The sequence below is a fragment of the Nocardioides sp. NPDC006273 genome (assembly GCF_040613495.1).
Taxonomy (GTDB): Bacteria; Actinomycetota; Actinomycetes; order Propionibacteriales; family Nocardioidaceae; genus Nocardioides.
This window is the reverse complement of record NZ_JBEXSD010000023.1, coordinates 1-57671: the sequence shown is the minus strand read 5'-3', so window position 1 is coordinate 57671 and position 57671 is coordinate 1. Positions and strand designations below refer to the sequence as shown.

Sequence of the window (57671 nt, the reverse complement as noted above, 5' to 3'; positions counted from 1 at the left end):
CGTCATATCTGATGTACCTGCGCTGATCGGGTTGTGGGAGGTGGCGGCGGAGAACGACTCGCGGCCGGCCGACTCCCAGGCGAAGGTGGAGGCGCTGATCGCGCGCGACCCCGACGCCTGCACGATTGCGGTCACCCCGGAGGGACGTGTCGTCGGCTCGCTGATCTCCGGGTGGGACGGCTGGCGTGCGCACCTCTATCGGCTGGCGGTCCACCCCGACATACGCCGCCGAGGGCTCGCCCGCCGGCTCCTGGCCCACGCAGAGGACCGTCTCGTCGCCCTCGGCGCGAGCCGGGTCGACGCGATGGTCCTGGAGGACAACGAGCTGGGACAGTCGCTGTGGAAGAGCCTGGGCTACGAGCCTCAGGAGGACTGGCGCCGCTGGGTCCGCCCGGTCGGCTGAGGCCGGACCATCAGGTCGTACGCCGCCCGGAACCCGCCCCGTTCGTAGAACGGGATCGACTTCTCGCTGGGACTCAGCACGACGCGTACGAATCCCTCCGCGTCCGCCTGGTCGGTGAGGGCGGTGAGCATCTCGGCGCCGAGACCGCTGTTGCGGTGCTCGGGCAGAACGCAGAAGTTGGCCAGGTAGCCCCAGCGCGACGGTCGCTCCTGGCCCGGCTTCGGCATCCGGGTGAAGATCAGCATGTTGACCATGCCCGCCGGCTCACCACCGACGCGGCTGAGCCAGGTCAGCCGCTGCTCGCGCGCCTTGAGCATCCGCTCGTCGAAGCGCTCCTCGACCCAGGCCCGGCCAGACGTACGTCAAAGGTCTCGCTCACAGAGCAGAACCTGGCCGCAGAAGTAATCATTCGCGCGTCTGCGAAGCCGGGTCTACCTTCGGCCAATGGATTTCGTGTCCCCCGAGGACCTTCCCGCCCCCGCCGGCTACAGCCACCTGGTGATCACCGACCCCGGCGCCAGACTGGTGGTGATCTCCGGGCAGGTGGGCATGGCCGCCGACGGCACCGTGGCCTACGGCTGGGAGGCCCAGACCCGGCAGACCTTCGCCAACCTCGGCGTGGCGCTGGCTGCGGCCGGCGCCACCTGGGCAGACGTGGTGAAGCTGACCTACTTCGTCGTCTCCACCACCGAGCTGCCGATGATCCGGCGCGTACGCGACGAGTTCGTCGACGTCGGGCATCCGCCCGCCAGCTCGCTGGTCCAGGTCTCCGGCCTCTTCCGCCCCGACGCGCTCATCGAGATCGAGGCGACCGCCGCGATCAGCTGAGCGCTACACCACGGACAGCGGGAGCAGCTTCTGACCCGTGGGGCCGATCTGGATGTCGGTCCCCATCTCCGGGCACACGCCACAGTCGTAGCAAGGCGTCCAGCGGCAGTCCTCGACCTCGATGTCCTCGCCGTTGGCGACAGCGAGGGCGTCCTCCCAGTCGGCCCAGAGCCAGTCCTTGTCGAGACCGGAGTCGAGGTGGTCCCAGGGAAGGATCTCGTCGTACTCACGCTCGCGGGTGGTGTACCAGTCGAGGTCGACGCCAGTGCCCTCCAGGCCCTTCTCCGCGGCGGACATCCAGCGGTCGTAGGAGAAGTGCTCGCTCCAGCCGTCGAAGCGGCCGCCGTCGCGCCAGACCTGCTCGATGATCCGGCCGACCCGGCGGTCGCCTCGCGACAGCAGGCCCTCGACGATGCCGGGCTTGCCGTCGTGGTAGCGGAACCCGATCGCCCGGCCGAACTTCTTGTCGGAGCGGACCGTGTCGCGCAGCTTCTGGAGGCGTACGTCGGTGGTCTCGTGGTCGAGCTGGGAGGCCCACTGGAAGGGGGTGTGCGGCTTGGGTACGAAGCCACCGATCGAGACGGTGCAGCGGATGTCGTTGCGGCCCGAGACCTCGCGGCCCTTCGCGATGACCTTCTTCGCGAGCTCGGCGATCTGGAGGACGTCCTCGTCGGTCTCGGTCGGCAGACCGCACATGAAGTAGAGCTTCACCTGGCGCCAGCCGTGGGAGTAGGCGGCGCCGACGGTGCGGATCAGGTCCTCCTCGGTCACCATCTTGTTGATGACCTTGCGCATCCGCTCCGAGCCGCCCTCGGGCGCGAACGTCAGGCCGGAGCGACGGCCGTTGCGGGAGAACTCGTTGGCCAGCGTGATGTTGAAGGCGTCGACGCGCGTCGACGGGAGCGACAGCGAGACGTTGGAGCCCTCGTAGCGGTCGGCCAGGCCGGTCGCGACGTCACCGATCTCGGTGTGGTCGGCGGAGCTCAGCGAGAGCAGTCCGACCTCCTCGAAGCCGGACTTCCGGATGCCGTTCTCGACCATGTCGCCGATGGTCTTGATCGAGCGCTCACGCACCGGACGGGTGATCATCCCGGCCTGGCAGAAGCGGCAACCGCGGGTGCAGCCGCGGAAGATCTCCACCGAGAACCGCTCATGGACGGTCTCGGCCAGCGGCACCAGCGGGTTGCGCGGGTAGGGCCAGGCGTCGAGGTCCATCAGGGTGTGCTTCTTGACCCGCCACGGGATGTCGGGGCGGTTGGGCACCACCGCGTCGATCTGGCCGTCGGCGGCGTAGTTCACGTCGTAGAACTTCGGGACGTAGACGGCACCGGAGACAGCCAGCCGCCGCAGCAGCTCGTCGCGCCCGCCGGGGCGACCGTCCTGCTTCCACTCGCGCACGACCTCGGAGATCTTGAGCACGACCTCCTCGCCGTCGCCGAGCACGGCAGCGTCGAGGAAGTCGGCGATCGGCTCGGGGTTGAACGCGGCGTGGCCGCCGGCGAGCACCACCGGGTCGTCGTCGCCGCGGTCGACCGCGTGCAGCGGGATGCCGGCGAGGCTGAGCGCGTTGAGCATGTTGGTGTAGCCGAGCTCGGTCGAGAACGAGAGCCCGAACAGGTCGAACGCCTTCACCGGGCGGTGGGCGTCGACGGTGAACTGCGGGATCGGGCCCTGCTCGTCGCCCTCGCGCATGATCTTCTCGAGGTCCGGCCACACCGCGTAGGTGCGCTCCGCGGCGATCCAGTCACGCTCGTTGAGCACCTCGTAGAGGATCTGGACACCCTGGTTGGGCAGGCCGACCTCGTAGGCGTCGGGGTACATCAGCGCCCAGCGCACCTCGACGTCGTTCCACTCCTTGACGGTCGAGTTGAGCTCCCCGCCGACGTACTGGATCGGCTTGGACACCAGCGCCAGGCGCGGCTCCAGCCGGGGGAACACGGATTCAGGAACGAGGTCGCTCTGGGCGACGGTCACGATGGGCACCTCAAAGCTCGGGAACGATCAACGCCAAGCGTACGCCGCCCCCTGACTCCCCCACCAAACCTCGCGTCGCCGGGCGATCTCCCCGACGTCCGCGGGTAAGAATGGCGCCATGGCATTGCGAACATGGTCGAAACAGTTCGCCGGGGGCGTCCTCTCGGAGGCGGTGGCGACGCTCAACGCGCGTCACCCCTGGAGCCACAACGACCACTTCCACAGCTGGGTCCTGGCGAACCTCCCCGCCCGGCGACGCACCGCGCTGGACGTGGGTTGCGGCCGGGGCGGGCTGCTGGCCGCGCTCTCGCCGAGGTTCACGACGGTCCACGGCACCGATCGAGACGGCGCCATGCGGGGGCAGGCCGCCACCCGCTGCACCGGCCTTCCCAACGTCGTCATCCACGACGGCACCTGGATCGACGGCCCGGTCGACCTGGTCACGATGGTCGCCGTCCTGCATCATCTCGACGTCGCCGACGCCCTCGAGCAGGTGCGTGACATCCTCGAACCGGGCGGGCGGTTCCTGGCAGTAGGTCTCGCTCCTCCTCAGGACGTCACCGACCACCTGTGGGACCTCGCCTCGATGGTGACGAACCCCGCGATCGGCTACGTGAAGCATCCCTGGCCCAGCGCTGGCAGCGCGCGGCAGCCGGCTTTCCCGGTCAAGGACCCGACGATGTCGTTCGCCGAGCTGCGGGGCGTCCTCGCCGACGTCATGCCGGGCGCCTCGATCCGGCACCGTCTCGGGTTCCGGCACACCATCGCCTGGACCAAGCCGGCGTAACGGACCGGAACCGGTACGCCTGTGACACGAGAGCTGCTCGAGAAATAGGCGTTGGGGCCGCCCCCTCCCGGGCGGCCCCAACGCTCTCAGGTGGATCTCGACCCGCAGTCACGGCCTCGCGAGCTCGGCCGTGTGCTCGCTCGATCTCCTCGCCTTTTGCCTGACGCAAGCGTCAGGCAAGGCCCGGACTCAGAACAGCGTGGTGAGCAGCAGGTTCGGGGAACCAGTGCCCGGGTTGGTGACCACGTCAGGAGTGGCGGCGCCGAGCAGGCCCGTGGCGACGTCGGCCGGGGTGGCCGAGGGGTTCGCCTCGAGGAAGAGGGCGGCGGCGCCGGCGACATGGGGGGTCGCCATCGACGTGCCCGAGATGGTGTTGGTCGAGCCGTCGTTCCAGGCGGAGGTGATGTCGACGCCCGGCGCGAAGATGTCGAGGCACTCACCGGTGTTGGAGAAGTTCGCGGTGGCGTCGGAGTCGTCGGTGGCACCGACGGTGATCGCCTCCGGGACGGCAGCGGGCGATGAGCCGCAGGCGTCGGCGCTCTCGTTGCCGGCCGCGACGGCGTAGGTCACACCGTCGGCGATCGAGGCCTGGACGGCCGCGTCGAGGGCGGGATCGTTGCCTCCGCCGAGCGACATGTTGGCGACGGCCGGGCCATCGGTGTGGTTCTCCGTGACCCACTCGATGCCCGCGACGACGCCCTCGGTGGTGCCGGAGCCCTGGTCGTCGAGGACGCGGACCGGAACGATCGTGGCCTCCTTGGCCACGCCGTAGGTGGTGCCGGCGACGGTGCCCGCGACATGGGTGCCGTGGCCGTTGCCGTCGGCCGCGTCGGTGTCCCCGTCGACGGCGTCGAAGCCCGCACCGATCCGGCCGCTGAACTCCGAGTGGTCGGTCGCGACGCCCGTGTCGATGATGTAGGCGGTCACGCCCGCACCGGTCTGCTCGTAGTGGTAGTTCTTGTCGAGCGGCAGCGCGGCCTGGTCGATCCGGTCGAGGCCCCAGGTCGGATCGGCCTGATCCCCCTGGGTGGTGTAGCGGTGGTTGGCCTGCACGTAGGCGACGTCCGGGTTGTCGCGGATCTCGGCGAGCGCGTCCTTGTCGAGCGAGGCCGAAAAGCCGTTGAACGCCGTGTTGTAGACCTCCCGTACGTCGCCGCCCGCGTCACGGGCGTCGCTGCGGACCGACTTGGCCTCAGACTTCGCCACGTCGCTGCGACCCTGCTTCTTCATCACGACGATGTACTGACCCTCGATTGCGGTCGAGGCGTCCGCGCCGCGCAGCGGTGCCGGACCGTCCGCGGCGCCGGCCGGGACGGTGAAGGCGATCGCCGAGGCTGCTGCTCCGACAGCTACGGCGGAGATGACTGCCGGCGCCTTGAAGGCCCGGTTCTTGATGGTTCGGCACACGTTCTGACTCCCGTCATCGTGCGGCCCGATGGGGCCACAACCATTCATTGCACCGGACTCGGGAACTGCCTGTAGGTGGTTCCCCGTGCAGCCCTCACACGTGCCGGCCGAACGCCCTGCGCCCTCCCTACGGCCGCAACCCGAAGCGTTCGGTCAACCACGTAATCACGTTACGTAGTGCTCGTAACGACCCAACTCATCGCATTGCAGCAACGTGCAGATATCCCAGGTGAACACCTGTAAACAGCCTGGAAACAAGGCATGAAAGGGTCTGTAACCCAGCACGCCGGGCCGCTCGCATTACGCGAGCGACCCGGCGTGGTCAGGCCTTGGATCAGGCGATAGAGGTGTCGTCGATCAGGAAGCTGGTCCCGAGCGAGGAGTCCTCGGTGCCGGTGAACGTCAGCGTGACCGTCCTACCCGCGTACGCGCCCAGGGAGAACGACTTCAACGTGTACGAGGAGGTCTCGTTCAGGTTGGAGTAGGTCGCCAGGGTCGTCGAGCCGATCTTGACGGTCAGCTTGTCGTAGGCCGTCGTGGTGGTCGTCTCGTTGGAGATCACCCGAAGGTAGAACGAGAGCGTCTTGCCCGTGGCGGGCAGCGTCACCGACTGCGAGAGCGAGTCGGTGCGCGTGGTCCCGTAGCCGTTCAGCCACGCCTTGTAGGAGCCCGATCGCGCCGGGGCACTCGTGGAGTTGTCGATCACGCCCGAGGACGCACTCCAGCCGGTCCCGCCCGACTCGAAGCCCGGGTTGGTCAGCAGGTTGCCCGACGGCGGGTCGGTCGGCGGGTCCGTCGGGTCGGTGCCACCGCTCCACAGCGAGTAGAGGAGGCGGTTGGGCGAACCGGTGCCGGGAGAGGTCACCACGCCGGTGGTGGCGTTGGAGACGATCGCCGAGGCCACCGAGGACGCGGACGCCGACGGGTTCGCCTGCAGGTAGAGCGCGGCCACACCGGCGACGTGCGGGGTCGCCATCGACGTTCCGGAGATCGTGTTGGTCGCGGTGTTGGAGGTGTGCCATGCCGAGGTGATCGACGAGCCCGGAGCGAACAGGTCGAGGCACGAGCCGATGTTGGAGAAGCTCGAGCGGGCGTCGGTGTTGGTCGTCGAGCCGACGGTCAGCGCCGCGCCGACACGGGCAGGTGACCCGTTGCACGCGTTGGCGCCGGAGTCGTTGCCCGCCGCGACGGCATAGGTGACGCCGTCGGCGATGGAGTTCGAGACCGCGGAGTCGAGGGTCGAGGAGACCCCGCCTCCGAGCGACATGTTGGCGACAGCGGGACCGGAGGTGTGGTTGGAGGTCACCCAGTTCACACCCGCGATCACGCCGGCGGTCGTGCCGGATCCGTTGGCGTCGAGGACCCGGACGGGCACGAGCGTGACGCCCTTGGCGACCCCGTAGGTCGAACCACCGACGGTGCCGGCCACGTGGGTGCCGTGGCCGTTCTCGTCCTCGGTGCTGGAGCCGATGGCGGTGTAGCCGGAGGTCACCCGGCCACCGAAGTCGGCGTGCCCGGAGCGGATGCCGGTGTCGAGGATGTACGCCTTGACCCCAGACCCGGTGTAGTCGTAGTGGTAGTTCGAGTTCAGTGGCAGGTTGCGCTGGTCGATCCGGTTGAGACCCCACGTGGGGTTGGCCTGGTCACCGCTGGCCTTCACCTTCTGGTTGGCCTCGATGTAGTCGACGTCGGGGTCGTTGCGGAGCGCGTCGAGCGCGTCGGCGTCGAGTGTGGCGGAGAAGCCGGTGATCGCCTTGTCGTAGGCGTACTTCACCGAGCCGCCCTTCTTCTTGGCGAGCGCGCGAGCTTCGGCCGCGTTGGCCTTCGCGGCCGAGCCCTTGCCCTTCATCACCACGATGTAGGAGTTGTCGATGGCCGTCGACTTCTCGGCACCGATCAGCGGTGCCGGGCTGTCGGCTGCGGCGGCAGGGCCGGACATGGCCAGGATGGTGGTAGCCGCACCGACGGCGGTCACCGTCGCGGCAGCCAGCGCGCCGAGGCGCTGGGTTCTGTGGGGTCGGTTCATGATCTTGCTGCTCCCGTCGTCAAGCAGCCTCGGGTTGAGACTGCAAGGGGTCACACGGATGCCCTGTAGGGCAACCGGAAGGGAACGTAATCGAGTTTAATTTCGATGAAACGCGGCATCTTTTCGCACTGCAGCAACCTGCAGGCGATCGCGCGAGCGGAGCTCCTGAAGTGGTCCGGACCGGTCCAGACCGGTGCGCCGCGAGCGGCCCGAGATCCCGAGCAGCAGACCCACCGCCAGCAGCGTCGCGATCATCGAGGATCCGCCGTAGGAGAGGAACGGCAGCGGCACGCCGGTGACGGGCATGATGCCCAGGCACATCCCGATGTTCTGGAAGCTCTGGATGCCGAGCCAGCACACGATCCCGGCGGCGGCCACACGCCCGAAGAGATCGTCGGTGCGCGCCGCGATCCGCAGCCCGCGCCACAGCACGACCCCGATCAGACCGATCACCAGCAGCGAGCCGACGAGCCCGAGCTCCTCCCCCACGACCGTGAAGATGAAGTCGGTCTGCTGCTCCGGGACGAACCCCGCACGGACCTGCGAGCCCTGGAACAGACCCTGGCCGAAGATGCCGCCGTCTCCGATCGCGATCCGCGCCTGCTGCACGTTGTAGCCGGCCCCGCGAGGGTCCAGCGACGGATCTGTGAACGCCATGAACCGGTTGATCTGGTACTGCTTCAGCACGCCGGCAGCGACGACGATCGTGGCCGCCGACGCGCCGATCAACGTCAGCAGGGCCAGCCACCGTCGCGGGGTCCCCGCCGCCGCGAGGACGCAGAAGACAGTCACGCCGAGCACCAGCGTGGTGCCGAGGTCGGGCTGGAGCAGGACCAGCGCGATCGGCACCGCAGCGACCAGGATCATCGCGATCACGTCACCCAGGGACACCCGGGCCTGCCATCGACCCTCGCTGCGCTCGGCGAGCACCAGAGCCATCGCGATGACCACGGCCAGCTTGGCCAGCTCCGAGGGCTGGACCTGGACCGGGCCGAGGACCACCCACGACTTCGAGCCGTTGATCGTGGAGCCCATCACGAGCACCAGCACCAGCCCGACCACCGCGCCCAGGTAGACCACGGGCGTCAGGAGCCGGACCCAGCGATGGTTGGTGGCGACCACTCCCACCATCAGCACCAGCCCGGCGGCCACGTTGATCATCTGCTTGCGCAGATAGGCGGTCGTGTCTCCGCCGGTGAGCGCGTCGCGGTGGATGGTCGCGGACCAGACCAGCAGCATCGACAGCGACAGCAGGACCAGCACCGCGCCGAGGAGGACCAGGTCGATGCGGCGTACGAAGGCCATCACGTCGTTCTTCATGCTGTGCGGTTCACCCCGTTCCAGTCCGTGTCCCTAGTCCTTCGGCCCGACGATCGAGCCGTCGGTGCCGAACGCCGGCAGGTTCCGCGGCGGGTCGATGCCCTTGATCGCGGCCTTGCCCGGCCGGACCTCGGCGCCGCCCTCCTCGACTCCGTAGAGCGACTCCCACAGCTTGCGTACGGAGTCGCCGACCGAGCCCGAGCCCGTGCCGCCCTGGGAGATCGTCATGATGACGACGTACTTCTTGTTGTACGTCGCGACCCAGCCGGTCGTCTGCTTGCCGGTGACCTCCGCGGTGCCGGTCTTGCCGCGTACCTTCACCTCGTCGAGCGGGAACCCGCCGAACTTCCACGCCAGGGTGCCCGTCCGTGTGGTGCCGAGCAGCGCGTCGTTGACGTAGCCGATGCTCTTGGGCGACATCTTCACCTTGCCGGCGACCTTGGGGTCGATCTTCTCGACCACGGTGCCGTCGCCGCTGACGATCGCCTTCCCGATCCGCGGCTCGTAGAGCGTGCCGCCGTTGGCCAGCGAGGCGTAGGCCCGGGCCAGCTGGATCGGGGTGACCATCGTGTCGCCCTGACCGATGGAGAAGTTCACCGCGTCGCCGGTGCGGTAGTAGTTGCCCTCGATGCAGAACTCGTGGGCGAAGAGCTGCAGGAACTGGGACGGAGCGTTCTTCTTCTCGTCCATCCGGCAGTAGTAGCCCTTCATGGCCTGGTAGTACTCGGCCTTCCACTTCCGGTCCGCGATCCGGCCCGCCGACTCACCGGGCAGGTCGATGCCGGTGCGCTTGCCGAAGCCGAACGCCTTGGCGGTCTCGACCAGCGGGTCCTTGGCGTTGACGTTGGCCGGGTTGGAGCCGAACTTCTGCCAGTAGTCGACCGCGATCCGGTAGAAGAACGTGTTGCAGGAGACCTGGAGCGCCTGGGCGAAGTCGATGTAGCCGTAGGGGGCCGACTCATAGTTCTGGAACACGCGGTTGCCGACCTGGAGCCCGCTGGAGCAGTCCAGCCGGGAGTCGCGGCTGTAGCCGTTGTTGAGGGCGCCGACCGTCATGAACGGCTTCCACGTCGAACCGGGCGCGAACTGTCCCTGTGTCGCCCGCGGCAGCAGCGGGTAGCCCGCCTTCTCGGAGTAGAGCCGGTCGAGCTGCTTCTGGGTGATCCCGCCGACCCACTCCTCGGGGTCGTACGTCGGCTGGTTCGCCATCGCGACCAACCGGCCGGTCTGCGCCTCCATGACCACGACGGAGCCGGAGTCGGCCTCGTAGTTGCGGCCGGAGATCTTGTCGAAGGTGTTGCGGGCGGTCTCGATCGACTCGGCGAGCAGCTTCTCGGCGCGGCCCTGCACCTTGGCGTCGATGCTGGTCACCAGCGTGTCGCCGGCCTGGGAGGCGACCGAGTCGCCGCGCCCGATCTCACGCCCGAGCGAGTCGACGGTGACGGTGTCGTAGCCGGGCATCCCGCGCAGCCACTGGTCGTACTGCTTCTCGACGCCCGAGCGACCCACCATCGAGGTGAGGTTGAGCGACTCGTCGCCGCGCTCCCGGGCATCCTTGTTCTCGTCCTCGGTGATCGGGGAGAGATAGCCGAGGACGCCGGCGGCGTTGATGCCGTGGGGGCTCGGGTAGGAGCGCAGGGTCTGCTTCTCCGCGACCACGCCGGGGAAGTCCTCGGGCTGCTCGAGGATGCGCAGCGCGGTCGACTCGGAGACGTCGGTGGCGATCGGGACCGGCTGGTAGCGGGTGCCGGACCAGTTGGCGATCGCCTCGCTCTGCTTCTTCGGGGACACGTCGACAGCCTTGGCGACGCGCGCCATCAGCGTCTTGCGGTCCTCGTCCTCCAGCCCGTCGAGCACGCCCTGGTCGAGGCTGACCACCCAGGCCGAGCGGTTCGTCACCATCGGCCTGCCCTGGGCGTCGACGATGATGCCGCGCACCGGCTGGCGCACGACCTCGCGCTTGGACTGGGAGGCAGCGGCCGCCTGGTAGGCGTCACCGTGTCGCACCTGCAGATAGAAGAGCCTGACCCCGAGCGTGGCCAGCAACGAGAAGACCAGCGCCTGGATCACGATCAGCCGCAGCCGGCTGACCTGCGCGGTGGGAAGTCTGCTTCGAGGCACTAGAAATCCCCCTTGCCGATCAACCAGAGCAGCATCGGAATCAGCAGCGGCGCCAGCAGCAGGTCGTAGCCCACGCTGATCAGGACGGTCGGCAGCAGCGTCAGCGGTGCCTCACCGAGGATCAGGCCGCTGACGGCGAAGATGCTGACCCCGATGAACGAGCAGGCTGCCACCGTGGCCATCACGGTCAGTGCGTTGGGACGGCCCGGGCCGCTGTGGGTGTTGCTGCTCTCACGTACGCGGCCGGCGACGTAGCCGACGATCAGCAGCGAGAGCGCCCATCGGCCCGCGGTGTGGTCGGCGGGCGGCGCCAGATCGAGGAGTACGCCCGCCGCGAACCCGGTCACCAGGCCGGCCTGGCCACCCCGGGTGAGCGCGACCGCGACGACGACCAAGAGGGCCAGATCGGGAGTGATGCCGCGGATGGCGAAAGCCGGCGCCACGCTCAGCTGGAGGACGACGGCGATCACGATCAGCATGCCGACCAGGACGTTACGCAGCACCGGAGCGGCACCGGCGGCACGCGCGTCCATCTCACTCATCGCAGCTCCCCTTCCGGCGTGACCACGGCGCGGTCGCTCAGCGTGCCGTTGGGCACCACCACACCGACGACGTCGAGCGAGCCGAAGTCGACGTACGGCTTGATCCGCACCGTCCGCGAGGAGTCGCGCACGCTCGCGAAGGTGTCGGTCACCTCGCCGATCGGCAGCCCGGAGACGTACGGAGCGGCCCGGCCGTCACCCCAGGTGAGGACCGTGTCGCCCTTGAGAGGTGCGGCGCTCTGGTCGATGAGGTCCAGGGTCAGCAGACCGGCGTCGGAGCGGCCGGCGACCACACCGGAGCCCCGGACCATGCCGACCTGGCCCGACTTCTTGCCGCTCGTGTCGGCACCGCCGACGCGACCGCCCACGACCGACGCGGCGTCGACGATCAGCAGGACCGTGGCCGAGGTCTTCGTCACCCGCAGCACCCGGCCGGCGAGGCCGTCGCCGGTCACGACCGACATGTCGGACCTGATCCCGGCGGCGCTGCCGGCGTCGATGGTGACGGTGCGGTTGAAGGTCTGCGCCGGGCCGAAGGCGGTGACCCGCGCCGGGACGAGGGCGTAGCCGAGGTCCTCAGCGGCTCGGGTGATCGACTCGTACTCGGCGAGCTTGGCCCGACCGTAGTCGGTGACCTCGACCTGGCGACGCAGCTTGGAGTTCTCGGCCTCGAGCTCGGCGAGCCGCGCGCGCAGGTCGTCACGGGTGTCGAACCAATCCGGAACGCCGGTGAACGGACGGGCCACCATCGCTGCGCCGGTCTCCAGCGGGGAGAGCACCTCGCCGACCGCGGTGCGCGCCGGCTCCAGGACGGGGGTCTGGTCGAGCGTGGCCAGCGTCGCGCAGCACAGGACGAGAACGATCAGCCAGGTGCGCTTCGGCCCGGTGCCGCCGGCGTTCGTCTCGAGGCTGCCGCGGCGGTTGAGCCTCTCCCGCGGCTTACGGACCATGGGTTTGGGACCCTTGCGTTGTTCCATCCCCTTGCGAAGACGCTCGCTGGGGCGGGGGCTCAGCAACGACACGTCACCATCTCCTGTTCTCGTTCACCAGGACGGGGCGGAGCACGTCGTAGTCCTCGACGCAGCGGCCGGCGCCCATCGCGACCGAGGTCAGCGGGGACTCCGCGATGTGGACGGGCATACCGGTCTCGTGGCGCAGCCGCTCGTCGAGGCCGCGGAGGAGGGCGCCGCCGCCGGTCAGCACGATGCCGCGGTCCATGATGTCGCCCGCCAGCTCCGGTGGCGTCTGGTCGAGCGTGGAGCGGACCGCGTCGAAGATGTCGTGCAGGGGCTCCTCGATCGCCTTGCGCACCTCGGCGCTCGAGACGCTCACGGTGCGCGGCAGGCCGCTGACCAAGTCCCTTCCCCGGATCTCGGCCTCGGGCTCGTTGGGCAGCGGCCAGACCGAGCCGAGGGTCATCTTGACCTCCTCGGCGGTGCGCTCGCCCAGGAGCAGTGCGTGCTCCTTCTTCAGCCAGGTCATGATCGCGTTGTCGAGCTGGTGGCCGGCGGTCCTGATCGACTGCGAGGTGACGATGCCCCCGAGGCTGATCACCGCGACCTCGGTGGTGCCGCCACCGATGTCGACGACCATGTTGCCGGTCGGCAGGTGGACCGGGAGCCCGGCGCCGATCGCGGCTGCCATCGGCTCCTCGATGATGTTCACCATCCGGGCGCCGGACTGGTAGCCGGCCTCCTTCACCGCGCGGATCTCGACCGCGGTGATCCCGGACGGGACGCAGATGACCATCCGCGGCTTGGCGAAGTAGCGGCGCCGGTGGACCTGGTGGATGAAGTAGCGAAGCATCTGCTCGGTCGCCTCGAAGTCGGCGATCACGCCGTCCTTCAGAGGCCGCAGCGCGACGATGTCGTCGGGCGTACGTCCCAGCATCTTCTTGGCCTCATGGCCGACGGCGACCATCTGGCCGGTGTTCTTGTTGAGCGCGACCACACTCGGCTCATCGACGAGGACACCCTTGCCGCGGACGTAGACGAGGGTGTTCGCGGTGCCGAGGTCCACCGCCATGTCGCGTCCAATGATGCTCGCCATACGTCCTCGCGTTCCCGGGGCGCCGCGTCGGGGATACGTGCTGCAGGATGCGGGCCTGCCGACGAGGCTACGAAGGTCCGAGCCCCAATCCGGAGAGGCTCGCCGAAACCACAACGATACGGGGTGCGCCCGCCTCGCCGAAGCAGGGGATGCCTGTGTTCACGAGGTGTTGCGGAACGGCTCACGGACCCTTCTCGACCGCAGATGAAAGATCGCGCCGGTAGCTACCGGCGCGATCCCAGAGTCAGGCGATCCGCGCTTCGCGCGGTCACTTCCTCGCTCGGCGCAACCGGACGAGCAAGCTCGCCGGTCGACCTCGCTTCGGTCGTCTCAGGCGCCGAACCAGAGCTTGATCTCACGGTCGGCCGACTCGGGAGAGTCGGAGCCGTGCACGAGGTTCTCGCGGTTGGACAGTGAGAGGTCGCCGCGGATGGTCCCGGGGGCGGCCTTGCGGCCGTCGGTGGCGCCGTTGAGCGCACGGACGACCTCGATCGCCTCGTCACCCTCGAGGACGGCCGCGACGAGCGGGCCGGAGGTGACGAAGTCGCGCAGCGGCGGGTACCACGGCTGCTCGACGTGCTCGGCGTAGTGCTCATCGGCAAGACCCGCGTCGATGGTGCGGTGCTCCAGCCTCACGATCGAGAGGCCCTTGGCCTCGTAGCGGGACAGGATCTCCCCCACCAGGCCCCGGCGTACGGCGTCGGGCTTCAGGATCACGAACGTGCGCTGCGTCATGGGTCGAGGGTATCGGGGCGGGCCGGTCCCGGCACGTTCGGGCCGGGTGGTCGAGGCGTCCGAGAGAATGTCGGTGGCGTACGGCAGGATTGCGCCCCGTGACACCAACTCCATCAGCTCCGACGCTCGCAGACTCGATGGCCGCGATTCCGGCCCGCATCGCCGAAGATCTCGGGGTGCGCCCCGCGCAGGTGAAGGCAGCGGTCGCCCTGCTCGACGAAGGCTCGACGGTGCCGTTCATCGCGCGCTACCGCAAGGAGGTGACCGGCGGCCTCGACGACGCCCAGCTGCGTACGCTGGAGGAGCGGCTCGGCTACCTGCGCGACCTCGAGGAGCGGCGTGCCGCTGTCCTCGCCGAGATCGCGAAGCAGGACAAGCTCACCCCCGAGCTGCAGGCATCGATCCTCGCCGCCGACACCAAGGCGCGCCTCGAGGACATCTACCTGCCGTTCAAGCCGAAGCGGCGTACGAAGGCGATGATCGCCCGCGAGAACGGGCTCGAGCCGCTGGCCGACGGCCTGCTCGCCGACCCGTCCCTGGATCCCGTCGTCGAGGCCGAGAAGTTCCTCGGAGAGCAGGTCCCGGACACCAAGGCCGCGCTCGACGGTGCCCGCGCGATCCTGGTCGAGCGGTTCGGCGAGGACGCCGACCTGATCGGCACGCTGCGGGAGCGGATGTGGCAGCAGGGCAGGCTCGTGACCCGCGTCCGCGAGGGCCGCGAGAACGACCCGGCCGCGGCGAAGTTCTCCGACTACTTCGAGTTCTCCGAGGCGTACGCGTCGCTGCCCTCGCACCGCACCCTGGCCGTGCTCCGGGCGGAGAAGGAGGAGGTTCTCGACGTCACCCTCTCCCCCTACGCCGAGGAGCCGGAGGCCGGCGTGGTGACCGCCTACGAGCGCTCGATCGCGGCGCGGTTCGGGATCGTCGACTCCGGCCGCCCGGCCGACAAGTGGCTGGGCGAGACGGTGCGATGGGCGTGGCGCACGCGCATCCTCTTCCGACTCGAGCTCGACATGCGCACCCGGATCCGCACGGCCGCCGAAGAGGGCGCGATCTCGGTCTTCGCCGACAACCTGCGTGACCTGCTGCTGGCCGCACCGGCCGGGACACGGGCGACGATGGGCCTCGACCCGGGCATCCGGACGGGCGTGAAGGTGGCCGTCGTGGACGCGACCGGGAAGGTGGTCGACACCTCCACGGTCTACCCGCACGAGCCGCGGCGTGACTGGGACGGATCGCTGGCGACGCTGGCGAAGCTGGCCAAGAAGCACTCGGTCGACCTGATCGCGATCGGCAACGGCACCGCCTCGCGCGAGACCGACAAGCTCGCCGCCGACCTGCTGAAGCTGCTGCCGGACCAGAAGATGACCAAGGTGATGGTCTCCGAGGCCGGGGCGTCGGTCTACTCGGCCTCCGCCTACGCCTCGGCCGAGCTCCCCGACCTGGACGTGTCGCTGCGAGGCGCCGTCTCGATCGCGCGCCGGCTGCAGGACCCGCTGGCCGAGCTGGTGAAGATCGAGCCGAAGTCGATCGGTGTCGGGCAGTACCAGCACGACCTGCCCGAATACGGTCTCTCCAAGTCCCTGGACGCAGTCGTCGAGGACTGCGTCAACGGTGTCGGCGTCGACCTCAACACGGCCTCGGCTCCGCTGCTGCGCCGGGTCTCCGGCATCACCGAGTCGCTCGCGTCCGCGATCGTCACGCACCGAGACACCAACGGACCGTTCCGCACCCGCAAGGAGCTCACCAAGGTGGCGCGGCTCGGCCCGAAGGCGTTCGAGCAGGCAGCCGGGTTCCTCCGGATCCGTGGCGGCGACGACCCGCTCGACATGTCCGGGGTGCACCCGGAGGCCTACCCGGTCGTGAACCGCATCCTCGACAAGGCCTCGGCCGACATCGGGTCGGTGATCGGCAACCCGCAGGTGCTGAAGTCGCTGAAGCCCTCCGAGTTCGTCGACGAGAAGTTCGGCCTGCCGACCGTCACCGACATCCTGGCCGAGCTCGAGAAGCCCGGCCGCGACCCGCGCCCGGAGTTCAAGACTGCGACCTTCGACGACTCCGTCCACGCCGTCTCCGACCTGCGCCCGGGCATGGTGCTGGAGGGCACGGTCACCAACGTGGCCGCCTTCGGTGCCTTCATCGACATCGGCGTGCATCAGGACGGTCTCGTCCACATCTCCGCGATGTCGGACAAGTTCGTCGAGGACCCGCGCGACGTGGTCCGTTCCGGTGACGTCGTCCGCGTGAAGGTGATGGAGGTCGACGAGGCCCGCAAGCGGATCTCGCTCACGCTCCGCCTCTCCGACGACGCTCCGGCGCCGGGTGAGCCGAAGGCTGCCGGCGGCGACCGCGGTCAGCGTGGTCAGCGTGGCGGCGGCGGTGGCGGAAAGGGCCAGCCGCGCGGCAAGGACGGCAGGAGCGGCGGTCGTCCGCAGGGTCGCGGTGCCTCGGCCCCGGCTCCCGCCAACAGCGCGATGGCTGAGGCCCTGCGTCGGGCAGGGCTCAACTGACCCAGACCCCGCCGAATCGGTAGTTGTGGGCGCCGAAAGTAGATCTTCGTCGCCCACAACTACATGCTCGGCCCGCAAACTCTACGGACTCGCAGCGCCACAACTACCGATTCGGCCGGTGGTGGTGGGGCGAGCTAGCTTTCGGCGGGCCCACGAGATGGCCTCGGTGCGCGTACTGCTGCGCCGAGGGCGGCGGCGCGGCGTACGACGTCCTCCGGGGGCGCGCCCTCGGCGTCGTCGGCCGTGACCGGGGCGGCGGCGAACCGGTGGATCGGGATCACCCCGGCCCAGGTGCCGGAGTCGATGTCGGCGGGGTCGTCGACCGGCCCCTCGGCGCGCGCCTTCATCGACGCCTCGGCGAGCGGGAGGGCGATGACGGCGGTCGCGGCGAGCTCCTTGCGGGTGGCGGGGCGCAGCGTCGCCCAGCGACCGGGGATCATCTGGTCGACGACCAGCGCGAGGGCGTGCTCGCGCTCGTCGGGGTCCTCGACCAGACGCGGGCGGCCGATGACTACGGCCGAGCGGTAGTTCATCGAATGGTGGAACCCGCTGCGTGCCGCGACCAGACCGTCGAGCTCGGTGATCGTGACGCATACGTCGCGCTCCAGCGCCTGTGCAAGCCAACCGGCAGCCACCGAGCCGTGCAGATAGAGCGAGCCGCCGGTGTCCGGGCCGCCGAGATCGAAGCCGTACGCCGTGGGCAGGACGACCGGGTGGGCATCCTCGCCCGACCCGACGGTGACGCCGAGGTGGGCGACGAGGGCCTCACCGAGGAAGGTGTGGAGACGCTCGCGGTCGGTGACGGCACGGTTCTTGCCTCGACTGACCTGGGTGCGTGGGGTGGGTGACAACGTCGTGCTCATGGCACCATCCTGATAGTAAAGTGGCCTGTGTGCACGGGCCAATTCTGATCCACTCCGACAGGCCATTCGAACGATGCTCCCCGTGACCCTCGACCGCACCTCCAGCGAGCCGCTACCCGCCCAGCTCGCCGGCCAGGTCCGCTCGCTGGTGCTCTCCGGCGCTCTCGGGGCCGGCGACCGGCTGCCCTCGAGTCGCGCCCTCGCCACCGACCTGGGCGTCTCGCGCGCGGTGACCGAGCAGGCCTACGACCAACTCACCGCCGAGGGTTGGCTCGAGGCCCGGCGCGGGTCCGGGACGTACGTCGCCACGACCCGCACCACAACCACCGCAACAGCACCCCAGATGACGTCTCGGCCGACCGGCGTGACGTCTCGGCCGACCGGCATGACGTCTCGGCCGACCGGCATGACGTCTCGGCCGACCGGCGTGACTTCTCGGCTGGATACGGGCACGCCGTTCTTCGACCCGCGGCTGGAGCCGGGGTGGCGGCGGGCCTGGCGGGAGGTCTCGGTGACCGCCCCGCCGCGCGGTTACGACGACCCGCGGGGGCTGGCCGAGCTGCGCGAGGCGCTGGCGGCGAGGCTCGGGCGCACCCGCGGCATGGACCTCCACCCGGACGAGATCATCGTGACCGCCGGCACCACCGACGGGCTCCGCGCCCTTCTTCCCGAGCTGCGCCCGGGGCCGGTGGCGGTCGAGGATCCGGGCTACCGGGCCGCGGCCGAGACGGCGCTCACCTACGGCCGCGAAGTCGTCGACCTGCCCGCCGTGGAGACGGTCGACGACCTCGGCGACGCTGTGGCTGCGTACGTGACCCCGGCACACCAGCACCCCTTGGGTCGGGTCATGCCTGCGACCGACCGGCTGGCGCTTCTCGAGGCCGCTCGACAGGCCGATGCGTTCGTGATCGAGGACGACTACGACTCGGAGTTCCGCTACGACGTCGCGCCCGTGCCTGCGATGGCGACGCTGGACCGCGGCCGCGTGGCCTATCTCGGCACCGCGGCGAAGTCGGTCGTCCCGACCCTCCGCCTGGGTTGGCTGGTCGCTCCGCCCGACCTGCACGAGCTGGTCCTGCGCCGCGGCACCATCACCCACGCCGGGGCCGCCTGGCCCTCCCAGCGCGCGCTGCTCACGCTGCTCCGCGACGGCTGGCTCGACAGGGCCGTACGCTCCGCCCGCCGCGTCTACGCCGAGCGTGCCCCGCGGGTCGCCGAGGCGATGAGCCCCTATGCCGGTCTCGCCGGTCCGCTGGCGGGCATGTACTCCACCTGGCTGCTGTCCGAGGCCGATGCCCTCCGGGCCCGCGACGCCGCGAGAGCCGCCGGCTTCGAGATCAACCTGCTCTCCAGCTACGCCCGCACCAGCGGGCTGACCGGCCTGGTGATCGGTTTCGGCGGAGTCAGCGACACCGAGCTGGACCAGGCGCTCACGGCAGTCACCGGCGCGCTCGGGCGTTAGCGGCCAGGCCCGTCGTCCTCGATCAGGTCGAAGAGGTTCTCCAGGCTGTCCGGGTCATCCTCGCCGCCACCGACGGACCAGCCGGTGCTGGTGCGCCGCAGCTGCGCGCCGACGAGCCGGCACGACTCCCCGGCCTTGTGCGCGTAGTGAGCCGTACGGGTCCGCGGCCGCCGCAGCACCAGCGCATTCCCGCACGCCGGGCAGAGCGCCCAGTCGGTCGCCGCCTCGTCCGTCGCCATCTGCAGCTCATCGCGCTCGTCCACGACCGCAAACCTACCTGGGCTCGGACTCTTCTCCGGTCGATTCCTCTTCGAGGATCTGGTCGAACGCCTCGAAGGCGGCCGCGCGCTCACGCTCGATCTTGCGACCGAGGAAGTCGGCCATGCCCCACAGGAACGCGAAGATCGCGCCGACGACGAACATGACGGGGATCAGGAAGCCCGTCCCGATCGCGACGACCTGCAGCGCCCAGCCGAGCCAGTAGGCCCACGGGCGACGCAGAAGACCGGCCACGATGATGCAGGCCACGAAGAAGCCGAGGCCCAGCGGGAGCGCCAGCCCGGCGGGGACCCCACCGATGGAGATCATCACCGGCGTGGCCAGCGCGACCGCGAGCCCTTCCATCGACACGATCGCGGCGCACATCCCGCGCCGCGGCGACTTCTCCCGCTCACTCGTCATCTGCGTCAGCCTCCAGATAGGCCGCCAGCTCGGGGTCCTCGGTCGGCACGACCCGAGCGGTCGCCGCCGAGACACCGGACGAGCTGCGCGTCCCCAGCAACGTACGCGCCTCGCCCGCGGTCACCACGGAGCCGGTCACGAGGATCGCACCCTCGGAGATCGAGCCGCCGGCGGAGGACTCCGAAAGGCCCATCGCGGCGTCGATGGCGTCGGCGAGGCGGGGAACGACCGAGACCCGCTCCTCGCCGTAGAGCTCGACGGCGATCTTGCCCAGCTCGACGGCGGGGAGAGCACGCTCGGTGGAGTTCTGGGTGACGACGAGGTGCTCGAGCACGGGCTCGAAGGCCGCGAGCAGACCCTCGACGTCCTTGTCCTCCATCGCGCCGATGACACCGACGACGCCGGAGAAGGAGAACGAGTCCTCGAGGGCGGCGACGGTCGCCTCGGCGCCGGACGGGTTGTGGGCGGCGTCGAGCAGGATCGTCGGCGACGATCGCACGATCTCCAGCCGCCCGGGCGAGTCGACCTTCGCGAAAGCGTCGCGCACGATCTCGTCGCCGAGCACGGTCTCACCCAGGAGCGCCTCGACCGCGGCCAGGGCTGCTGCCGCGTTCTGCGCCTGGTGGGCGCCGTAGAGGGGCAGGAAGAGATCCTCGTACGTCCCGTGCAACCCGCGCAGCGTGATGATCTGCCCGCCCACGGCCGGTGTCCGGGACACGACCGCGTAGTCGGTGCCCTCCCACAGCAGCCGGGCGCCGACCTCGGCGGCGTGCTGGTCCAGCACGGCGGCGACATCGACGCTCTGTTCGGCGATCACCGCGACGCCTCCGGGCTTGATGATCCCGGCCTTCTCCCGGGCGATCGCGACCGGTGTCTCACCGAGGTACTTCGCGTGGTCGATCGAGATCGGGGTCACGACCGCCACGTCGGCGTCGGCCGCGTTCGTGGCGTCCCAGCCGCCGCCCAGCCCGACCTCGACGACGGCGACGTCGACCGGAGCCTCGGCGAACTTCGCGTACGCCATCCCGACCGTCGTCTCGAAGAAGGACAGCGGGTGCGGTTGGTCGTCGTCGACCATGCTCAGGTAGTGGGCGACGTCGTTGAACGCGGCTACGAAGTCGTCGTCCGACAGTGGCTCGCCGTCGATCGAGATCCGTTCGTTGATCCGCTCCACGTGCGGCGAGGTGAACCTCCCCACCCGCAGGTCCAGGGATCGCAGCAGCGTATCGATCATCCGGGAGGTGGAGGTCTTGCCGTTGGTGCCGGTCAGCTGGATGATCCGGAAGGCGTTCTGCGGATCACCCAGGATCTCGAGCAGGGCACGGATCCGGTCCAGGGAGGGCTCGAGGCGGGTCTCGGGCCAGCGCGACTGCAGCGCTTCCCAGACCTCCTCGATCGTGGCCGCCAGGCGCGGCGCGGGAGTCTCACTCATCGGGGTCGAGTCTATGGCGTAGGGGCTTCCTAGCGAATTGCCAGACCCGCTACCCTCCCCCTGATCTCGGACTGATCCCCATCCCCCACAAGGTCCACCATTCATGCGTACGCTCCGGGCTGCTCTCGCACTCTCACTAATGGCCGGTGCCTACGTGTCGGCTGCCCTCGTCCTCCTCGTCCAGCCGGTGCTCCCGGGGCGCCGCTCCGCGACCGCGGCCGACGTCGGTGGACTCGTGCTCACCGAACAGGATCAGCCGGCGCTGTGGGCGGAGGTCCACCAGCTGGCCGCAGCCGTCGGGACCCGCTCTCCTGACGAGATCCGGCTGGTGCCGGAGGTCAACGCGGCGGTCAGCGAGGAGACCAGCCTCCTGGGGCTCCGGACGGGCACGCGGCGCATGTTCCTCGGTGTACCTCTCCTCCAGGGGCTCTCCCGCAGCCAGCTCCAGGCCGTGCTCGCCCACGAGCTGGGTCACCACAGCACCGCCCGCTCCAGGCTCGGCGCCCTCGTCCACCGCAGCCGCCTGGCGATCGCCGAGGTCGCCGCCGGCCTCGCCAACCCGCTGGCGAAGCGGCCCTTCCGGACGTACGCCCGCCTCTTCTTCGCCCTCACCCGCCCGCTGGCGCACGCCCACGAGATCGACGCCGACCGGCTCAGCGCGCAGATCGCCGGGCCGCGAACCGCGGCGGTCACCCTGCGCACGCTCCCCGCGCTCGACGCCGCCTGGCACATCTACCTGGAGCAGTACGTCGAGCCCGGCACCCACTACGGGCTGCGACCCACCCGCTTCTTCGACAGCTTCACCCACCTGATGAGCGACCCCGAGCGCCTCGAGGAGCTCGCCCGGATCAGCGCGGCGCCACCCGAGACGGCGGCGTCTGCCTACGACTCGCACCCGCCCCTGTCCGAACGGATCGAGAGGCTGGAGGCGATGGTCTCCGCGGACGGGGCGGACGAGGCGGACAGGTCCGGCAACGCCGCCAGCATCTTGCGCTATCCGTCCCAGAACTTCCTCGCCCTCGAGGACAAGACGTTCGCCGACTCGGGCCTGACCCCGGCGCCGATGACCGACATCGTGGCCGTCGCCGGCGCCCGCGCCGCGGCGGTCGACGCCGAGATCCTCCTGAACGCGATGCGGGCGAACCAGATCGTGCCGGCCACGGTCCGCGGTGCGCTCGACCTGATCGCCTCCGGCAACCTCGACACCCTCCTGGGTCTGGTCCAGGTCGAGTCCATGACCGCAGCGGATGCTGGCGACACGGCGGGCGACACGCGACGGAGGGTCATCGCCCGCCTCCTCGGCGCGGCCATCGCCCACGAGCTGATCGGCGAGGACAAGGCCCGCTTCGAGCTCAGCTGGGCGGGCCCGTGGCGGCTGGTCGACATCGCGGGCCAGGAGGTCGATCCGGAGGGCCTCGCCCAACAGGCCCTCGACTCCCCCGGCCACACCGCTGCGCTCCGCGCCTGGGTGCACCAGCTCGACGTGCAGGCCGACGCCGAGGCCGCGGCGCGGACATGGGACCCAGGCCGTCAGATGCCGGCCCCCGACGGCTACATCGGCGCCTTGGCCCCGGTCTCCGGCGACGGCTTCCGTACGCTGCTCCTGACCGATGCCGGCCTGATGCTGCTCAAGCCGTCGGGCTCCGACCGTCTCGCCACCGGTCTGGCCACGGTGACCTCCGGATCGCCGGGCAGAAAGCTGATCCAGCGAGCCCTGGACAGGTCACCCGCCGAGCTCGCCGCGACGCCCCAAGCCGCCTTCGTGCCGTGGGACCGGATCCGCGCGCTCCACCTCAAGCACGGCACCAGCGGCCGCCGCACGGCGGACATCACCACCGCCGCCGGTGACGGCTGGTCCCTGCACTGGACCGACGCAGCCGAGGAGGAGGGCCACCTCTGGCCCGCCGTAAGCCACTACCTCGGCCGCCGCTTCACTGTCGACTGACCCGCCGAGTCGGCTCATCCTGACCGCAACCCGCGCCGAGTCGGCTCATCCTGACCGCAACCCGCGCCGAGTCGGCTCGTTATAACGAGCCGACTCGGCGACGATCTCGGTCAGGACGAGCCGACTCGGCGGGGTCCTGGTCACCAGCTCGTGTAGAGGAGGTGCTGGACGAGGAGCGCGGTGAGGAGCTGGAGCGCGAGTCCCGGGCGTCGCCAGCGGTCGGGCAGGAGGGCGCAGCCGAGGACGAGCCAGGGCATGAACGGCAGCCAGATCCGTTCCACCTCGGACCGGCTCATCTGGGAGGCGTCCGCGAGCGCGACCATGAGGACCGCAGCCGCGACCAGGACGGCGACCACCCGGTCGGCCCGGTTGCGCCGGGCGGCCCAGGTGGCACCGAGTCCGGCACCGACGAGCGGCCCGGCGCTGATCGCGAGCGCACCCAGGTTTCCCCAGACCCAGTAGGCGCCCGGGCGCTTGTGCGCGATTCCGTCCCAGTAGCGCTCGACCAGGACGGGATACGCGTCCCACCAGGCGAAGCCGCCGGCTGCGAAGGTGAGCACCACCGCGAGCGCCGATGCCACCGCGACCGACAGCACCCACCAGCCCCGGCCGAGCCAGAGCACGGCGAGAGCGAGCACGCCGGTGAGCGGGAGCCCGTAGGACATCATCACGACGTAGCCGAGGACCAGGCCGGCGAGGACCGCCCACGGCCAGCCCCGACGAGCCCCCGCCCGACAGGCGAGGGCGAGGCAGCACATCCCCCAGGCGACCGCGACCGCCATCACCGCGTCTGCCGAGACCGCCAGGAACACCGCGCTCGGAGACAGGACCAGGTACGGCGCCGCCGCCCGAGCCGCCTTCTCGTCGCCGAGGGCACGGACGGTCGCCATGACCGCCAGCGGCAAGGTCGCGGCGATCACCGTGACGACCAGACCGGCCGCCAGATCACCACCGAGCCCCACCTTCACCAGGAGCACGAAGAAGAGCACCATCCCGGGCGGGTGCCCGGCGATGTGGACCGGCCAGTTCCCCGCCGGGGCGTCGTAGGGCATCCGAGAGACGTACTCACGCAGCAACGCCGGGACATCGTCCACCGCCCTGGCCGTCTCGAGGTATTCGGTCGGGTTGCCCAGCACCCGCGAGATGCCCTCGGGGCCGTCCACCAGCGCCAGCGCCAGCAGCCACACCAGCCCAGCGGCGTACGCGGCCAGGAGCAGGCGCCGCCAGGGCAGCCGCCTCGCCAGCGGGTCGGCCCAGCGCAGCGACACCAGCGCGAGCGCCACCGCCGGGAGCGTGCCGATACCCACCTTGACCTGCGGATATCCGTGGAGCGGGGCGAACGTGCCCTCGTCGAGGTGCACCCGTGGCCACACCTGCCAGTCGAAGAGCGGCGGCACGACGATGGCCGCCACGACGATGGCGACCGTGACGACGAGCCCCACCATGGCGGCGCGGTGAGCTGAGGAGTTCACGACTGCGAGCGTAGGTCCACGACGGCGCGATGACGGCTGACGCACAGGGCCTGTCATCGGACCGTAAGATCTGCGCGCCCCATCGGCGGCGGCACGTTCCTAGAGTCGATCGCATGGCAGAACCCAGTCCCGACACCGAGCCCCACGCCGAGCCCGACACTGACCCAGACACAGACCTGGTGCTGCCCTGCCGCGACGAGGCCGCCGCCCTGCGCGAGCTGCTGCCGCGCGTGCCGGCAGGACTCTCCGTGATCGTCGTCGACAACGGCTCGACCGACGGCACCGCCGACGTCGCCCGCGCGCTGGGGGCGCGGGTGGTCTCGGAGTCGCGGCCAGGGTACGGAGCGGCGGTGCATGCCGGGCTGCTGGCCGCCACCGCGCCCTACGTCGTGGTGATGGACGGCGACGGCTCCTTCGATCCCTCGGCCGCGCTGTCCCTGGTCGAGACGATCAGGAGCGACGAGGCAGACCTGGCGCTGGGCTGCCGCAGGCCGGTGACCCCCGGCGCCCAGCCGTGGCACGCCAGGATCGGCAACCGGCTGGTGCTGAGGGCGCTGCGCCGCCGCACCGGCCTGCGGGTGCGCGACATCGCCCCGTTGCGCGCGGCCCGCCGAGAGGCGCTGCTCGGGCTCGGCGTGGAGGACCGGCGCTCGGGCTATCCGGTCGAGCTCCTCGATCGCGCGGCCCGGGCCGGCTGGCGGGTGCACGAGGTCGATGTCGACTACCACCCCCGGACCGCCGGGACGCGCTCGAAGGTCTCCGGATCCGTGCGGGGCAGCGCCCAAGCGGCGTACGACTTCTGGCGGGTGCTCTCATGACGACGCCTACGCTCCTTGTCGTCGCCAAGGCACCGGTGCCCGGCCGGGTGAAGACCCGGCTGGCGGTCGACGTCGGCGACTCGACCGCCACCGCTGTCGCGGCGGCCGCTCTGCTGGACACCGTAGAGGCGTGCACGCTGGCGGTCGGACCGGACCGGTGCCGGCTCGCCCTCTCCGGCGACCTCGCCGACGGAGTCCGGACGGACGAGATCCGCGCCGCCCTCGCCGGGTGGACCATCGTCCCGCAGCACGGCGACGGCCTCGGGGAGCGGCTCGCGAACGCCCACGCCGACGTCGCCGGACCAGTCGTGCAGATCGGCATGGACACCCCTCAGGTGACCCCGGCCGGGCTGCTGGCGGTGGCCGGCGGCCTGGACATCGCCGACGCCATGCTCGCCCCCGCCGAGGACGGCGGCTGGTGGGCGCTGGCCCTTCGCGACCCCGCCGCCGCGACCGCGCTGCGCGACGTACCCATGTCCACCCCCCAGACGTACGCAGCCACCCGAACCGCGCTCGAAGGACTGGGGCTCCGTGTCGCTGCCGGTGAACGGCTGCGCGACGTCGACCACCTCGTCGACGTCGCTCCGGTCGCGGCGGCCGCCCCGGGGACACGGTTCGCCGCGGCAGCCACGGAGATCGCCGCCGAGATCGCGCGGTCGTCCCGATGACGACCGTGGCCACGGAGTCGGCCTTCGCGCACGTCTTCGCCAGCGAGCAGTGCCGGGTGGTGCGCGTCGACGGCCGGCCCTCGCGGCTTCCGGTCGAGGACTGGACCCGCACCGCCGACGCCGCAGACCTCGCCCTGCTCTCCTACTGCGCCGGGCCGACGGTCGATCTCGGCTGCGGACCCGGCAGGATGACCGCCGCGCTCACCTCGCGGGGCCTGCCGTCGCTCGGCGTCGACGTCGTCCCCGGGGCCGTTGCCGAAGCCAACGCACGTGGCGGCCGTGCGGTCTGCCGTGATCTCTTCGAGCCCCTGCCCGGGGAGGGCTGGTGGGCCACCGCGCTGCTCGCGGACGGCAACCTCGGGATCGGCGGGGATCCGCTCGCCCTCCTCGCCCGTGTACGCCGGCTGCTGGTGCCGGGAGGCCGAGTGGTCGCCGAGGTGCACCCGCCCGGGACGCCGAGCGGGCCGCTGCTCGCGGAGCTGATCTGCGACTGCGGTGACTCCTCGCGGTTCCCGTGGGCGATCGTCAGCGCAGACGCGATCGGGTCGGTCGCGGCCGAGGCCGGGCTGGTCCTCACCCGACTCGACCGGCTGCCGCAACATCGGCAGGTCGCTCCGGGCTCGCCGGCCCGGACGCCGCTCACCCCGACCGGCGACCGGTGGGTGGCTGTGCTCGTGGAGAAGCCCGCATGAGGATCCCGACCGAGGACTCGTTCACCTCGCGCCTGCGCAGCGTCGCGGTCGCAGCACGGGTGGGGCTGTGGCTCGGCGTCTGCTTCCTGGTCGCGCTCGGGACCGGACTGATCAGCCACTACGCCCAGGTCGACCACCAGCCGGTGCCGCTCCCGACGAGCCCGTCGTGGGGCTACCAGCTCACCCAGGGGCTGCACGTCGTCGCGGGCACCGCTGCGATCCCGCTCCTGCTGATCAAGCTGTGGGTCGTCTTCCCCAAGCTCTTCCAGCCGATGCCGCGCCGAGTCCGCGAGGCTCTCCCGACCGCCCTGGAACGCGGGTCGATCGCGATCCTGGTCAGCACCTCGCTGGTCCAGCTCACGACCGGTCTGCTCAACGTCGCGCAGTGGTATCCGTGGGGCTTCAGCTTCCGGAGCACCCACTACGCGCTGGCTTTCGTCGCGGTCGGAGCGCTGCTGGTCCACATCGCGGTGAAGCTCCCGGTCGTACGCGACGCCCTGACCGGGGACGTCGAGGACACCGCCCACGACCGGTCCAACGCACGCCGGCCGGGGCCGGTCAGCCGCCGCGGGGTGCTCGCGCTCGCCGGCACGTCGGCACTGGCCGCCGCCTTCCTCTACACGGCCGGCACCGTGCCCGGGGTCGGCCGCATCGCGGTCCTGTCCCCGCGGTCGCGCAAGCAGGGCATCCCGATCAACCGGACGGCCCACTCGGCGGGTGTGGTGGCCCAGGCGAGCAGCTCCGACTACCGCCTCGAGGTCGTCCACGGCGCCACGTCCCGGTCGCTGACCCGTCAGGACCTGGTCGCGATGGAGCAGCGGACCTGCACCCTGCCGATCGCCTGCGTGGAGGGGTGGAGCGCGACGGGCGACTGGGGAGGCGTACGCCTCCGAGACCTCCTCGACCTGGTCGGCGCCCCGCGCGGGCGAGAGGTGCGGGTCCGGTCGATCCAGACGTTCAGCGCCTCTGCGGACACCGTCCTTCCGCCGAACTTCGCCGACGACGACCGGACTCTGCTGGCGCTCGAGCTCGACGGCGAGACGCTCTCGATGGACCACGGCTACCCCGTCCGGCTCATCGCGCCGAACCGTCCCGGGGTCATGCAGACCAAATGGGTCTCCCGGATCGAGGTGCTCTGATGAGGGGCGTGCGTGGCGGGCTCATCCTCCTCGGCACGGTCTCGATGGCGTACGGAGCCTGGCTGCTGCTCAGCAGACAGGATCTCGGCCAGGTCGTCGAGGTCATGATCTGGCTGGCAGCGGCGGTCGTGATCCACGACGGGATCCTGGCTCCGGCGGTGCTGGCGCTGGGGTGGCTCGGCGGCCGGCTGCTGCCACGGGCGGTCGCCCGCGGTGCGGTGACGGTGCTGGTGCTGCTCGGTCCGGCGACCCTGGTGGCGATCCCGGTCCTCGGCAGGTTCGGCGCGAAGCCGGACAACCCGACGCTCCTGGACCGCGACTACACCCAGGGGCTGTTGGTCTTCGCGGTCCTGTGCGTGTGCGCCGGTGTCGCCGTCGCGCTCGGCGAACTACGCTCACGACAAGCCGTCCAGCCGACCGTCGAGGAGGAGTAGAGCCATGGCACGTGTGCTCGTGGTCGACGACGACCTCACCGTTCGCGAGGTGCTGGCGTCCTACCTCCGCGCCGGCTCGCACGACGTCGTCGAGGCCGGAGACGGCGAGCAGGCGCTGCACGCGATGAGCGAGCGACCCGCCGACATCGTCATCCTCGACCTGATGCTGCCGGGCATCGACGGGCTGGAGGTGTGCAGACGCCTGCGGCAGGCGAGCGAGGTGCCGATCATCATGCTCACCGCGCTAGGCAGCGAGGCCGACCGGATCATGGGGCTCGAGCTCGGCGCCGACGACTACGTCGGCAAGCCGTTCAGCCCGCGGGAGCTGGTGCTGCGCGTCGACTCGGTGCTCAAGCGCACCAGCCACTCCGGCGAAGGTGGCGTGGTCTCCGACGGCCCCTTGGTGGTCGACGCCGACCGGCGAGTCGCGACCGACGCCGGGGCGGAGCTGTCCCTGACCACACGTGAGTTCGACCTGCTCCGCTACCTGATCGCCCATCCCGGCAAGGCCTTCACCCGGGAGGACCTGCTCGAGCACGTCTGGGGATGGACGATCGGCGACCGCTCGACGGTCACGGTCCACGTACGCCGACTGCGGGAGAAGATCGAGTCCGACCCGACCAGGCCGGAGCGGCTGGTCACGGTCTGGGGTGTCGGCTATCGCTGGGAGCCCGCGGAGGTGGACGCATGAAGATCGCCGATGCCGTCATGATCTCGCTCGTCGCCGCGGGTGCCGGTCTCGCCGTCGGCCTGGTCGGGCTCCTGGTCGCCTGGCTGACGCGGCGCTGGTCGATCCGCTGGCAGCTCACCCTGGCCGCCACGGTCGCCGTGCTGACGGTCTTCGGTGGCGTACTCGGGGTCGCGTGGCTCATGTTCCTCTCCGGCCACGATCTGCTGGTCATCACCGTGGTCACCTCGATCGCCGTGGTGGTGGCGATCCTGGTGGCGTTCGTCATCGGCTCCGCGATGGTGCGCTGGTCGGGCGCGGTCCAGCTGCAGGCCCGGGAGATGGCCCTCGGAGGTCATCGGCTGCCCTCGGAGAGCGGGCCGCGCGAGCTCCGGTCGTTGTCGGCAGAGCTCGCCGAGACGCAGCGGCGGCTCGAGGAGGCGCGCACGAGAGAGGCCCGGCTGGAGGACTCCCGCCGTGAGCTGATCTCCTGGGTCGCCCACGACCTGCGTACGCCGCTGGCCGGCCTGAGGGCGATGGCCGAGGCGCTCGAGGACGGGATCGCGGCCGACCCGCACCGCTACCACCAACGCATCCGCGTCGAGGTCGAGCGGCTGGCCCGGCTCGTGGACGACCTCTTCGAGCTCTCCCGGATCCAGGCCGGCGCCCTCACCCTCACCCCGGAGCCGGTCCTGCTCGGCGACCTGGTCAGCGAGGCGCTCGCCGGGGCGGACGCCGTCGCCCGGGAGCGGCGGGTCCGGCTCGGCGGCCAAGTGGATGACGGGCTCGAGATCACCGCCGACCCGGCCAGCCTGTCCCGCGTCGTCTCCAACCTGCTGATGAACGCCATCCGCCACACCCCTGCCGACGGCGCGGTCGAGGTGCACTGCCGGATGGCCCCCGGCGACGTACGCAGCGTCGACCTCAGCGTCAGCGACGGCTGTGGTGGCCTGGACCCCGGCGACATGGAGCGGGTCTTCGACCTCGGCTGGCAGGGCACACTCGCCCGCACCCCAACTGCACCCGAGGGCACCGGTAGCGCCGGCTTCCAGGGCGCCGGCTTCGGCCTCGCGATCGTCAAGGGCCTCGTCGACGCCCACCGCGGCATGGTCTGGGTGGAGAACCTTCCGGCCGCGACCGGCTGCCGGTTCCACGTACGCCTGCCGGCCTGACCACGCCAGCTCAGTCGGCGGCTGAACCCTCCAGCTCGTCGACGAGCAGAAGCCCGCGCTCGGCCCAGGTGATCGCGGCTCGCGCCTGGTCGATCAGGCCGTCGTAGGCGAAGATCTTGTAGCGCACGATCCGGTCCCACTCGCTCGCGTCGTAGTGCTCCAGACGCCGGGCCAGGGTGGGGTGGCTGCGGTCGACGAGCGTGGCGCGGGTGGCCTCGAGCATCGCCAGGTGCTCGGTCCAGTGGTCGCGGAACTGCTTCAGCTCGGCGCGCGCCGCGCCGGGCTCGGCCCACTCCAGGTAGGCCGCCTTGAGGTAGGCCGGCTCCCGCTGCCGGCGGATCTCGATCGGCGCGTCCATCCACTCCCGGAAGGCCTTCACCCCGGCCTCGGTGACGGCGTACTCCTTCTTCGTGCCCTTCTTGCCCCACGGCACGACGGCGGACTCGAGCAGACCGTCGCGCTCCATCCGGTTCAGCTCGGGATAGATCTGCGAGTCGGGTGCGTGCCACACATGGGCCACCGACTGGCTGAACTGCTTGGAGACGTCGTAGCCGGTCATCGGGCGCGAGGTGAGCAGCGCGAGCAGCGCGAATCTCAGCGACATCGTGACCCCCTCTCCACGTGGTGACCGTGGCGCGAGCGTACCTGCCTCTTGCCACTAACTATAGAGATAGGTAGTTTGTGACGAGCACAACACCTATCTCCATAGGGAGTTCCCCAAAATGACCACACTGGATTCCCCTCCGGTCACCGCCGCGAGCAAGATCTTCAACTTCCCCCGCAACGCCTGGTACGTCGCGGCGTGGGACCACGAGGTGACCGCGAAGCAGCCGCTCGCCCGCACCGTCGCCGGCCGCCCGCTGGCCCTGTGGCGCAACAGCGACGGCCGCGCGGTCGCGCTCGCCGACGCCTGCTGGCACCGGCTGGCGCCGCTCTCGAAGGGCAAGGTGCTCGGCGACGAGATCCAGTGCCCCTACCACGGGCTGCGCTACAACTCAGCCGGCCGCTGCACGGGCATGCCTGCGCAGGAGACGATCAACCCGAGCGCGATCGTCCCGTCCTACCCGGTGGTCGAGCGCTACCGCTACGTGTGGGTCTGGGTGGGCGACCCCGACCTCGCCGACCCGGACACCGTGCCCGACATGGAGCAGATGGACTCCCCGGACTGGGCCGGCGACGGCGAGACGATCTACGCGCCGTGCAACTACCAGCTGCTGCTCGACAACCTGATGGACCTCACCCACGAGGAGTTCGTGCACAGCTCGAGCATCGGTCAGGACGAGCTCTCCGAGGCCGAGTTCGAGGTGAGCCACTCCGACCGCGGCGTGACCGTGACCCGCTGGATGCGCGACATCGACGCACCCCCGTTCTGGCTGAAGAACATGCGCGACAAGTTTCCCGGCTTCGAGGGCAAGGTCGACCGCTGGCAGATCATCCACTTCGAGGCCCCCTCGACGATCCGCATCGACGTCGGCGTCGCCAAGGCCGGCACCGGCGCCCCCGAGGGCGACCGCAGCCAGGGCGTGAACGGCTTCGTGATGAACACGATCACCCCGGAGACCGCGCGCACCTCGCACTACTTCTGGGCCTTCATGCGCAACTACCGCCTGGACAGCCAGACCATCACCACCCAGCTGCGCCAGGGCGTCCACGGCGTCTTCGGCGAGGACGAGGAGATGCTGGCCGCACAGCAGCACGCGATCGACGCGAACCCGGACCACGAGTTCTACAGCCTCAACATCGACGCCGGCGGGATGTGGGTACGCCGGATCCTGGACCGCATGCTGCAGGCGGAGGGTCTCCCCGCCGCCGCGGCGAAGTAGGGCGGCGACGATGGCCGTCAACACCCAGACCTGGTGGCAGCAGGGCCGCGTGGCCGAGTGCGACGAGCTCGCCGAGGGCGTACGCCGCATCGTGCTCTGCCCCGACCGACCCGTCCACGCCGCACCTGGCACCCACGTCGACCTCCGGCTCGACCTCGACGGACATGTTCGCAAGCGCTCCTACTCGGTCGTACGCTCCGAGGACGGGGGCCGCCGGCTCACCCTCAGTGTTCAGCTGGCCCCGAGCTCACGCGGCGGGTCGCGCCACATGCACGGCCTCTGTGTCGGGGACGTGGTCGAGATGACCGGTCCGGTCCAGAGCTTTCCCCTCGGCGTCGGTGCCGACCGCTATGTGCTCGTCGCCGGCGGCATCGGCATCACCGCCCTGGTGGCGATGGCCGACACTCTGCGCCGCCGCGGCGCCGACTACACGCTCGTCCTGGCCGGCCGCAGCCGACGCGTGATGGCCTACCTCGACCACCTCGTCGACACCCACGGCGACCGGGTCCGGGTGTTCGTCGACGACGAGGACGTACGTCTCGACGTGGCGTCGCTGGTCGGCGAGGTCGCCGGCTCCCCGGCTGCGGCGCGGACGGAGATGTACATGTGCGGGCCGATCCGGCTGATGGACGCGATCCGTCGCGCCTGGGCGGCCCACGAGCTGCCGGAGCCGAACCTGCGGTTCGAGACCTTCGGCAGCAGCGGCGCCTGGGCGGCGGAGGACTTCGTCGTGCATCTCCCCCAGCTCGACCGCTCGATCCACGTCGGCCGGGACCGCTCGATGCTCGACGCGCTCGAGGACGCCGGAGTCGACGTGATGTGGGACTGCCGCAAGGGCGAGTGCGGGATCTGCCAGGTCAAGGTCGTCGACGTCGACGGCCGGATCGACCACCGCGACGTCTTCCTGAGCCAACAGCAGAAGGAGGCGTACACGTCCTTGTGCCTGTGCGTCGCCCGAGCCGCCCGCGGCGAGTCGGAGTCGGGCTCGGCCGACCCCGCCGCCGTCACCCTCCACCTTCCGTGAAACCCCACACCGAAAGAGATCCGAGATGAACCTTCGTGCGCGCATAGACGCCGCGGCGATGACCCCGTACCAGTGGATGGTCGTCGCGCTCTGCGTCCTGCTGAACTGTCTGGACGGATTCGACGTGATGGCCATGGCCTTCACCGCCTCCTCGCTCACCGAGGAGTTCGCGCTGAGCGGCTCGGAGCTCGGTGTGCTGCTGAGCGCCGGCCTGGTCGGCATGGCTGTCGGCTCGCTGGCGCTGGCTCCGATCGCCGACGTCATCGGACGCCGGCCGTTGATCCTGATCAGCGTCGGCCTCGCGACCCTCGGCATGCTGCTCTCCGCGGCCGCCCCGACCGCCGTCCTGCTCGGCCTCGCCCGCGTGGTCACCGGGCTCGGGGTCGGCGGCATCCTGGCCAGCACCAACGTGATCGCGAGCGAGTACGCCTCGGCGCGCTGGCGCGGTCTGGCGATCGGCCTCTACACGGCCGGCTACGGCATCGGCGCGACCCTCGGTGGTGTGGCCGCCCGCTCCATGCTGACCGACCTCGGCTGGCGCAGCGTCTTCGTCGCCGGCGGTGTCGCGACCGGGGCCGCGCTGGTGCTCCTGATCGTGCTGCTGCCCGAGTCGGTCGACTTCCTGGTCCAGCGCCGCCCGCGCCAGGCCGTCGAGCGGATCAACCGGATCCTCGGACGCCTCGGCCACCCGGCGGTCACCGCGGAGACGCTGGCGGCCACGCCGCGGGCGACGACCCGGCATCGCAGCGGCAACCCCGGCGTACTCCTGAGTACTGACCTGCGCCGCTCCACCCTGCTCATCTGGGTGGCGTTCCTGGCCACGATGTTCGGCTTCTACTTCGTCAACAGCTGGACCCCGCAGCTGCTCGTGACCTCGGGGCTCTCCGAGGCGGACGCGGTCACCGCCGGCATGATGCTGGCACTGGGCGGCACCGTCGGCTCGGTGCTCTACGGTCTCGTCGCCTCCCGCCTGGACAGCCGATTGGTCCTGATCGGCTTCACCGTGCTGTCGGCGGTGACGATGGTCGTCTTCATCACCAGCACGGCCCTGCTCACCGTCGCGCTGGTCATCGGCGTCGTCGTCGGCGCACTCATCAACGGCTGCATCGCCGGCCTCTACACGATCACCCCGGCCGTCTACGGCGCCGAGATCCGCAGCACCGGCATGGGCTGGGCGATCGGCATCGGCCGCATCGGGGCCATCCTGTCGCCGATGCTCGCCGGGCGCCTGCTCGACTCCTCGTGGACGCCAGTCAACCTGTACGTCGGCGCTGCCGTCGTCGTCGCGATCTCGGCCGTCGCGCTGGTCTTCCTGCGGACCGGCCAGTCCACGCGGACCGTGCCCGACATGGCCTCGGCCTGGGACGCTCCCGAGGGAACGCGGCGAGGTACCAGGGCGCGAGCCCTGGTACCTCGTGTCCGTGGCCGTCAGGCGCTCAGGCCCCTCCAGAACCCGACTCGGTGCTCGGCGGCGAAGTCGACCGTCCGTGCGCCTTCGGGGGTCAGCTGGCGGACCAGGTCACGACGGGCCTCGTGCCAGCACCCGCGGCCGTCGGGGTCGCCGGTTCGGGCGAACGTCGACCAGGAGTCGACCATGAGATCCGACAGCGGCTCGACCTCAGCGGCGCGGTCCTCGAAGATCGTGGTGTCGAACAGGAACGCAACGTCGACCATGTGGAAGGCATCGAGCTCCCACGAAGGGCGGTCCACCCAGGGGAAGTAGGGCGTGCCCGAGACCGACATCTCATAGGCGTAGGTCGGAACCTGCTCGGCGAGCGCCTCCACGGTCGTGGCGAGCGGCTCAGCCCAGTGCGCGTCAGTCTGGACCGCCGCAAGTGCCTTCGCGGGGTTCTCGTAGTCACTCAGCGGATACTCGGCGGCGATCGCCTCGGCCTGGGCGCCGAACTGCTCGACCAGGGCCGGGTAGTACTCCTCGGCGGTCATGACGTGCCCGGACAGAACCTCGATCCCGGCGGTCATGAGCTGCTCTTCGTCGCGGTTGATGCCGATGAGAACCGGTACGTCGGCCACGTCACCGGCAAGGATCGCGTCGGCCGTCGGAACCTGCATGACCGGTCCTCCGATGACCGGCTGGACCTCGTACAGGCCCACGGCGGCCGCATTGAGCGCTTCGGGCGTCAGGTCCCGCAGACACGCCTCGACGTCGGCATCCGTCGGGCAGACCTCGTCGGCGAATGCGATGTCACGAGCCTGTGCCGCCGCACGCGTCGGCGCCCAGTCGGTCGTACACGGTGCGGACTGCACGATCGCCTTGTCGAACAGATCCTCCGAGGTCGGGGAGGTGAGGTGCGCGCAGACATCGTAGCCGCCGCCGGACTCGCCGAAGATCGTCACGTTGTCCTCGGCGCCGCCAAATGCGCCGGCATTGTCGCGCACCCACCGCAGCGCGGCCTGCTGGTCCTCGAGACCGTAGTTCCCGGAGATGGTGCCGTCGTCGTCGAGCGCGGGGTGTGCCATGTTCGCGAACAGGCCCTGTCGGTAGTTGATGGTCACCACCACGGTCCGGCCATCGCGGACGAGCATCGAGGGGTCGTACTGCTCGCCGGCGCCATAGGCATTGCCTCCGCCGTGGAACCAGACCATGACCGGCAAGTCCCCGCGCGCCTGATCAGGTGCGTAGACATTGAGGTAGAGGCAGTCCTCATCGGTGCTGGGGACGGCTGGCATGTTCGTCTCGGCCTGCGCGCACGCGTTCCCGAAATCCGTCGCCTCCCGCACTCCCTTCCAAGCCGCAGCCGGCTGCGGTGACTCCCAGCGAAGCTCGCCCTCGGGTGGGGCGGCGTACGGCACACCGAGCCAGGAGCGCACCGAGCCATCGCTCGCTCCCCGGAGCGCGCCGATGTCGGTCCGGACGAGGGTGTCGGCGCCGCGCGGTTCGGGCTGCGCTGCGATTGCGCCGCTCGGGCCGAAGGTGAGTACGGCGGCGGTGAGGCCGACAGCCACGGCGGCGACGGTCTTGATTGATCGCATGGGGGTTCTCGCTTCCAGGGACGTCTTCGGTGCGGACGGGTGTTCGTCTGCGACAGGAGGACCGTAGCGGCGATTTGGGCGATCGCGCAAGGCGTTTGCCTAATGCGAACGATCTAGGCGATCGATCAAACCGTTGCTACGCTGGCGCCATGGGAAATCGCGAAGCGCTACTCGACGGCGCCAAGAAGTGCCTCCTCGACAAGGGCTACGACCGCACCTCGGTGCGCGACATCGCGACCGCCGCAGGCGTGAGCATGGCCGCGATCGGCTACCACTACGGCTCTCGCGAAGCACTGCTCCAGCAGGCACTTTTCGCCTCCTTGGAGGACTGGGACGCCGATCTCCAGGCTCAGCTGGCGAAGCTCGACGAGCCCCGCGGAGCGCGGCGGCTCACCGCTGTCTGGAAGCTCCTGCGCGAGCACGTGGAGCAGCACGGGACCATGTGGTTGGCCAGCATCGAGCTGTTCATGCAGGCCCAGCGTTCCCCCGAGCTCGCCGAGGCCTACGCGCAGGGCCAGCCGGGCGCGACGGCGGCCATGGCCGCGCTGGCCACCGGAGAGATCGAGGAGGACATTGACGCTGAGACGGTCCGCAGCGTCGGCGCTGTGCAGCTGGCGCTCATCAGCGGCCTCGTCATGCAATGGATGTCCTACCCCGAGACGGCCCCCGGGCCCGACGAGATCGCCGCGGGACTACGCGGACTCGCCGCCATCCTCGACGAGTAGACGCCGACCGCGGATCGGCGCCGCCGCGGATGCAACCGCGACCGGCCCTCGACCGTCTTGATCGGTGAAACGCCCACAACGGGGCGTACGACCGACGAGGAGTCACCATGTTCACGTCCCGCTTCCGCCTCCGTGCCACGCTGGCTGCGACGGCAACCGTCGGCCTGCTCTGCTTGGCGGGATGCGGGAGCGACCCCGTGCCGTCGGCCGGGTCGCCGTCGACGGACCCCTCGGTGGCTCCTTCCACCTCCGCTCCCTCCTCCGAATCGTCCGCGACTCCGACGCCCACGCCAACCCAGTCGGAGGTCCCTGTCTCGGCCGAGCCGACGCCGAAGCTCGACTGGGGCGGCCCGCTGGCACCCGGGACCTTCGGGAGGATCAAGGCCGAGGGCAACGTACGTTCTCTCGTTCAGCAGGGCTGGATGACCCGCGACACCGCGCGCGAGGAGATCTGCGAGGGCAAGCACTGGAAGTGGGCCGACCAGGTCGGCGATGGCGTCGACGTCACCTACGACCAGCAGGGCAACATCGGCTCGTTCGGGATGAGCAAGCCCGTCCTGGAGACCGGTCGCGGCGTCACGATCGGCGACACCCTGCTGGTCCTCAAGGACATCTACGGGACCGGCGCCCAGCAGACCAACGACTACGGCCAGACGACCTGGGTCGTCCAGGACGGCGACCGCTGGATCGGCTTCCTGCTCTCCGGCAACACCCGCGACGCGAAGATCGAGTTCATCGAGGTCTCCGTCGGGCGCCAGCCCGGTCTGCTCCGCGACGGCTGCTGATCCCTCGCGCGTCGGGTCGCCTCCACCGCGACGTACGGTGGAGGTGACCGGATCCCGTTCTCGTGGAGGTAATCCCATGTCCCGTCGCGCAACTGCTGCTGCCCTCGCTGCCGCTGGTCTGCTGACCCTCGCGGCCTGCGGGGAGGGAGCAGATCCCGACCCGGGCGATCGCAACGAGGTGAGCGCGAAGCTCGCCGACCCCGACGGGAAGAAGGTCGGCACCGTCGAGATCGAGGAGGAAGACCGGGCCACCCAGATCAGCGTCCGGGTGAGCGGCCTGTCGGCCGGCTACCACGGCTTCCACGTGCACACGACCGGCAAGTGCGAGGCCGACAGCGCGGCGCCCGACGACCCGTCGAAGACCGGTGACTTCCTCTCCGCCGGCGGCCACCTCAACCCCGACGACAACGCCCATGGCGAACACCTCGGCGACCTGCCCTCGCTCCTCGTGAACGAGGACGGCACCGCCGACCTGGAGTTCACCGGCCCCTTCACGTTCGATGACCTCCGGGATGCCGACGGCAGCGCGGTGATGATCCACTCCGGCCCGGACAACTACGCCAACGTCCCGGAGCGGTACGCCCCCGAGGGCCCGGACGAGGACACCACCAAGACCGGCGACGCCGGTGACCGGATCGCCTGCGCCGTCATCGAGGCCAGCTGACCGTCTCCGCAGCGGGCCAGACCCAGCGCAACCATGGTTGTGCATGGTTGTGGCAGTCACGCGGGACGAGGTTTCGTTTCCTGCGCTGAGGATGGTGCACACAGTTGGCACCGAGACAGTCGCTGCTCAGCGCTCGAGTCGAGTCAGGTGTCGAGTTGTGTGCGTCGATGCACACAGTTGGACGGCTTGAGGCCTGGCTGCAGGCGGGAATCACCTCGAGACGTACGAACTGTGTGCGTCGGCCAGGTCCTCGGCGAGCCGCGTCGGGTCGGCCACGGTGCTCCGCTCGAAACGTCGGTGCCAGGGCACATGGCTTGCAAGCTACTGAGCAGTCCAGGCTGATCGCCAGGAAATAGAACGACATCCACCGCCACCAGCCGCAGACTGGGGCGGTGACCACCGACACCACCTCGACCGACATGGCCCACCTGCGACGCTGCCTCGACCTGGCGGCGGAGGCGTTGGCGGACGGCGACGGACCGTTCGGGTCCGTCCTCGCCGACAGCGCCGGAAACGCGCTCCACGAAGACCGCAACCAGGAGACGTCGACGGGCGACCCGACGGCGCACCCCGAGTTCGCGCTCGCCCGCTGGGCGGCCATGAACCTCGACCCGGAGACGTGCGCCGGCGCGACCGTCTACACCTCCGGTGAGCACTGCCCGATGTGCTCGGCAGCGCAGGGCTGGGCCGGCGTGGGCCGAGTCGTCTACATCGCCTCCTCCGAGCAGCTGACACAGTGGCGGGCCGGCTGGGGAGCGGGTGAGTCGTCGGTGCGAGCGCTGCCGATCCAGGAGGTCGCGCCCGCGATCGACGTCGTCGGCCCCGTCCCCGAGCTGGTCGAGGAGATCCGCGCGCTCCACCAGGCGGCTGCGGGGGCCTGAGCGCCGACCGAGGGTTCGACGAACGGGTGTCTGACCAGTGGGTTCCTGCTGGTCAGACACCCGCTCTCCGTTGACCACCCTTGACCGGCCGGGCGGCAGCGGGCATTCTCCTGTCACCGCGAGCGTCTACTCGAGGGACGTGCGCAGCTCTCGGAAAGGCATGCCATGCCCGCTCGCGCCCTGCCCGTCTCGATCGCGACGGTGTCCGCTCTCGTCGCGAGCATGCTGCTCGGTGTGGCACCAGCTGGGGCGGCGCACGCCGCGGCCGAGGACATCGTCCTGGAGACGCTCTCCAACCGGGCCGACCTGGTCTTCGACGGCAACGCCCTGGTGCGGATCACTCTCCCCGACGGGGCCGACCCCGACGACCTGCGGGTCTGGCTCGACGACACCCGCCACACGTCGCGCCGCAAGGGCGACCGCGACGTCACCGGCACCTTCGCCGAGCGACCCAACGGCGAGATCGAGGGCGTCGTACGCGGTCTGCGGGTCGGGACCAACGAGCTGACCGCACGTCTTCGGGACGGTCGCGGGGCCTGGCTCACGATCACCAACCACCCGCGCGGCGGGCCGATCTTCTCCGGGCCGCAGCTGGAGCCGTGGCGCTGCCAGCCGACCGCGACGGACGAGCAGTGCAATCAGGAGCCGGAGATCAGCTGGCTCTACAAGTCCACCAACGCGCTGCTCGACGGGTTGCAGCCCTACGACCCGGCGAACCCTGCTCGTGACGTCGCCACCACGACCACCGACGAAGGTGTGACGGTGCCATTCGTCGTCCGGGTCGAGACCGGCTACCAGAACCGCGACCAGTATCGGATCGCCGTGCTCTGGCAGCCCGACGAGCCGTGGCGGCGCTGGCGCCCGCAGCAGCAGTGGAACAACAAGCTGTTCATCCCCCACGGCGGCAGCTGCGGGGTCGACCATCAGGTGGGCGAGGCGCCGACCAAGGACTATGCCGGCACCTTCGATCTCGGCATCCCCGTCGTCGCAGACGCGTTCGGCGACAGCCCCACCGTCGCGCTCGGGCGTGGCTTCGCGATGCTCTCGACCGCGCTGGCCAACACCGGCCACAACTGCAACGTGACCTCCGCGGCCGAGTCGCTGATGATGGCCAAGGAGCACCTCGTCGAGACCTACGGCGACCTGCGCTACACGATCGGCAGCGGCTGCTCCGGTGGCTCGATCGCGCAGCAGACGATCGCGAACGCCTACCCGGGGATCTACCAGGGGCTGGTCGTCACCTGCTCCTACCCCGACTCGCTCTCGCCGGGGCTCCAGTTCTCCGACTACCACCTGCTCCGCAAGTACTTCGAGAGCTCCGAGAGGCTCACCGACGGCAAGTTCTGGAACCCGCTGCAGTGGGCGGCGGTCGAGGGCCACCTGCTGCCGGTCAACGCGGTCGTCGCCGACGAGGGCCTCTTCAAGCAGGCGGTCATGCCGACGCACCCGTGCGCCGGGGTCAGCGACCAGGAGCGCTACGACGCGAAGACCAACCCCGGCGGCGTACGCTGCTCGATCATCGACGGCGCCATCAACGTCTTCGGCCCGCGGCCGGAGAGTGTGTGGACGCCGCAGGAGCAGCAGATCGGGCGTGGCTTCGCGGCCTCGCCGCTCGACAACACGGGGGTTCAGTACGGCCTCGAGGCACTCCGCGCCGGGACGATCACCCCGGAGCAGTTCGTCGACGTCAACGAGAAGGTCGGCGGGCTCGACATCGACGTCCAGCCGCGGGCGCAGCGCTCGGTCGCCGACCCGACCGCGCTCACCAACGCCTACCGCAGCGGGATGGTCAACACCGCCAGCAACCTGTCCGAGGTGGCGATCATCGACCACGGCGGCCCCGACCCTGGTCTCGCGCACGACGCGCGGTGGGCGTGGGCGATGCGCGACCGGCTGACGCGGGAGCAGGGCCACGCCGACAACCAGGTGATCTGGTACGGCGTGACGCCGCTGATCGGCGACCCGAGCTACTCCGAGGAGGCGCTGCTCGCCATGGACCGCTGGCTGGCCTCGGTCGAGGCGGACGAGCGCTCCGTGGCGTTGGCCGACAAGATCGTCCAGGACCGCCCTGGTGACCTGCACGACCGATGCACCCAGGCGCAGGGGGTCTCCAGCGACGACGGCCTGTTCCTCCCGGTCGCCGACCCGCTCGTGGACGATCTGACCGGCGGCGTGCTCGACGGTCTGAACGGCGCCCTCAACCCGGTCCTGGATCCCGCGCTCAACCTCGTCGTCGACCCGGTCTCGGATCTGGTGTGCGGGCTCGGACCGGTCAGCGACCTGGTCAAGACCGACTTCGCGACGCCGCGCATCGTGGCCGGTGACAACAACTACTCCGACAACGCCAAGTGTCACCTCAAACCGCTGCGTCGCACCGACGACTACGGCGCGTTCGGCCTCAATGATGCGCAGTGGGCACGCCTGAAGAGGGCCTTCCCGAGCGGGGTGTGCGACTACAGCAAGCCGGGCGTCGGATTCTCGGAGACGGTGCCGTGGCTGACCTACCAGCGGGCCGACGGCTCTGTCGTCTACGGCGGTACGCCGATGGGCGAGGCCCCACGGTCGGCGCCGTTCGGAGGCGCGGCCGACGAATGAAGATCAGCAGCCCCGCCGGAGATGGCCTCCTTCGACGCCTCGGTGCTGATCGGGGCCGCCGGCGATGCAGGACCGGCTCATCCGCGAGGGCGACGCCCTCACCCCGGAGAACCCGTACGCCGTACACACTTTGAAGTCGAGCCACCTCGGCTGGCTCGTCCACCCGGCGCCGGCCGCCGACCTCTCGCGGAGGTGGCAGCCGGCTGACCTGGCCGTTCTACCAGGCCACGGGGCCGTTCGCGTCGACGAACGTTCCCGAAGGAGCGTCGTCGGGCAGCGTCGCAGCGCGGTGAATCACCTCGGCGGCCTGGTCGGGGGTGGTCGGTGCGTTGTCCTTGTTGATCGGGGTCAGTTCGGTCTGCACGAACCCCGGGCAGACCGACGTGACCTTGATGGAGGTGTCCGCAAGAGCCTTCGCCAGTGCGATGGTGACGCTGTTCAGCGCGGCCTTGGAGGACTGGTAGGCAGGCACGACCGTGCCGTAGTACGGCGACTCCGGGTCGGTCTGGTCGGCCATCGACCCCATCGTCGAGGTCACATTGACGATGCGGGCGGCCTCGCTCTTGCGGAGGAGCGGCAAGAACGCCTCCAGGACCGCGACCGCACCGAGCACGTTGGTCTCGTAGGTGGTGCGGAACATCTCGAGGTCGACGACCTCGACCGGCTCGGCGTTGGCCACCTCCGGGAGGACTCCGGCGTTGTTGACCAGCACGTCGAGGTGGCCGTGGGCCGCGGCGACTGCGTCCGCGGCGCGCTGCACGCTGTCGCGGTCGGTGACGTCCAACTGAAGCGCCGAGGCCGAGTGACCGGCCGCCTCGAGCCGGTCCACGTGCTCTTGGAGATCCTCGGGACGGCGTGCGGTCAGGATGACGTGCGCACCGCTCCGGGCGAGGCGGCGGGCAGTTGCCTCACCGATCCCGCGGCTGGCTCCGGTGACAAGGGCGATCTTCATCTGCTTCCCATCGTTCGAATTGGTTGTTTCGTGAACCATTCAACAGACTGCGGGCCGCTAGTTCCGGCGGTAATCGGACGTCGCAGAGGCTCTCCGTCCACGAAGTAGGTCATCTGTCCAGGACTATTGACCGAGTGAGATCGAGCAGGCATCCTCCTGTTATGACGCGCGTCACATGGAGGACCACTGGGGCTGTCACGTTGCTGGCGGCCGCCACTCTCGGGATCACGACGTTGCCGCCGCCGCCCTCGGCGAGCGGTGCCGAAACGACGTACGCCTCGACGGCACGCGCCGACCTCAGAACGGACCAAGAGGCCGGCGACTATCTTGTCGGCCGCGGCATCGCCGACGTCACCGGCGAGGTGGCGGAGGCCGGGATGATGGGCTACGCCGATCTCAGCCAGGTCAGCAGCGGGCTGCACATGCGCCAGCGCGCCCGTGCCTTCGTGATCGGTGACCCGGAGACGGGCGAGCGCGTGGTCCACGTCCTCGCCGACGCGGGGATGATCTTCCAGAGCGTCCGCGACGCCGTCCTCGCCAAGCTCGAGCAGCGCTTCGGAGACACCTACACCGAGCGCAACGTGATGCTGACCGCGACCCACACCCACGCGGCCCCGGGCGGCTACTCGCACCACACGCTCTACAACATCACCACCCTGGGCTACCACGGCAAGACCTTCCGCGCCCTCGTCGACGGGATCGTCACCTCCATCGAGCGGGCCGACGCCGACCTCGCGCCGGCCGAGCTGAGCGTGTCGGCCAGCGAGCTGACCAACGCCAACGTCAACCGCTCGAAGACCGCGTTCGACCGCAACCCGGAGGCGGACAAGGCCCACTTCCCCGATGGCGTCGACACCCGGAGCACCACCCTTCAGGTGCGCCGCGACGCCCCCGACGGGTCAACCAGCCTGGACGGGGTCATCAACTGGTTCCCGGTCCACGCGACGAGCATGTCGACCGACAACACCCTGGTGAGCCCCGACAACAAGGGCTATGCCGAGTACGCATGGGAGCGGCTCGCGCGAGGCGTCGACTACGTCGAGGACAGCCGCGACCCCGGCTTCGTGGCCTCCTTCGCGCAGACCAACGCCGGTGACATGTCGCCGAACCTCAATCTGCGGCCCTCCGACGGCCCGACCACCGACCAGTTCGAGAACACCCGGATCATCGGCACCAGGACGTACGACGCCGCCCGCCGCGGGCTCCGCGACGACCGAGCGCTGGCCGGAGGCGTCGACTCCCGGATCGTGTATGTCGACTTCGCGAACACCGCCGTGCGCCGCGAGTTCACGCCCGACGGGAAGCCGCACAGCACGTGTCCGGCCGCGCTCGGCGCGTCGTTCGCCGCCGGCAGCACCGAGGACGGTGGCGGCGGGCTGCCGATCTTCAAGGAGGGCAAGGACGGCGGCAACCCCGCGGTCGCGACGATCTCCGAGGCGCTCTACACCGCCAGCCCGGCGCTACGGGCCTGCCAGGCACCGAAGGAGATCCTGCTCCCGGTCGGGGCGCTCGACATGGTGCAGCAGAAGCTGCCGGTGCAGCTGGTCCGGATCGGCGACCTCTACCTCGTCGGAGTCCCGGCCGAGGTGACTGTGGTCTCCGGCCTGCGGCTGCGGCGCGCCGTCGCCGATGCGGTCGGCGCGGGCCTGGACAATGTGCTGGTGCAGGGCTACACCAACGCCTACGCGCACTACCTGACCACGCCGGAGGAGTACGACGCCAAGGAGTACGAGGGCGCCTCGACGCTCTTCGGGCGCTACGAGCTCCCGGCGTTCATGCAGACCGTGGCCGATCTGGGTGCCGCGATGCGCACCGGGGTCGACGTCCCGCTCGGGGCCAAGGAGCGCGACCGCAGCGCCCTCCAGTTCCCCTCGCTCCAGGGTGCGGTGGTGGCCGATGCGCCGCCGATCGCCAAGAGGTACGGCGACGTGCTGACCGCGCCGGATGCGACGTACCGGCCCGGCGACCAGGTGAGCGTGACGTTCGCCGGCGCGCACCCCAACAACGATCCGCACCACGAGGGCAGCTACCTGACCGTGGAGCGGCAGATCGCGGCAAGCTCGACCAGCGAGCCACGCTGGCAGCGGGTCGCCGACGACAGCGACTGGTCGACGAAGCTCCACTGGGCGCGCTACGGCGTCGCCGCGTCGAAGGTGACGATCACCTGGGACGTGCCGGAGGACGTGGAGCCGGGGAGCTACCGGATCCGCTACTTCGGTGACGCCCGGAGCCTGCTGGGGAACGTGCGCTCGATCAGCGGCACCAGCCCGGCGTTCACGGTGGTCGACTGATGCGCGCCGTGACAGCGATGGCGGCGGCGATGTGCGCGGTTGCCGCGATCACCGGCCCCGGGTCGACGCCGGCATCGGCATCCGCCGGTGAAGACCTGGAGAGGCCTGCCCGGGCCGGTCTGAGCATCCTCACCCACAACGTGGCGATGCTGCCGGCGATCGCCGGCGGAAAGGCCAACGCCACCAGGGCGGAGCTGATCGCGGGTGCCGACTACGTCCGCGGCCACGACGTCGTGGTGCTCCAGGAGGCGTTCGACAACGGCCCCTCCGACACCCTGAAGTCGCGCCTGGCCAGCCAGTATCCCCATCAGACGCCGGTCCTCGGCCGCTCCCGCTCGGGCTGGGACGAGACGCTGGGGTCCTACTCCGCGCTCACCCCCGAGGACGGCGGCGTGACGATCCTCAGCCGGTGGCCGATCACCCATCGCGCGCAGTACGTGTACGCCGACGGATGCGACGCCGACTGGTTCTCCAACAAGGGCTTCGTCTACACCCGTCTCGACGTCGGCGGCCGCCCGGTGCACGTGGTCGGCACCCATGCGCAGGCAGAGGCCGCACTGTGCTCCGACGCCGCCGCGACCCGGAAGCGGCAGTTCACCGAGCTCGACGGCTTCCTCGACGGACTGAGGATCCCCGCCGACGAGCCGATCGTGATCGCCGGCGACCTCAACGTGATCAAGGCTTCCCCGGAGTACGACGCGATGCTGTCCATGCTCGATGTCACCGCGCCGACGTACGCCGGTCATCCCTACACCTGGGACCCGGAGACCAACCCGCTGGCGTCCTCGGGAGGACGTGAGCACCTGGACTACGTCCTGTTCCGGCGCGGCCACCCGCAGCCGCGGGGGTGGGCCAACACCACCCTGACGCCGACCTCGCCGCCCTGGAGCGCGAGCGGGACGACCTACACCGACTACGCCGACCACTATCCGGTCCGGGGAGGGACGCCGTGAGCTGGCAGAACTGGGCAGGCACCGAGCGGGTCACGCCTGCGCGCGTGGTCGCGCCCGCGACGACCGACGAGGTGGCGGCCGCCGTCAAGGCGGCCGTCGGCGACGAGCTGCCGGTGCGGATGATCGGGTCAGGGCACTCGTTCACGGGGGCGGCGGTCGCCCCCGGCGTACAGCTGGTTCCGGACCGGCTCGACGGGGTGCACTCGGTCGACCGCGATTCGGGGCTGGTGACGGTCGCCGCCGGCATCCCGCTGCACCGGCTCAACCTGATCCTCGCCCGGCACGGCCTGGCGATGGAGATCCTCGGCGACATCGACCGGCAGACGGTCGCTGGCGCGATCTCGACCGGCACGCACGGAAGCGGCGCGGAGTTCGGCAGCATCTCGACGCAGGTACGCGGGCTCGAGCTGGTGCTCGCCGACGGGTCGGTCGTGGAGTGCTCGGCGACCGAGCGGCCGGAGCTTTTCGAGGCCGCGCGGGTCTCGTTCGGCGCGCTCGGCGTGATCACCAAGGTGACGCTGCAGTGCGTGCCGCTCTATGCGCTCCGGGCCGTCGACGCGGCGGCGCCGCTCGAGGACGTGCTCGACGGCGTCGACGAGCACGTGGCTGACAACGACCACTTCGAGTTCTTCTGGTTCCCGCACACGACGACGGCGCTGACCCGGCGGTTCCGGCGGCTCCCCGGCGACACCGAGCTGCGCCCGATGAGCCGGCTGACTCGAACGATCGACGACCGGATCGTCACCAACATCGGCTTCGAGGCGATGCTGCGGGCCGGCGCCCGGTTCCCGCGCCTGGTCCCCGGTGTCACCCGGTTCGTGACGAAGGCGATCTCCGCGCGCGACTTCACCGACCTGGCGCCCAACGTGTTCGCGTCGGAACGGAACGTACGTTTCCGCGAGGGCGAGTACTTCGTGCCGCGCGACACCCTCGTTCCGGCGTTGCGCGAGCTGAAGCGGTGGGTCGACACCCACGACGAGCCGGTCTCGTTCCCGTTCGAGATCCGGTTCGTACGCCACGACGACATCTGGCTCTCGCCTGCCTATCAGCGGGACTCGGCCGTCGTCGCCTTCCACCAGTACCACCGGATGCCGCACGAGCGCTGGTTCGGCGTCTGCGAGGACGTCCTCGGCGCCGCCGGCGGCCGGCCGCACTGGGGCAAGATGCACCGCCTCGACGCGTCAGCGATGCGTGAGCGCTATCCCCGCTTCGACGACTTCGTCGCGCTCCGCGACCACCTCGACCCCGCCGGGGTCTTTGCCAACCCCTACCTGGACCGCGTGCTCGGCCCAGCCCCGGAGGCCCGACGATGACCCTGACCCAGCCCGACGGCCCCGCCCGAACTCCATGGGTGGACCTGCTCGCCGCGACCGAGCATCTGGACCCGCCGTTCGCCGTCCTCGACGTGGCGGCGGTGCGCACCAACGCCCACCAGTTGGTGAGCCGTGCGGCCGGGAAGCCGATCCGGGTGGCCAGCAAGTCGATCCGAGTGCGCTCGGTGATCCGGGACGCCCTGCAGGTCCCGGGGATGTCCGGCATCCTCGCCTTCACCCTGCCCGAGGCGCTCTGGCTCGCCGAAGAGCACGAGGACGTGGTCGTGGGCTACCCGACCACGCACCGCGCGGCGCTCCGGCGGCTGGCCGAGGACGACGAGCTCGCCTCGCGGGTCACCCTCATGGTCGACAGCCCCGACCACCTCGACCTGACGGCCGCTGTCGTCGGCCCCGACGGTCCGCCGATCCGGATCTGTCTGGAGCTCGACGTCTCGCTCCGGCTCGCCGGCGGCCGGGTCCACCTGGGCGCTCGCCGATCGCCGGTGCACGCACCGGAGGAGGCCGCCGCACTGGCCCGCAAGGTCGCCGCCCACCCGCGCTTCGAGCTGGTCGGCCTGATGGGCTACGAGGGCCAGATCGCGGGGATCGGCGACAATCAACCCGGCCTGCGCAGGTTCGCGGTCCGGGAGATGCAGCGGCGGTCGGCCGCTGAGCTCGCCGAGCGTCGCGCCGACGCGGTCGCCGCTGTTCGGAGCGTCGCGCCGTTGGAGTTCGTCAACGGAGGCGGCACCGGCAGCCTCGAGCTCACCGCAGCCGAGCCGGCGGTCACCGAGGTGGCGGCCGGCTCCGGCCTGTTCGCACCCCGCCTGTTCGACTTCTACACCCGCTTCCGGCCCCAGCCCGCGGCGTACTTCGTGCTCTCGGTCGTACGCCGCCCCTCCCCCGAGCACGCCACCGTGCTCGGCGGCGGCTGGATCGCGTCGGGCGCCGCCGGGAAGGACCGGCTGCCGACGCCGGTGTGGCCGCCGGACCTGTCGCTCGTCGACCAAGAAGGTGCCGGCGAGGTGCAGACGCCGCTGGTGGGGCCGCGGGTCGACGAGTTCGGTCTCGGTGACCACGTCTGGTTCCGGCACACCAAGGCCGGCGAGCTCTGCGAGCATGTCGACGAGATCGTCCTCGTCGAGGGCGACCGTGTCGTCGACGTGGTCCCCACCTACCGCGGCGAGGGGAAGACCTTCCTCTGACCGGTTCGACCCCGATCACGCCGAGTCGGCTCGAACTGACCAAAAATCGCGCCGAGTCGGCTCGTCATGACGAGCCGACTCGGCGTGATCTAGCTGGTCGGTCGATCGGTGACCAGGCCCAGCAGCTGCGTGGCGGCCAGATCGATCGCCGCGCCCGCGGTCTCCGCATCGCCCTCGTTGAGGTAGAGCAGCGTCAGACCGTCCACGATCGCGGTCAGGTAGCGCGCCAGCACCGCGACGTCGACCGTCCAGGTCACCCCGGCGCTGGACCCGAGAGTCTCGATCACCTTGGTGTGCGCGTCGAGGTAGGTGCGGTACTGCATCCGCGCAACCTCTGCCAACGCCGGGTTGCGCGTCGCATACTGCGTCAGCTCGTAGGTCACCCGGTGCTCGTCGGGATTGTCCAGAACGTGCTGCCAGTAGGACGCCAGGCCGCCGCGCAGCTTCTCCTCCAGCGTGCCCGGACCTTCGATGATCTCCAGGGCCGGTGCCAGCGTGTGGCTGGTGATCGTGGTGATCACCTGCTCGAGCAGCTCCTCCTTGGAGCGGAAGCAGTAATGGAACGTGCCGAGCGACATGTCGGCCTCCGCGACGATCGACCGGGTGGTCGCCTGCGCGACACCGTCGCGCGCCATCACGCGGATCGCCGCCTGGACCAGCAACCGACGCCGCTCGTCTGCCGACACCCTCGTCACGTGACCAAGACTATCGTCCAAGACGGCCGGATCGCCGTCCACCTCCGGTTGGCGTGCGGTCCGAGACGTCGTTCAGTGCCGAGTGGGGGGGTACTCCAGCACCACGGACGCCTGGACCGCACACGGAAGTGATAGCACGCATCCCGGGGCGGGCGCTGTCAAACGTCGACAACTGGTAACCGATGCGCAAATCCGATCGATCAGGTCAGGACGAAGGTGCTGGACCGTCGTCCCGCGGTGCCACCGACGGTGAGCGCACCGCGGTCGTGCCGGAGGTAGTCGCCGCGGTCCGTGGCCACCTGAAGCGAGACCCCGCCCTTGACCGGGATCCGGCGGAAGCTGGCCTCGGCAGCGTACGCCGGGCCTGACTCGACCGGGTCGATCCGGACCATACCGCCGGTGACCCGGGCGTACCTGTCGGGGAAGTTGACCGACTGCAGTGACTCCGAGCCGTCGCCCGCCAGCCCGGGGACGAACCGGAACTGGCTGTCGGCGAGCTCCTTCGGCGCCTGATCCACCCTGACGGCGTACTCGTAATGGCGTACGAACGAGCCCGGAGCATCCAGCGGGGTGAGCCGCACGATCGGCCCACCCTTCCCGACCGGCACCCCGAACATGGGGGTGCCGTCCGCATGCCACACCACCTTCTGCACGCGGGCGTGCCGGTTCGGGTCGTAGAGGGGGTCGCCGGTGATGTCGCGGTAGTCCCGGGCGTGGTAGACGAGAACGTCGGTCACGCCGTCCTCGGCGACCGTGAACGAGTTGTGCCCCGGACCGTACTGTCCGGTCTGCTCATTGGTGGTGAACACCGGATCGGGGCTCTTGACCCACGACGCCGGGTCGAGCAGGTCGGCGTCCGCCGCAGCGGTGAGCAGGCCCATGCAGTAGCGCGAGTCGGTTGCGCTGGCCGAGAACGTCATGAAGACGCGGCCGTTGCGAATCAGCACCGCGGCTCCCTCGTTGACCTTGTAGCCCTGCACCTCCCAGCTGCGGGTCGGGGTCGCGATCCGCGCCGGGAAGGTGCTGATCGCGAACGGGGAGCTCATCTCGGCGATGTAGAGACTGGTGTTCACCGCGATCTCGGGCTCGCTCTGTGCCCAGACCAGGTAGCGGCGGCCGGCGTGCTCGAACGTGGTGGCGTCGAGGGCGAAGCTCTGCCATGGCGTGATGATCTGCTGCGGAGCACCCCAGCCCGCGGGGTCGCGCGGGTCGGCGAGCGTCGACTCCATGACGTACATCCGGATCCGGAAGACGTCGTCGGAGTCGCCGGCCGCGAAGTAGACGTACCAGCGGCCATCGATGCGGTGCAGCTCGGGTGCCCAGATGTGGCCGCCCATCTTCCCGCTGGTGGGGCGGCGCCAGATCACCGACTCCGCCGCGGTGGCGAGGCCGGCCAGCGAAGCCGATCCGCGGATCACCAGACGGTCGTACTCCGGCACGGAGCCGGTCAGGTAGTACATCCCGTCGACGGGCGGGGTGACGAACGGGTCGGCCCGGCGCTCGACCAGCGGGTTGAGGGTCGGCACTCCCCAGATCTCGGCGTCGCTGAGCATCGGTGTGGACGGAGCCGCGGCGGCGGGCGCGGCGTACCCGGCGACGGCAGCCGCCGCCCCGAGGCCGACCCCGGCCTGCAGGAGGTGGCGCCTGCTGAGGCCGGCCCGGAGGCTGAGATGGTTCAGGTGGTCGAGGTGGTTCAGGTCGGACATGGGTGCTCCTACCGGGTCTGGATGCGGATGAAGGTCACGGAGTACGGCGCGAAAGTGCGGGTGAAGGTGCGGTCCACGCCACGGATGGTGCTGGTGACCGGCTTGATCGGCTGCGCCGTACGCGTGTTCTGCTCCTCCGGGTCGCCGCTGATGACCGTCATCTCCGCCTTCGGGGCGACCTTGACGCCGAGGTCGACGCGGGTGACCGCCGGCTCGGCCTGGGCGTTGACGACCTTGACGATCAGGTCGCCGGTCGCCTCGTCCCGGGTGACCACCTGCGCGAACGGCTCGGTGACCTGGTCGTCGTCGAACTCCTGGAAGAGCTGACCGTCGAGGAAGAGCCGGACGTGGGTGCCCCGGACCTCGATCCGTACGTCGTAGGTCCGCCCGGTTTCGACCGAGTGGCCTTCGCGGGCGACCAGGGTCTCCTTGCCGCCGTTGGTGGCCTTCTCGACGACGCTGCGGGAGTTGTTCCAGCCGCCGATGTTCCACCAGTAGAAGTTGCCGGAGTCCTTGACCCCGAACGCGACCAGGAAGCCCTCGGCGCCGGACAGCTTCGTGGCCTTGAGCTTGATGTCGTAGTCGCTCGCGGTGATGTCCGCGGCCCCGACCAGGGTGTCCTGAGCGGCCGCGTCCGTCTGCGTGTAGGCACCGTCGACGACCGACCAGGCGCCGCGGTCGGCCAGCGGGCTCCAGCCCTCGGCGTTCCCGTCCTCGAAGTCGTCGGCGAACAGCTCGGTCCCATCGGGTGCGGTGACCGACACGTCGTCGTACGCCGCCGAGGTGGCCCAGGTGGAGAGGCCGAGGCCGCCGGTGATGGGCTTCGGCTCGATCACCTTGCCGGTCGCCTCGCTGGGCACGACCCGGTCACCGACGTTGTTCATGAACAGCTTCTGGACCTCGTAGTTCGCCGAGCTCCAGGACTGGTCGTTGTCGAACCAGATCATGTCCGGGCGCCACTGGACGTGGTCGATGTTGGCGAGCAGCGGGGCGTAGGAGGCGAGCTGCACGACGTCGGCGTTGCGCTCGAGTCCGGTCATGAACGCCGCCTCGGACAGTGCGTTGAAGAGCTTGTTGTCCTGGGAGGCGTACTCACCGAGGAAGACCTTCGGCCCGTTGCGGTCGTAGCTGTCGTAGCGGTCGTTGTTCTGCAGGAACCAGGTCGGGGAGTTGTAGTAGTGCTCGTCGACCATGTCGACGCCGGCGGCCGTGTTCTGCGCCCAGTGCTGGTCGAAGAGCGCGCCCTGGTCGTCTGGGCCGGAGTTGCTGATGATCGTGATCTCCGGGTAGCGCTCCTCGATGGCCGCGCGGAACTTCTCGAACCGCTCGAAGAACTCCTCCGGCAGGTTCTCCTCGTTGCCGACGCCCAGGTGGGTGAGCCCGAACGGCTTCGGGTGTCCCATCTCGGCACGCAGACCGCCCCACTCGGAGTCGACCGGGCCGTTGGCGAACTCGATGAGGTCGAGGGTGTCCTGGATATGGCGCTGCAGCAGCTCCTCGTCGTCGGTGGCCCGGTTCTGGCCGCAGCCGGTGACCAGCGCCGGCACGACCGGCAGCGGCATCGACCCGATGTCCTCGGCGAACTGGAAGTACTCGAAGTAGCCCAGGCCGTAGGTCTGGTTGTAGCCCCAGAAGTTGGCGTTCGTCGCGCGCTCCTCGACCGGGCCGACGGTGTCCTTCCACTGGTAGGACCGGGCGCGCTGCCAGCCGGAGGCGGCGTCGTAGCCGGACATGCTGCCGGTGTTGACGAGACAGCCGCCCGGGAAGCGGACGAACTCCGGCTCGAGCGCCGCGATCTTCTCGGCGAGGTCCTTGCGCAGCCCGTTCTCCCGGCCCATGAAGGTGTCCTCGGGCATCAGCGAGACCATGTCGAGGCGGAGGGTGCCGACACCCTCCCCCTGCAGCCACAGACGTGCGGAGTCGGTCGTGGCCTTCGCCGTGAAGGTCCCGGCGTACTTCGTCCAGGTGTCGCCCTTCACCTGGATCCGGACCGGATCGGCGTACGAGATGGCGCCGGACTCGTCGCGCAGCGACACGGTCAGCGGCGTGCCGCCGGCGGTGTCCGAGCGTGCCCAGACCGAGAAGTCGTAGCTCTTGCCGGCCTCGAGCGCGACACCGTTGTTCCAGCCGCTGTTGGAGACGCCGTACGTGCCGCCGTCGGCGTTGGCCAGCGAGAGCTGCAGATAGGTGCGGTTGCGCTCGTTGAGGCGGGAGCCGTCGTTCACGGGGGTGGCGGTCCCGTTGCCCCCGCCCACGCCTCGTGGGGTCCAGGAAGTCATGCCCGTATAGGAGCGGTTGTCGACGGGCAGGAACTCGAAGGACCGGTTCCGCACCAGCTCGGCGTAGAGGCCGCCGTCGGCGGCATAGTTGATGTCCTCGAAGAAGACGCCGTACATCGAGTCGCTGATCTCGGGTCCGGACTCACCGGCGTGGGCCGTGATCGTGTAGTCGGGTTCGGGTGCAGCGGCTCGTCTGTCCGCGGCGAGGCCGGGCGCGGCGTAGGCCAGGGGCAGTGCGAGGACGGTGGCGGCGGACAGGACGGTCAGCAGACGGATTCTGTGCACGATGGTCTCCTCAGAACACGCGGTAGGCGGTGCGGATGCGGTCCAGCTCGGCCTTGGTCACGGGCAGAACGGTCCCGTGGCGGGGGCGGCTGGGAAGCTGGTAGTCGCTGGAGATTCGGAAGAAGCCCGACTCCAGATCGGTGGTCTCGAACGGCACGTACCCGCGGCCGCCGAACTCGTCGATGAACAGGTACCACTTGTCCTCGGTGTTGGACTTGAAGATCGTCGGCCCCTCGCCGCGGTCGATGCCGGGGTTGTCGGCTGTCCCTTTGCCGATGCACTCCGCGACGAAGCTCCAGTCCAGGTCGAGCAGCGAGGTGGCCTTCTCCTCGACGATGAACTTGCTGCAGGGCGTGGTGGAGGTGTTGTTCCGCTCGTCCTTGGTGAACCGGTAGTAGGTCCCCTCGTGCTCGGCGACGGTGGAGTCGATCACCGAGTAGCCCGGGTCGATCCACACCTTGGGCTCGCTGAAGGTCCGGAAGTCCCGGGTGGTGACGTAGACCATCCGGTTGTGGGTGCTGCCGGCATGCTCGGGGTCGGACTCGTCGTAGAGCTTCGAGGCCCAGAAGACCACGTACGCCCCGATCCCCTCGTCGTAGTAGGCCTCCGGCGCCCAGGTGTTCCCGGCCTGGGCCGAGGACACCCGGACGTGTCGCTGCTCGGACCAGTTCACGAGGTCCGTGGACTCCCAGACCTCGATGTGTCGGCTCCCCTGCCGCTGGGCGGCGTCCCAGTCCCCGTTGCCGTGGATCTTGAGGTCGGTGGCGATCAGGTAGAACTTGTCGCCCTCCGGGGAGCGGATGATGAACGGGTCGCGTACTCCCTTGTCGCCGTGCTGCGACCGCAGCACCGGCTCGCCGCCGTTGAGCTCGTCCCAGTGGAGCGGATCGTTGCCCTTGCTGGCGGCGAGGTAGACCTGCTCGCCGTCGGCCGTCCCCTCACCCGTGAAGTAGGCGAAGGTGTAGCCCTCGAGCGGCTCCTGCTTCGGCAGCGGCAGGACGGTCAACCGGAACTTTCGCTTCTCCTTCGTCTTGCCGAGGTTGACGGTGGCGTTGAGCGCCAGGCGGACCGGGTTGTTGCCGTACGCCGGTCGGTCGACCTCGCCGGTCGGGGTGACGACCTCGGGCTCGCTGGATGTCCAGCTGACGCTCGTGCCGTGCAGGCCCTGGGTCGGCAGGGTGATGTTGCCGCGGATCTCGTGGGCGTCCCAGACCCGGAGCGCAGCCGCGGCGCGGGTGACCTTCTCCTCGTCGCTGATGTCGGCCGGCACGTTGACGGTGAACTCCTCGGACCGGCTCTCGGAGCCGTGGGTGGCGGTGGCGGTGAGCGTCACGGCGGCATCGGGGCTGCCGTGGGGCGGCCGGGTGACGGCCCCGGTCGCGGAGACGACTTCCGGGACCGAGGAGGCCCAGGTGAAGGTGGAGCCGTTCGGGCCGCTGCTCGGGAGCGAGAGGTCGCTGACGACGCGGGACGTGTCGCCCAGGTCGAGCCAGGTGAGGTCGCGCTCGACGCGCTGCTCGTCGGTCACGTGGCCCAGCTCGTGAACCTCTGCCGCCGTCAACGCGCGGTCGTACATCCGGAAGTCGCGCACCTGACCCTTCAGATGACGGTCGCCGCTGTAGACCGACCGGCCGAGGTAGTTCGCGGTCGTCGCCCCGTTGCCGATCTGGCCGGGGGTGATCGTCACGCCGGTGCGGCGGGCGACCTCGACACCGTCCTCGTAGAGCACCGCGGTGCCGTCGGCGAGCGTGTAGCTGATGGTCTTCCAGGTGTCACGGGCCAGGTTGCGGCCGGCCGTGACCGTCTGCTCGGTGCTCCAGTTGCCGGTGGCGATCGCCGTCCGGTAGGCGTTGCCGGTCGTGAACAGGTAGCCGTTGCCCCAGCCGTTGGAGCCGGTGTTGCCCAAGCCCCAGATGAAGTAGGGAGTGGCCTGGTCCGCTGCGATCTTCACCTCGAGCGAGACGGTGATCGATGTGAGGCCGGCCATCACGTCGTTCGGCAGCTTGACGTGCCCGTCGGTGCCAGCGAGGGACAGCCCCTCGGAGCCGAGCCAGGTCGCCTCACCGGCCAGGGTGCCGTCGCGACCGGCGCCCGACTCGTCGACGACCGTGGTGCCGGTGGTCTGGTCGAGGGGGTAGTGGACGATGAGGCCTGCGTCGCTCGCACCTTGCGCCGGCGCGGTGGTCACCAGACTGGCCAGGATCAGGGGCAACGACGCGAGCGCCGCCAGGGTGCGCGCGAGATGCCTCCGGCGCGGGGTGTGGGGGGTCATGTTCGACTGGTCCATCTGCGCTCCAGGGTCAGCTTTGGACAAACGCCGGCGCACTCATGTGTGACTGCGATCACATGAATGTGAGCGCTAACATAACCAGGCGTCCGACGTCGCCGTCAAGAGCCGCCAGGCAAGTCTCGTGAGCGGTCCCGCCGACTGCTCCCCGACGGGGGCGGGCACGAAAACGAAGGAACCCCGCCGTTCCTGCCATGTTCTGGCTGGTCAGACTCGCGTACCCGATGAATTCGGATCCGTTCAACAACGATGTATGGCTTCACCGCAGGCAGATGGCGGCTGGTCTCGTACGCCGGGGCGCGCGGAACCACCACGCCATTCGACGAAACACGGCTGTCCGACCAGGATGGGACTCTTGCAGCGCTCCCGCCCGACTACGAAGGCGAGGTCAACTGACGCAGTGTGGCAATACGACCCAACCACGCGGGACACCCGTCAAGGAGTCACGCGCCGGCATGCTTCTACAACGTCGCGGCGACGGTCTCAGCGTGCGATGTCCTGGACCATCACGGCAACACTCGGCCACAGAGTCCGAAGGGTTCCGCATCCGTCCTCCTCAACCTGTACGGCGCCGTCCTCACCTCGACGGTTCCGACAGATCAACAGCTCAGCTCCTGCTGATGACAACGCGAACGGGATCGGCGGGATCGAGTCCCAACGATGTTCATCGAAGGTCGGGTCAAGCTCTACAGGCCCTCGTTTCGGACGTTCAGCCCGCTCCGCGGCAGACGTCGGGCGGCCCATCTGTGGTGGCGTACCGCGCCGTTCGATCCCGGCGAGGACTTCCTCGCTGGTGTACGGGCGATAGCCACCCGGAAGAACTCGGTACGCCGCCGGACCGGTCGCACCGTCACAAATCTTCATCAGGTCACCGAGCTGGGACGGCACCCGTCGCCACCCATCACGCAGGGAGCCCAGCGCATCGCCCGGTGCGGGAGGTCGCAGCGTGGCGTACGCCTCGGGGTCCGCTCGTCGCAGCCGCTCCATGGCCTGCCGCCAAGACAAGTCGGGCCAGGATGTCGCGCCTTCATCGGCAGAGTCCCACCACATCTCGCCGTCCCCGCCGAGCACCGGCACGTAGTCAGAGCCGCCGAGCCCACCGCTCACCGGGCTTCCCGTCTCCAGCCCGTCCGCGACCTCCTCGAGCATGGCAAGAAGACTCGGCCACACCTTCTTCCCGACATACCCGAACTCGTACTCGACGACCTTCACTGCACCTCGATCGTCTCCGTCACCGTGCTCGATCACCAGCGTCGCGCCACAGCCATCGACAGCGAACTCGATCCACTCGAGCTCATCCGGGATGTCACCGACCCAGTCTCGGACACCGTCGAGGAGCTCGAACCGACGAACCTTCGAGGCCGGCATCAGGTTGACGCTCGGCGCCAACAGGACCCCGGCGTTGAGTTCACCATCCACGACGGTGAGCAAGGTCGCGAGCTGAGGGTCCAGATCGAACCTCGCCACTAGGTCCTCGATCACCTCGGCAGGAACCGGCGGTCGGGCCATGCCCAGTTGGTACGGCGCCCACTCCTCCAACCACGCCCTGATGCGCTCCCAGGCAGCAGCGACCGCGGGAACGAACGGCACTTGCACGGAGGACTCGGAAGGCATGCCGCGCATCATTGCAGGCACCACCGACATCAACGTTGTGCCGCCGGGACATCCTGGTCTCCTCAGTCGACCGCCTGGAAGGACAGGGCACACGTCCTCGCCCCGCTCGAAGACTGAGGCTGAAGCAGCGTTCCGAGTCCTCGCACGGCCCGTCCGGGCCAGCGCGAGTCACCGGGAACCACGAAGGTCTGCGTCCCGAGTTGCGGGCCAAACACTGCGCTCCGCCACACTCGGACCGAAATCGCGAATGGCCCCCGCCAGCGTTATCGCTGTTCAGGAGCCACTTTGCTGAGCCGCCTGTCGTGTCCAGTCTCAGGACATCGGAATGGGGTGTCTCGAGACATCGGCATAGCGTGTCGCACGACATCGGCATGGGCGAGATGGCCAAGGCTCAGCCATGTCGAAGCGTCGTCTGGTCATCACCGCAGTGCTCGCCGGTGCCACGCAGTCCGAAGT

General features: G+C 69.9%; 46 protein-coding genes and 2 pseudogenes (1 of these 48 running past the window's edge). 25 read left to right on the top strand and 23 right to left on the bottom strand.

Going from position 1 to position 57671, the window contains the following annotated elements; translation table 11 throughout:
- On the top strand, positions 1-403 hold the 3' portion of the coding sequence (locus tag ABZZ22_RS12410; protein WP_354931379.1) for a GNAT family N-acetyltransferase. 20 nt of this gene lie to the left of the window's left edge; the window shows 403 of its 423 coding nt (coding positions 21-423); its start codon lies beyond the left edge, outside the window; the stop codon is at positions 401-403.
- Here ABZZ22_RS12410 and ABZZ22_RS12405 read toward each other — a convergent pair.
- Positions 364-729: pseudogene (locus ABZZ22_RS12405) on the bottom strand (GNAT family N-acetyltransferase); the annotation flags it as partial. The gene ABZZ22_RS12410 and the pseudogene ABZZ22_RS12405 overlap by 40 nt on opposite strands.
- A 118-nt stretch (positions 730-847) precedes the next feature.
- Here ABZZ22_RS12405 and ABZZ22_RS12400 point away from each other — a divergent pair.
- Positions 848-1231 carry a RidA family protein gene (locus ABZZ22_RS12400; RefSeq protein WP_354931377.1) on the top strand — a complete coding sequence of 128 codons (384 nt, stop codon included), beginning with the start codon at positions 848-850 and terminating at the stop codon, positions 1229-1231.
- Between the two features lie 3 nt (positions 1232-1234).
- Here ABZZ22_RS12400 and ABZZ22_RS12395 read toward each other — a convergent pair whose 3' ends face one another.
- Positions 1235-3205, bottom strand: coding sequence for a TIGR03960 family B12-binding radical SAM protein (locus ABZZ22_RS12395; protein WP_354931374.1), 1971 nt, complete (start codon positions 3203-3205; stop codon positions 1235-1237).
- A gap of 118 nt (positions 3206-3323) precedes the next feature.
- Between ABZZ22_RS12395 and ABZZ22_RS12390 the strand changes: the two genes are divergently transcribed.
- Positions 3324-3992 (top strand): class I SAM-dependent methyltransferase, encoded by a 669-nt coding sequence (locus ABZZ22_RS12390; RefSeq protein ID WP_354931371.1) that lies wholly within the window; start codon positions 3324-3326, stop codon positions 3990-3992.
- Between the two features lie 189 nt (positions 3993-4181).
- On the opposite strand, the gene ABZZ22_RS12385 is transcribed toward ABZZ22_RS12390, so the two are convergent.
- From ABZZ22_RS12385 to ndk, 8 genes are all read right to left on the bottom strand, one after another.
- On the bottom strand, positions 4182-5399 hold the full coding sequence (locus ABZZ22_RS12385; RefSeq protein ID WP_354931368.1) for a S8 family peptidase: 1218 nt from the start codon (positions 5397-5399) through the stop codon (positions 4182-4184).
- A gap of 334 nt (positions 5400-5733) precedes the next feature.
- Positions 5734-7425 (bottom strand): S8 family serine peptidase, encoded by a 1692-nt coding sequence (locus tag ABZZ22_RS12380; RefSeq protein ID WP_354931365.1) that lies wholly within the window; start codon positions 7423-7425, stop codon positions 5734-5736.
- 96 nt (positions 7426-7521) lie between these two features.
- On the bottom strand, positions 7522-8745 hold the full coding sequence (rodA, locus tag ABZZ22_RS12375; RefSeq protein WP_354931362.1) for a rod shape-determining protein RodA: 1224 nt from the start codon (positions 8743-8745) through the stop codon (positions 7522-7524).
- 33 nt (positions 8746-8778) lie between these two features.
- On the bottom strand, positions 8779-10866 hold the full coding sequence (gene mrdA, locus ABZZ22_RS12370; RefSeq protein ID WP_354931359.1) for a penicillin-binding protein 2: 2088 nt from the start codon (positions 10864-10866) through the stop codon (positions 8779-8781).
- A complete protein-coding gene (gene mreD, locus ABZZ22_RS12365; protein WP_354931356.1) occupies positions 10866-11408 on the bottom strand; it encodes a rod shape-determining protein MreD in 543 nt (180 codons plus the stop codon). Before mreD ends, mrdA begins: the two co-directional genes overlap by 1 nt.
- Positions 11405-12430 (bottom strand): rod shape-determining protein MreC, encoded by a 1026-nt coding sequence (mreC, locus tag ABZZ22_RS12360; RefSeq protein WP_354931353.1) that lies wholly within the window; start codon positions 12428-12430, stop codon positions 11405-11407. The genes mreD and mreC overlap by 4 nt, the downstream gene beginning before the upstream one ends.
- A 1-nt stretch (position 12431) precedes the next feature.
- Positions 12432-13457: a rod shape-determining protein gene (locus ABZZ22_RS12355; RefSeq protein ID WP_354931350.1), complete on the bottom strand. Its 1026-nt coding sequence runs from the start codon at positions 13455-13457 to the stop codon at positions 12432-12434.
- A 330-nt stretch (positions 13458-13787) separates the two neighbouring features.
- Complete coding sequence (ndk, locus tag ABZZ22_RS12350; RefSeq protein WP_354931347.1) at positions 13788-14192, bottom strand: nucleoside-diphosphate kinase; 405 nt, start codon at positions 14190-14192, stop codon at positions 13788-13790.
- 98 nt (positions 14193-14290) lie between these two features.
- On the opposite strand from ndk, the gene ABZZ22_RS12345 reads away from it, so the two are divergent.
- Positions 14291-16702, top strand: coding sequence for a Tex family protein (locus ABZZ22_RS12345; protein WP_354931344.1), 2412 nt, complete (start codon positions 14291-14293; stop codon positions 16700-16702).
- Between the two features lie 134 nt (positions 16703-16836).
- On the opposite strand, the gene ABZZ22_RS12340 is transcribed toward ABZZ22_RS12345, so the two are convergent.
- Positions 16837-17565 (bottom strand): pyridoxamine 5'-phosphate oxidase family protein, encoded by a 729-nt coding sequence (locus ABZZ22_RS12340; RefSeq protein WP_354931341.1) that lies wholly within the window; start codon positions 17563-17565, stop codon positions 16837-16839.
- Positions 17566-17638: 73 nt separating this feature from the next.
- On the opposite strand from ABZZ22_RS12340, the gene ABZZ22_RS12335 reads away from it, so the two are divergent.
- Complete coding sequence (locus ABZZ22_RS12335) at positions 17639-19027, top strand: PLP-dependent aminotransferase family protein (protein ID WP_354931338.1); 1389 nt, start codon at positions 17639-17641, stop codon at positions 19025-19027.
- Here the strand turns inward: ABZZ22_RS12335 and ABZZ22_RS12330 are convergent.
- Genes ABZZ22_RS12330 through ABZZ22_RS12320 form a run of 3 tightly spaced genes read right to left on the bottom strand, consistent with a single transcriptional unit; the run spans position 19024 to position 21140 of the window.
- On the bottom strand, positions 19024-19290 hold the full coding sequence (locus ABZZ22_RS12330) for a competence protein CoiA family protein (protein WP_354931335.1): 267 nt from the start codon (positions 19288-19290) through the stop codon (positions 19024-19026). The two genes, ABZZ22_RS12335 and ABZZ22_RS12330, sit on opposite strands and share 4 nt — an antisense overlap.
- Before the next feature lie 10 nt (positions 19291-19300).
- Positions 19301-19708, bottom strand: a complete 408-nt coding sequence (locus ABZZ22_RS12325) for a DUF4233 domain-containing protein (RefSeq protein WP_354931332.1) — start codon at positions 19706-19708, stop codon at positions 19301-19303.
- Positions 19698-21140, bottom strand: a complete 1443-nt coding sequence (locus ABZZ22_RS12320) for a folylpolyglutamate synthase/dihydrofolate synthase family protein (protein WP_354931330.1) — start codon at positions 21138-21140, stop codon at positions 19698-19700. The genes ABZZ22_RS12325 and ABZZ22_RS12320 overlap by 11 nt, the downstream gene beginning before the upstream one ends.
- 103 nt (positions 21141-21243) lie before the next feature.
- Here ABZZ22_RS12320 and ABZZ22_RS12315 point away from each other — a divergent pair, with 103 nt between their 5' ends.
- Positions 21244-23085, top strand: a complete 1842-nt coding sequence (locus ABZZ22_RS12315) for a M48 family metalloprotease (protein ID WP_354931327.1) — start codon at positions 21244-21246, stop codon at positions 23083-23085.
- Between the two features lie 140 nt (positions 23086-23225).
- On the opposite strand, the gene ABZZ22_RS12310 is transcribed toward ABZZ22_RS12315, so the two are convergent.
- Positions 23226-24557 carry a hypothetical protein gene (locus ABZZ22_RS12310; RefSeq protein WP_354931324.1) on the bottom strand — a complete coding sequence of 444 codons (1332 nt, stop codon included), beginning with the start codon at positions 24555-24557 and terminating at the stop codon, positions 23226-23228.
- 113 nt (positions 24558-24670) lie between these two features.
- Between ABZZ22_RS12310 and ABZZ22_RS12305 the strand changes: the two genes are divergently transcribed.
- Genes ABZZ22_RS12305 through ABZZ22_RS12275 form a run of 7 tightly spaced genes read left to right on the top strand, consistent with a single transcriptional unit; the run spans position 24671 to position 30147 of the window.
- The gene (locus ABZZ22_RS12305) at positions 24671-25375 is read left to right on the top strand and encodes a glycosyltransferase family 2 protein (protein WP_354931321.1); all 705 of its coding nucleotides are present in this window, start codon (positions 24671-24673) and stop codon (positions 25373-25375) included.
- Positions 25372-26043, top strand: coding sequence for a DUF2064 domain-containing protein (locus tag ABZZ22_RS12300; protein ID WP_354931318.1), 672 nt, complete (start codon positions 25372-25374; stop codon positions 26041-26043). The genes ABZZ22_RS12305 and ABZZ22_RS12300 overlap by 4 nt, the downstream gene beginning before the upstream one ends.
- Positions 26040-26735 (top strand): class I SAM-dependent methyltransferase, encoded by a 696-nt coding sequence (locus tag ABZZ22_RS12295; protein ID WP_354931315.1) that lies wholly within the window; start codon positions 26040-26042, stop codon positions 26733-26735. The genes ABZZ22_RS12300 and ABZZ22_RS12295 overlap by 4 nt, the downstream gene beginning before the upstream one ends.
- Positions 26732-27874 carry a molybdopterin-dependent oxidoreductase gene (locus tag ABZZ22_RS12290; protein WP_354931312.1) on the top strand — a complete coding sequence of 381 codons (1143 nt, stop codon included), beginning with the start codon at positions 26732-26734 and terminating at the stop codon, positions 27872-27874. The genes ABZZ22_RS12295 and ABZZ22_RS12290 overlap by 4 nt, the downstream gene beginning before the upstream one ends.
- Positions 27874-28308 (top strand): hypothetical protein, encoded by a 435-nt coding sequence (locus ABZZ22_RS12285; RefSeq protein ID WP_354931309.1) that lies wholly within the window; start codon positions 27874-27876, stop codon positions 28306-28308. The genes ABZZ22_RS12290 and ABZZ22_RS12285 overlap by 1 nt, the downstream gene beginning before the upstream one ends.
- A gap of 4 nt (positions 28309-28312) precedes the next feature.
- Complete coding sequence (locus ABZZ22_RS12280; protein WP_354931306.1) at positions 28313-28999, top strand: response regulator transcription factor; 687 nt, start codon at positions 28313-28315, stop codon at positions 28997-28999.
- Positions 28996-30147: a HAMP domain-containing sensor histidine kinase gene (locus ABZZ22_RS12275; protein WP_354931303.1), complete on the top strand. Its 1152-nt coding sequence runs from the start codon at positions 28996-28998 to the stop codon at positions 30145-30147. Before ABZZ22_RS12280 ends, ABZZ22_RS12275 begins: the two co-directional genes overlap by 4 nt.
- Before the next feature lie 10 nt (positions 30148-30157).
- Here the strand turns inward: ABZZ22_RS12275 and ABZZ22_RS12270 are convergent, their stop codons facing one another.
- Positions 30158-30751, bottom strand: coding sequence for a PadR family transcriptional regulator (locus ABZZ22_RS12270; protein ID WP_354931300.1), 594 nt, complete (start codon positions 30749-30751; stop codon positions 30158-30160).
- A gap of 118 nt (positions 30752-30869) precedes the next feature.
- On the opposite strand from ABZZ22_RS12270, the gene ABZZ22_RS12265 reads away from it, so the two are divergent.
- The 3 genes and pseudogenes from ABZZ22_RS12265 to ABZZ22_RS12255 form a co-directional block, all read left to right on the top strand.
- Positions 30870-31970 (top strand): aromatic ring-hydroxylating dioxygenase subunit alpha, encoded by a 1101-nt coding sequence (locus ABZZ22_RS12265; RefSeq protein ID WP_354931297.1) that lies wholly within the window; start codon positions 30870-30872, stop codon positions 31968-31970.
- Positions 31971-31980: 10 nt separating this feature from the next.
- Entirely contained in the window at positions 31981-32994 is a 1014-nt protein-coding gene (locus ABZZ22_RS12260) for a PDR/VanB family oxidoreductase (protein WP_354931294.1), read from the top strand.
- Between the two features lie 25 nt (positions 32995-33019).
- Positions 33020-34321: pseudogene (locus ABZZ22_RS12255) on the top strand (MFS transporter); the annotation flags it as partial.
- 101 nt (positions 34322-34422) lie between these two features.
- Here ABZZ22_RS12255 and ABZZ22_RS12250 read toward each other — a convergent pair.
- The gene (locus ABZZ22_RS12250) at positions 34423-35985 is read right to left on the bottom strand and encodes a carboxylesterase family protein (protein WP_354931291.1); all 1563 of its coding nucleotides are present in this window, start codon (positions 35983-35985) and stop codon (positions 34423-34425) included.
- 149 nt (positions 35986-36134) lie between these two features.
- Between ABZZ22_RS12250 and ABZZ22_RS12245 the strand changes: the two genes are divergently transcribed.
- The 5 genes from ABZZ22_RS12245 to ABZZ22_RS12225 all read left to right on the top strand — a co-directional run bounded on the left by ABZZ22_RS12245 (position 36135) and on the right by ABZZ22_RS12225 (position 41635).
- Entirely contained in the window at positions 36135-36710 is a 576-nt protein-coding gene (locus tag ABZZ22_RS12245) for a TetR family transcriptional regulator (RefSeq protein WP_354931288.1), read from the top strand.
- A 107-nt stretch (positions 36711-36817) separates the two neighbouring features.
- Entirely contained in the window at positions 36818-37495 is a 678-nt protein-coding gene (locus ABZZ22_RS12240; RefSeq protein WP_354931285.1) for a hypothetical protein, read from the top strand.
- A 76-nt stretch (positions 37496-37571) separates the two neighbouring features.
- A complete protein-coding gene (locus tag ABZZ22_RS12235; RefSeq protein ID WP_354931282.1) occupies positions 37572-38159 on the top strand; it encodes a superoxide dismutase family protein in 588 nt (195 codons plus the stop codon).
- 392 nt (positions 38160-38551) lie between these two features.
- Complete coding sequence (locus ABZZ22_RS12230; RefSeq protein ID WP_354931279.1) at positions 38552-39040, top strand: nucleoside deaminase; 489 nt, start codon at positions 38552-38554, stop codon at positions 39038-39040.
- A 165-nt stretch (positions 39041-39205) separates the two neighbouring features.
- Positions 39206-41635, top strand: a complete 2430-nt coding sequence (locus ABZZ22_RS12225) for a DUF6351 family protein (RefSeq protein WP_354931276.1) — start codon at positions 39206-39208, stop codon at positions 41633-41635.
- A 217-nt stretch (positions 41636-41852) separates the two neighbouring features.
- Here ABZZ22_RS12225 and ABZZ22_RS12220 read toward each other — a convergent pair whose 3' ends face one another.
- On the bottom strand, positions 41853-42587 hold the full coding sequence (locus ABZZ22_RS12220) for an SDR family NAD(P)-dependent oxidoreductase (RefSeq protein WP_354931273.1): 735 nt from the start codon (positions 42585-42587) through the stop codon (positions 41853-41855).
- 161 nt (positions 42588-42748) lie between these two features.
- Here ABZZ22_RS12220 and ABZZ22_RS12215 point away from each other — a divergent pair, with 161 nt between their 5' ends.
- Genes ABZZ22_RS12215 through ABZZ22_RS12200 form a run of 4 tightly spaced genes read left to right on the top strand, consistent with a single transcriptional unit; the run spans position 42749 to position 48349 of the window.
- Positions 42749-44878 carry a neutral/alkaline ceramidase gene (locus ABZZ22_RS12215; RefSeq protein ID WP_354931270.1) on the top strand — a complete coding sequence of 710 codons (2130 nt, stop codon included), beginning with the start codon at positions 42749-42751 and terminating at the stop codon, positions 44876-44878.
- Entirely contained in the window at positions 44878-45831 is a 954-nt protein-coding gene (sph, locus tag ABZZ22_RS12210; RefSeq protein WP_354931267.1) for a sphingomyelin phosphodiesterase, read from the top strand. Before ABZZ22_RS12215 ends, sph begins: the two co-directional genes overlap by 1 nt.
- Positions 45828-47144: a D-arabinono-1,4-lactone oxidase gene (locus ABZZ22_RS12205; protein WP_354931264.1), complete on the top strand. Its 1317-nt coding sequence runs from the start codon at positions 45828-45830 to the stop codon at positions 47142-47144. Before sph ends, ABZZ22_RS12205 begins: the two co-directional genes overlap by 4 nt.
- Positions 47141-48349 carry an amino acid deaminase/aldolase gene (locus ABZZ22_RS12200; RefSeq protein ID WP_354931262.1) on the top strand — a complete coding sequence of 403 codons (1209 nt, stop codon included), beginning with the start codon at positions 47141-47143 and terminating at the stop codon, positions 48347-48349. Before ABZZ22_RS12205 ends, ABZZ22_RS12200 begins: the two co-directional genes overlap by 4 nt.
- 89 nt (positions 48350-48438) lie before the next feature.
- Here ABZZ22_RS12200 and ABZZ22_RS12195 read toward each other — a convergent pair whose 3' ends face one another.
- The 5 genes from ABZZ22_RS12195 to ABZZ22_RS12175 form a co-directional block, all read right to left on the bottom strand.
- The gene (locus ABZZ22_RS12195; protein WP_354931259.1) at positions 48439-49044 is read right to left on the bottom strand and encodes a TetR/AcrR family transcriptional regulator; all 606 of its coding nucleotides are present in this window, start codon (positions 49042-49044) and stop codon (positions 48439-48441) included.
- A gap of 200 nt (positions 49045-49244) precedes the next feature.
- Positions 49245-50750, bottom strand: coding sequence for a family 43 glycosylhydrolase (locus tag ABZZ22_RS12190; RefSeq protein WP_354931256.1), 1506 nt, complete (start codon positions 50748-50750; stop codon positions 49245-49247).
- Positions 50751-50758: 8 nt separating this feature from the next.
- Positions 50759-53314 (bottom strand): alpha-L-arabinofuranosidase C-terminal domain-containing protein, encoded by a 2556-nt coding sequence (locus ABZZ22_RS12185; RefSeq protein WP_354931253.1) that lies wholly within the window; start codon positions 53312-53314, stop codon positions 50759-50761.
- A gap of 10 nt (positions 53315-53324) precedes the next feature.
- Positions 53325-55586: an immunoglobulin-like domain-containing protein gene (locus tag ABZZ22_RS12180; protein WP_354931250.1), complete on the bottom strand. Its 2262-nt coding sequence runs from the start codon at positions 55584-55586 to the stop codon at positions 53325-53327.
- A 498-nt stretch (positions 55587-56084) separates the two neighbouring features.
- A complete protein-coding gene (locus ABZZ22_RS12175; protein WP_354931247.1) occupies positions 56085-57215 on the bottom strand; it encodes a hypothetical protein in 1131 nt (376 codons plus the stop codon).
- Positions 57216-57671: the final 456 nt, after the last annotated feature.

Excerpts from the sequence above, each read along its gene's own strand:
- ABZZ22_RS12400 (WP_354931377.1), top strand. The coding sequence starts at position 848 with ATGGATTTCGTGTCCCCCGAGGACCTTCCCGCCCCCGCCGGCTACAGC.
- ABZZ22_RS12390 (WP_354931371.1), top strand. The coding sequence starts at position 3,324 with ATGGCATTGCGAACATGGTCGAAACAGTTCGCCGGGGGCGTCCTCTCG.
- ABZZ22_RS12380 (WP_354931365.1), bottom strand. The coding sequence starts at position 7,425 with ATGAACCGACCCCACAGAACCCAGCGCCTCGGCGCGCTGGCTGCCGCG.
- rodA (WP_354931362.1), bottom strand. The coding sequence starts at position 8,745 with ATGAAGAACGACGTGATGGCCTTCGTACGCCGCATCGACCTGGTCCTC.
- mreD (WP_354931356.1), bottom strand. The coding sequence starts at position 11,408 with ATGAGTGAGATGGACGCGCGTGCCGCCGGTGCCGCTCCGGTGCTGCGT.
- ABZZ22_RS12355 (WP_354931350.1), bottom strand. The coding sequence starts at position 13,457 with ATGGCGAGCATCATTGGACGCGACATGGCGGTGGACCTCGGCACCGCG.
- ndk (WP_354931347.1), bottom strand. The coding sequence starts at position 14,192 with ATGACGCAGCGCACGTTCGTGATCCTGAAGCCCGACGCCGTACGCCGG.
- ABZZ22_RS12340 (WP_354931341.1), bottom strand. The coding sequence starts at position 17,565 with ATGAGCACGACGTTGTCACCCACCCCACGCACCCAGGTCAGTCGAGGC.
- ABZZ22_RS12335 (WP_354931338.1), top strand. The coding sequence starts at position 17,639 with ATGCTCCCCGTGACCCTCGACCGCACCTCCAGCGAGCCGCTACCCGCC.
- ABZZ22_RS12325 (WP_354931332.1), bottom strand. The coding sequence starts at position 19,708 with ATGACGAGTGAGCGGGAGAAGTCGCCGCGGCGCGGGATGTGCGCCGCG.
- ABZZ22_RS12320 (WP_354931330.1), bottom strand. The coding sequence starts at position 21,140 with ATGAGTGAGACTCCCGCGCCGCGCCTGGCGGCCACGATCGAGGAGGTC.
- ABZZ22_RS12315 (WP_354931327.1), top strand. The coding sequence starts at position 21,244 with ATGCGTACGCTCCGGGCTGCTCTCGCACTCTCACTAATGGCCGGTGCC.
- ABZZ22_RS12305 (WP_354931321.1), top strand. The coding sequence starts at position 24,671 with ATGGCAGAACCCAGTCCCGACACCGAGCCCCACGCCGAGCCCGACACT.
- ABZZ22_RS12300 (WP_354931318.1), top strand. The coding sequence starts at position 25,372 with ATGACGACGCCTACGCTCCTTGTCGTCGCCAAGGCACCGGTGCCCGGC.
- ABZZ22_RS12295 (WP_354931315.1), top strand. The coding sequence starts at position 26,040 with ATGACGACCGTGGCCACGGAGTCGGCCTTCGCGCACGTCTTCGCCAGC.
- ABZZ22_RS12290 (WP_354931312.1), top strand. The coding sequence starts at position 26,732 with ATGAGGATCCCGACCGAGGACTCGTTCACCTCGCGCCTGCGCAGCGTC.
- ABZZ22_RS12285 (WP_354931309.1), top strand. The coding sequence starts at position 27,874 with ATGAGGGGCGTGCGTGGCGGGCTCATCCTCCTCGGCACGGTCTCGATG.
- ABZZ22_RS12280 (WP_354931306.1), top strand. The coding sequence starts at position 28,313 with ATGGCACGTGTGCTCGTGGTCGACGACGACCTCACCGTTCGCGAGGTG.
- ABZZ22_RS12275 (WP_354931303.1), top strand. The coding sequence starts at position 28,996 with ATGAAGATCGCCGATGCCGTCATGATCTCGCTCGTCGCCGCGGGTGCC.
- ABZZ22_RS12270 (WP_354931300.1), bottom strand. The coding sequence starts at position 30,751 with ATGTCGCTGAGATTCGCGCTGCTCGCGCTGCTCACCTCGCGCCCGATG.
- ABZZ22_RS12265 (WP_354931297.1), top strand. The coding sequence starts at position 30,870 with ATGACCACACTGGATTCCCCTCCGGTCACCGCCGCGAGCAAGATCTTC.
- ABZZ22_RS12260 (WP_354931294.1), top strand. The coding sequence starts at position 31,981 with ATGGCCGTCAACACCCAGACCTGGTGGCAGCAGGGCCGCGTGGCCGAG.
- ABZZ22_RS12250 (WP_354931291.1), bottom strand. The coding sequence starts at position 35,985 with ATGCGATCAATCAAGACCGTCGCCGCCGTGGCTGTCGGCCTCACCGCC.
- ABZZ22_RS12245 (WP_354931288.1), top strand. The coding sequence starts at position 36,135 with ATGGGAAATCGCGAAGCGCTACTCGACGGCGCCAAGAAGTGCCTCCTC.
- ABZZ22_RS12240 (WP_354931285.1), top strand. The coding sequence starts at position 36,818 with ATGTTCACGTCCCGCTTCCGCCTCCGTGCCACGCTGGCTGCGACGGCA.
- ABZZ22_RS12235 (WP_354931282.1), top strand. The coding sequence starts at position 37,572 with ATGTCCCGTCGCGCAACTGCTGCTGCCCTCGCTGCCGCTGGTCTGCTG.
- ABZZ22_RS12225 (WP_354931276.1), top strand. The coding sequence starts at position 39,206 with ATGCCCGCTCGCGCCCTGCCCGTCTCGATCGCGACGGTGTCCGCTCTC.
- ABZZ22_RS12220 (WP_354931273.1), bottom strand. The coding sequence starts at position 42,587 with ATGAAGATCGCCCTTGTCACCGGAGCCAGCCGCGGGATCGGTGAGGCA.
- ABZZ22_RS12215 (WP_354931270.1), top strand. The coding sequence starts at position 42,749 with ATGACGCGCGTCACATGGAGGACCACTGGGGCTGTCACGTTGCTGGCG.
- sph (WP_354931267.1), top strand. The coding sequence starts at position 44,878 with ATGCGCGCCGTGACAGCGATGGCGGCGGCGATGTGCGCGGTTGCCGCG.
- ABZZ22_RS12200 (WP_354931262.1), top strand. The coding sequence starts at position 47,141 with ATGACCCTGACCCAGCCCGACGGCCCCGCCCGAACTCCATGGGTGGAC.
- ABZZ22_RS12190 (WP_354931256.1), bottom strand. The coding sequence starts at position 50,750 with ATGTCCGACCTGAACCACCTCGACCACCTGAACCATCTCAGCCTCCGG.
- ABZZ22_RS12180 (WP_354931250.1), bottom strand. The coding sequence starts at position 55,586 with ATGACCCCCCACACCCCGCGCCGGAGGCATCTCGCGCGCACCCTGGCG.
- ABZZ22_RS12175 (WP_354931247.1), bottom strand. The coding sequence starts at position 57,215 with ATGCCTTCCGAGTCCTCCGTGCAAGTGCCGTTCGTTCCCGCGGTCGCT.